General features: G+C 36.9%; 54 protein-coding genes, 4 pseudogenes and 2 riboswitches (2 of these 60 running past the window's edge). Of the genes and pseudogenes, 20 read left to right on the top strand and 38 right to left on the bottom strand.

Annotated features, from left to right (window positions below; genetic code table 11):
- From MKY29_RS01450 to MKY29_RS01375, 16 genes are all read right to left on the bottom strand, one after another.
- Positions 1-517: the 5' portion of a cysteine hydrolase family protein gene (locus MKY29_RS01450; protein ID WP_340880788.1), read on the bottom strand. Its footprint begins 32 nt before the window's first position; the window shows 517 of its 549 coding nt (coding positions 1-517); the start codon lies at positions 515-517; its stop codon lies off the left edge, out of view.
- 59 nt (positions 518-576) lie between these two features.
- Complete coding sequence (locus tag MKY29_RS01445; RefSeq protein ID WP_340878780.1) at positions 577-1,377, bottom strand: NUDIX hydrolase; 801 nt, start codon at positions 1,375-1,377, stop codon at positions 577-579.
- Between the two features lie 203 nt (positions 1,378-1,580).
- Positions 1,581-2,477 carry an ROK family protein gene (locus MKY29_RS01440; protein WP_340878779.1) on the bottom strand — a complete coding sequence of 299 codons (897 nt, stop codon included), beginning with the start codon at positions 2,475-2,477 and terminating at the stop codon, positions 1,581-1,583.
- Positions 2,474-4,171, bottom strand: a complete 1,698-nt coding sequence (locus tag MKY29_RS01435) for a glycoside hydrolase family 13 protein (protein WP_340878778.1) — start codon at positions 4,169-4,171, stop codon at positions 2,474-2,476. Before MKY29_RS01435 ends, MKY29_RS01440 begins: the two co-directional genes overlap by 4 nt.
- A gap of 109 nt (positions 4,172-4,280) precedes the next feature.
- A complete protein-coding gene (locus MKY29_RS01430; RefSeq protein WP_340878777.1) occupies positions 4,281-4,976 on the bottom strand; it encodes a hypothetical protein in 696 nt (231 codons plus the stop codon).
- Between the two features lie 75 nt (positions 4,977-5,051).
- Complete coding sequence (locus tag MKY29_RS01425; RefSeq protein ID WP_340878776.1) at positions 5,052-5,366, bottom strand: hypothetical protein; 315 nt, start codon at positions 5,364-5,366, stop codon at positions 5,052-5,054.
- A gap of 472 nt (positions 5,367-5,838) precedes the next feature.
- Positions 5,839-6,177: a YrdB family protein gene (locus MKY29_RS01420; RefSeq protein WP_269922828.1), complete on the bottom strand. Its 339-nt coding sequence runs from the start codon at positions 6,175-6,177 to the stop codon at positions 5,839-5,841.
- A 2-nt stretch (positions 6,178-6,179) separates the two neighbouring features.
- Positions 6,180-6,863: an MBL fold metallo-hydrolase gene (locus MKY29_RS01415; protein ID WP_340878775.1), complete on the bottom strand. Its 684-nt coding sequence runs from the start codon at positions 6,861-6,863 to the stop codon at positions 6,180-6,182.
- A gap of 12 nt (positions 6,864-6,875) precedes the next feature.
- On the bottom strand, positions 6,876-7,493 hold the full coding sequence (locus MKY29_RS01410) for a TetR/AcrR family transcriptional regulator (RefSeq protein ID WP_093495289.1): 618 nt from the start codon (positions 7,491-7,493) through the stop codon (positions 6,876-6,878).
- A gap of 255 nt (positions 7,494-7,748) precedes the next feature.
- Entirely contained in the window at positions 7,749-8,513 is a 765-nt protein-coding gene (locus MKY29_RS01405) for a sporulation protein (protein WP_093495290.1), read from the bottom strand.
- A 265-nt stretch (positions 8,514-8,778) separates the two neighbouring features.
- The gene (locus tag MKY29_RS01400) at positions 8,779-9,690 is read right to left on the bottom strand and encodes a DUF2971 domain-containing protein (protein WP_090569850.1); all 912 of its coding nucleotides are present in this window, start codon (positions 9,688-9,690) and stop codon (positions 8,779-8,781) included.
- Between the two features lie 305 nt (positions 9,691-9,995).
- Positions 9,996-12,050 carry a bifunctional diguanylate cyclase/phosphodiesterase gene (locus MKY29_RS01395; protein ID WP_093495291.1) on the bottom strand — a complete coding sequence of 685 codons (2,055 nt, stop codon included), beginning with the start codon at positions 12,048-12,050 and terminating at the stop codon, positions 9,996-9,998.
- A gap of 237 nt (positions 12,051-12,287) precedes the next feature.
- Entirely contained in the window at positions 12,288-13,499 is a 1,212-nt protein-coding gene (locus tag MKY29_RS01390; protein ID WP_340878774.1) for a quaternary amine ABC transporter ATP-binding protein, read from the bottom strand.
- Positions 13,496-14,356 (bottom strand): ABC transporter permease, encoded by an 861-nt coding sequence (locus tag MKY29_RS01385; protein WP_340878773.1) that lies wholly within the window; start codon positions 14,354-14,356, stop codon positions 13,496-13,498. The genes MKY29_RS01390 and MKY29_RS01385 overlap by 4 nt, the downstream gene beginning before the upstream one ends.
- 76 nt (positions 14,357-14,432) lie before the next feature.
- Complete coding sequence (locus MKY29_RS01380; protein ID WP_093495294.1) at positions 14,433-15,428, bottom strand: glycine betaine ABC transporter substrate-binding protein; 996 nt, start codon at positions 15,426-15,428, stop codon at positions 14,433-14,435.
- Positions 15,429-15,870: 442 nt separating this feature from the next.
- Positions 15,871-16,830 (bottom strand): 2-hydroxyacid dehydrogenase, encoded by a 960-nt coding sequence (locus MKY29_RS01375; RefSeq protein ID WP_340878772.1) that lies wholly within the window; start codon positions 16,828-16,830, stop codon positions 15,871-15,873.
- Positions 16,831-17,140: 310 nt separating this feature from the next.
- Positions 17,141-17,248: riboswitch (TPP riboswitch) on the top strand.
- Positions 17,249-17,327: 79 nt separating this feature from the next.
- Here MKY29_RS01375 and MKY29_RS01370 point away from each other — a divergent pair.
- From MKY29_RS01370 to MKY29_RS01345, 6 genes are all read left to right on the top strand, one after another.
- A complete protein-coding gene (locus tag MKY29_RS01370) occupies positions 17,328-17,909 on the top strand; it encodes a YkoF family thiamine/hydroxymethylpyrimidine-binding protein (protein ID WP_090569858.1) in 582 nt (193 codons plus the stop codon).
- 1 nt (position 17,910) lies between these two features.
- Positions 17,911-18,492 carry an ECF transporter S component gene (locus MKY29_RS01365; RefSeq protein ID WP_340878771.1) on the top strand — a complete coding sequence of 194 codons (582 nt, stop codon included), beginning with the start codon at positions 17,911-17,913 and terminating at the stop codon, positions 18,490-18,492.
- Positions 18,485-19,855, top strand: coding sequence for an ABC transporter ATP-binding protein (locus MKY29_RS01360; protein ID WP_340878770.1), 1,371 nt, complete (start codon positions 18,485-18,487; stop codon positions 19,853-19,855). Before MKY29_RS01365 ends, MKY29_RS01360 begins: the two co-directional genes overlap by 8 nt.
- Complete coding sequence (locus MKY29_RS01355) at positions 19,836-20,594, top strand: energy-coupling factor transporter transmembrane component T family protein (protein ID WP_340878769.1); 759 nt, start codon at positions 19,836-19,838, stop codon at positions 20,592-20,594. The genes MKY29_RS01360 and MKY29_RS01355 overlap by 20 nt, the downstream gene beginning before the upstream one ends.
- Before the next feature lie 63 nt (positions 20,595-20,657).
- The gene (locus MKY29_RS01350; protein WP_241597866.1) at positions 20,658-21,158 is read left to right on the top strand and encodes a DUF1697 domain-containing protein; all 501 of its coding nucleotides are present in this window, start codon (positions 20,658-20,660) and stop codon (positions 21,156-21,158) included.
- A gap of 142 nt (positions 21,159-21,300) precedes the next feature.
- Positions 21,301-21,669 carry a VOC family protein gene (locus MKY29_RS01345; protein ID WP_340878768.1) on the top strand — a complete coding sequence of 123 codons (369 nt, stop codon included), beginning with the start codon at positions 21,301-21,303 and terminating at the stop codon, positions 21,667-21,669.
- Between the two features lie 38 nt (positions 21,670-21,707).
- Here the strand turns inward: MKY29_RS01345 and MKY29_RS01340 are convergent, their stop codons facing one another.
- On the bottom strand, positions 21,708-22,910 hold the full coding sequence (locus MKY29_RS01340) for a DUF418 domain-containing protein (protein ID WP_340880786.1): 1,203 nt from the start codon (positions 22,908-22,910) through the stop codon (positions 21,708-21,710).
- A 115-nt stretch (positions 22,911-23,025) separates the two neighbouring features.
- Between MKY29_RS01340 and MKY29_RS01335 the strand changes: the two genes are divergently transcribed.
- Positions 23,026-23,730, top strand: a complete 705-nt coding sequence (locus MKY29_RS01335; protein WP_445677858.1) for a response regulator transcription factor — start codon at positions 23,026-23,028, stop codon at positions 23,728-23,730.
- A 1-nt stretch (position 23,731) separates the two neighbouring features.
- Positions 23,732-25,402 carry a sensor histidine kinase gene (locus MKY29_RS01330; protein ID WP_340878766.1) on the top strand — a complete coding sequence of 557 codons (1,671 nt, stop codon included), beginning with the start codon at positions 23,732-23,734 and terminating at the stop codon, positions 25,400-25,402.
- A gap of 58 nt (positions 25,403-25,460) precedes the next feature.
- Here MKY29_RS01330 and MKY29_RS01325 read toward each other — a convergent pair whose 3' ends face one another.
- The 4 genes and pseudogenes from MKY29_RS01325 to MKY29_RS01310 all read right to left on the bottom strand — a co-directional run bounded on the left by MKY29_RS01325 (position 25,461) and on the right by MKY29_RS01310 (position 30,795).
- On the bottom strand, positions 25,461-26,492 hold the full coding sequence (locus tag MKY29_RS01325) for a ribonucleotide-diphosphate reductase subunit beta (protein WP_090569883.1): 1,032 nt from the start codon (positions 26,490-26,492) through the stop codon (positions 25,461-25,463).
- Positions 26,464-26,907 (bottom strand): flavodoxin, encoded by a 444-nt coding sequence (locus tag MKY29_RS01320; protein ID WP_340878765.1) that lies wholly within the window; start codon positions 26,905-26,907, stop codon positions 26,464-26,466. Before MKY29_RS01320 ends, MKY29_RS01325 begins: the two co-directional genes overlap by 29 nt.
- Entirely contained in the window at positions 26,907-29,132 is a 2,226-nt protein-coding gene (locus tag MKY29_RS01315) for a ribonucleoside-diphosphate reductase subunit alpha (protein WP_340878764.1), read from the bottom strand. Before MKY29_RS01315 ends, MKY29_RS01320 begins: the two co-directional genes overlap by 1 nt.
- Positions 29,133-29,324: 192 nt before the next feature.
- Positions 29,325-29,503: riboswitch (cobalamin riboswitch) on the bottom strand.
- A 411-nt stretch (positions 29,504-29,914) separates the two neighbouring features.
- Positions 29,915-30,795: pseudogene (locus tag MKY29_RS01310) on the bottom strand (DMT family transporter).
- Positions 30,796-30,900: 105 nt separating this feature from the next.
- Here MKY29_RS01310 and MKY29_RS01305 point away from each other — a divergent pair.
- A pseudogene (locus MKY29_RS01305) lies at positions 30,901-31,522 on the top strand (helix-turn-helix domain-containing protein).
- 934 nt (positions 31,523-32,456) lie between these two features.
- Here MKY29_RS01305 and MKY29_RS01300 read toward each other — a convergent pair.
- The 3 genes from MKY29_RS01300 to MKY29_RS01290 form a co-directional block, all read right to left on the bottom strand.
- The gene (locus MKY29_RS01300; protein WP_340878762.1) at positions 32,457-32,738 is read right to left on the bottom strand and encodes a hypothetical protein; all 282 of its coding nucleotides are present in this window, start codon (positions 32,736-32,738) and stop codon (positions 32,457-32,459) included.
- A 56-nt stretch (positions 32,739-32,794) separates the two neighbouring features.
- Positions 32,795-33,028, bottom strand: a complete 234-nt coding sequence (locus tag MKY29_RS01295) for a DUF3953 domain-containing protein (RefSeq protein WP_340878761.1) — start codon at positions 33,026-33,028, stop codon at positions 32,795-32,797.
- Positions 33,029-33,539: 511 nt separating this feature from the next.
- Positions 33,540-33,821, bottom strand: coding sequence for a hypothetical protein (locus MKY29_RS01290; RefSeq protein ID WP_340878760.1), 282 nt, complete (start codon positions 33,819-33,821; stop codon positions 33,540-33,542).
- A 295-nt stretch (positions 33,822-34,116) separates the two neighbouring features.
- On the opposite strand from MKY29_RS01290, the pseudogene MKY29_RS01285 reads away from it, so the two are divergent.
- Positions 34,117-34,953 (top strand): annotated as a pseudogene (locus tag MKY29_RS01285) (tyrosine-type recombinase/integrase).
- A gap of 199 nt (positions 34,954-35,152) precedes the next feature.
- Here the strand turns inward: MKY29_RS01285 and MKY29_RS01280 are convergent.
- From MKY29_RS01280 to MKY29_RS01250, 7 genes are all read right to left on the bottom strand, one after another.
- Positions 35,153-36,501, bottom strand: a protein-coding gene (locus MKY29_RS01280; protein WP_340878759.1) for an IS3 family transposase whose coding sequence is annotated in 2 segments (ribosomal slippage) — positions 35,153-36,048 and positions 36,048-36,501 — 1,350 coding nt in all. Because the reading frame shifts where the segments join, the coding sequence is not laid out codon by codon here.
- A gap of 91 nt (positions 36,502-36,592) precedes the next feature.
- On the bottom strand, positions 36,593-37,327 hold the full coding sequence (locus tag MKY29_RS01275; RefSeq protein WP_340878758.1) for a DUF4386 domain-containing protein: 735 nt from the start codon (positions 37,325-37,327) through the stop codon (positions 36,593-36,595).
- Between the two features lie 46 nt (positions 37,328-37,373).
- Positions 37,374-37,607, bottom strand: a complete 234-nt coding sequence (locus MKY29_RS01270) for a helix-turn-helix domain-containing protein (RefSeq protein ID WP_090569905.1) — start codon at positions 37,605-37,607, stop codon at positions 37,374-37,376.
- Between the two features lies 1 nt (position 37,608).
- Positions 37,609-38,055 (bottom strand): hypothetical protein, encoded by a 447-nt coding sequence (locus MKY29_RS01265; RefSeq protein ID WP_340878757.1) that lies wholly within the window; start codon positions 38,053-38,055, stop codon positions 37,609-37,611.
- Positions 38,056-38,487: 432 nt separating this feature from the next.
- Positions 38,488-39,315, bottom strand: coding sequence for an undecaprenyl-diphosphate phosphatase (locus MKY29_RS01260; protein WP_340878756.1), 828 nt, complete (start codon positions 39,313-39,315; stop codon positions 38,488-38,490).
- 9 nt (positions 39,316-39,324) lie between these two features.
- Positions 39,325-39,927, bottom strand: a complete 603-nt coding sequence (locus tag MKY29_RS01255) for a DedA family protein (protein ID WP_090569914.1) — start codon at positions 39,925-39,927, stop codon at positions 39,325-39,327.
- Positions 39,927-41,015, bottom strand: a complete 1,089-nt coding sequence (locus MKY29_RS01250; RefSeq protein ID WP_340878755.1) for a metallophosphoesterase — start codon at positions 41,013-41,015, stop codon at positions 39,927-39,929. Before MKY29_RS01250 ends, MKY29_RS01255 begins: the two co-directional genes overlap by 1 nt.
- Positions 41,016-41,216: 201 nt before the next feature.
- Here MKY29_RS01250 and MKY29_RS01245 point away from each other — a divergent pair, with 201 nt between their 5' ends.
- From MKY29_RS01245 to MKY29_RS01220, 6 genes are all read left to right on the top strand, one after another.
- Positions 41,217-41,570, top strand: a complete 354-nt coding sequence (locus MKY29_RS01245; RefSeq protein ID WP_090569920.1) for a lmo0954 family membrane protein — start codon at positions 41,217-41,219, stop codon at positions 41,568-41,570.
- Positions 41,571-41,583: 13 nt separating this feature from the next.
- Positions 41,584-42,222, top strand: a complete 639-nt coding sequence (locus MKY29_RS01240) for a PspA/IM30 family protein (RefSeq protein ID WP_090569923.1) — start codon at positions 41,584-41,586, stop codon at positions 42,220-42,222.
- Between the two features lie 340 nt (positions 42,223-42,562).
- Entirely contained in the window at positions 42,563-43,264 is a 702-nt protein-coding gene (liaF, locus tag MKY29_RS01235) for a cell wall-active antibiotics response protein LiaF (RefSeq protein ID WP_090569926.1), read from the top strand.
- Entirely contained in the window at positions 43,261-44,349 is a 1,089-nt protein-coding gene (locus tag MKY29_RS01230; protein ID WP_090569929.1) for a sensor histidine kinase, read from the top strand. The genes liaF and MKY29_RS01230 overlap by 4 nt, the downstream gene beginning before the upstream one ends.
- Positions 44,324-44,965 (top strand): response regulator transcription factor, encoded by a 642-nt coding sequence (locus tag MKY29_RS01225; RefSeq protein WP_090569931.1) that lies wholly within the window; start codon positions 44,324-44,326, stop codon positions 44,963-44,965. Before MKY29_RS01230 ends, MKY29_RS01225 begins: the two co-directional genes overlap by 26 nt.
- Before the next feature lie 188 nt (positions 44,966-45,153).
- Positions 45,154-45,435 carry a hypothetical protein gene (locus MKY29_RS01220; protein ID WP_090569933.1) on the top strand — a complete coding sequence of 94 codons (282 nt, stop codon included), beginning with the start codon at positions 45,154-45,156 and terminating at the stop codon, positions 45,433-45,435.
- A gap of 7 nt (positions 45,436-45,442) precedes the next feature.
- Here the strand turns inward: MKY29_RS01220 and MKY29_RS01215 are convergent, their stop codons facing one another.
- The 3 genes from MKY29_RS01215 to helD form a co-directional block, all read right to left on the bottom strand.
- Complete coding sequence (locus MKY29_RS01215) at positions 45,443-45,976, bottom strand: AAA family ATPase (RefSeq protein WP_340878753.1); 534 nt, start codon at positions 45,974-45,976, stop codon at positions 45,443-45,445.
- A gap of 2 nt (positions 45,977-45,978) precedes the next feature.
- On the bottom strand, positions 45,979-46,443 hold the full coding sequence (locus tag MKY29_RS01210; protein ID WP_340878752.1) for a DinB family protein: 465 nt from the start codon (positions 46,441-46,443) through the stop codon (positions 45,979-45,981).
- Between the two features lie 277 nt (positions 46,444-46,720).
- The gene (gene helD, locus MKY29_RS01205; RefSeq protein WP_340878751.1) at positions 46,721-49,057 is read right to left on the bottom strand and encodes an RNA polymerase recycling motor HelD; all 2,337 of its coding nucleotides are present in this window, start codon (positions 49,055-49,057) and stop codon (positions 46,721-46,723) included.
- A 413-nt stretch (positions 49,058-49,470) separates the two neighbouring features.
- Between helD and MKY29_RS01200 the strand changes: the two are divergent.
- Positions 49,471-49,876: pseudogene (locus tag MKY29_RS01200) on the top strand (transposase); the annotation flags it as partial.
- Positions 49,877-50,059: 183 nt separating this feature from the next.
- Here the strand turns inward: MKY29_RS01200 and MKY29_RS01195 are convergent.
- Positions 50,060-52,171, bottom strand: coding sequence for a sensor histidine kinase (locus MKY29_RS01195; RefSeq protein WP_090569943.1), 2,112 nt, complete (start codon positions 52,169-52,171; stop codon positions 50,060-50,062).
- Positions 52,172-52,312: 141 nt separating this feature from the next.
- On the bottom strand, positions 52,313-53,005 hold the full coding sequence (locus MKY29_RS01190) for a response regulator transcription factor (protein ID WP_093495326.1): 693 nt from the start codon (positions 53,003-53,005) through the stop codon (positions 52,313-52,315).
- A gap of 215 nt (positions 53,006-53,220) precedes the next feature.
- Here MKY29_RS01190 and MKY29_RS01185 point away from each other — a divergent pair, with 215 nt between their 5' ends.
- From MKY29_RS01185 to MKY29_RS01175, 3 genes are all read left to right on the top strand, one after another.
- Entirely contained in the window at positions 53,221-54,087 is an 867-nt protein-coding gene (locus MKY29_RS01185; protein WP_241600529.1) for a BsuPI-related putative proteinase inhibitor, read from the top strand.
- A gap of 84 nt (positions 54,088-54,171) precedes the next feature.
- On the top strand, positions 54,172-54,519 hold the full coding sequence (locus tag MKY29_RS01180) for an ASCH domain-containing protein (RefSeq protein WP_090569951.1): 348 nt from the start codon (positions 54,172-54,174) through the stop codon (positions 54,517-54,519).
- A gap of 342 nt (positions 54,520-54,861) precedes the next feature.
- On the top strand, positions 54,862-55,545 hold the full coding sequence (locus MKY29_RS01175; protein ID WP_340878750.1) for a BsuPI-related putative proteinase inhibitor: 684 nt from the start codon (positions 54,862-54,864) through the stop codon (positions 55,543-55,545).
- Between the two features lie 201 nt (positions 55,546-55,746).
- On the opposite strand, the gene MKY29_RS01170 is transcribed toward MKY29_RS01175, so the two are convergent.
- Together MKY29_RS01170 and MKY29_RS01165 are read right to left on the bottom strand one after the other, a co-directional pair.
- Positions 55,747-56,031, bottom strand: a complete 285-nt coding sequence (locus MKY29_RS01170; RefSeq protein ID WP_340878749.1) for an RNA polymerase alpha subunit C-terminal domain-containing protein — start codon at positions 56,029-56,031, stop codon at positions 55,747-55,749.
- Positions 56,032-56,150: 119 nt separating this feature from the next.
- Positions 56,151-57,671: the 3' portion of a methyl-accepting chemotaxis protein gene (locus tag MKY29_RS01165; protein WP_340878748.1), read on the bottom strand. 225 nt of this gene lie beyond the right edge of the window; 1,521 of the gene's 1,746 nt are visible here — the last part of the coding sequence; its start codon lies beyond the right edge, outside the window; the stop codon is at positions 56,151-56,153.

Genomic DNA, 57,671 nt, shown 5'->3' with positions numbered 1-57,671 from the left:
AATGACCTAAAGCCCATTCGTGACCTAGCTGATTGAAGCTTGCGACAGCATCTTTATAAACGACTACTTTAAACCCTCTGTTAAAAGCGTCCACTGCTGTATGAAGCACACAAATGTCAGTACATACACCAACAAGATGAACTTCTGTAATCTGTCTTTCCCGAAGCTTTAACTCTAGGTCTGTACCAGCAAACGCAGAATACCTAGTTTTGTTTATCCAGTAGACTTGAGCATTAGTTTTATTATTTTCGTATAGCTCTTTGAGTCTGCCAAACAGCTCTCTGCCTTTGGTTCCATCTATATTGTGAGGGGGAAATAACTTAGATTCAGGGTGGTAGTTGTCATCCTTTTGGTGTGTATCTATAGCGAACACCACGAATTCCCCATTCGATATAAAATCTTCGGTTACCTGTACAATAGCTCCCTCAATGTCCTGGCCCGGTTTACCACAAGTTAATGCACCGTTGTCTGCAACAAAATCCACTGTGTAATCAATGTTTATCAATGCTTTTTTCATCATTCATCCGCTCCTTCATTCATTAATTGTTAACTGCCTAACTGTTAATCATTAACTTTTTAGTAGTTTGCGTTATAGATGGAAACGAAAGGATCAAAGTCGGTAAATTGATATAACTGTGCCTTGTTTTTCGACCATCTATTTGATTTTTTTAACTCCCCTTTGACCATTACCTTTTCTATAAATGGTAAAGACGGTGCTTTTCTAAAAAATTGAGCGTCTAGTTTAATCCATGGGTCATCTAATACAGTTAATAATACGCCTTGTAATTCCGACAACACGAATTCATTTGGTAAAAAGTTCTTTGCTAATGTAGTGAGGGCCATATCTTTTTTAATAATCCAAATTGCATCACTGATTATTTGTTCATGGTCGAAAGCAAGATCCAACTTGTCAATTTCTTCTACCGTGAATAATTGAACATCTGATGCATCGTCTGCTGCTTTGCGTTTGATTAATTGATCTTCAGGTACGATAGCGTAATGCGCATTGGAGATAATCCAAGCGCGTTTGTCACGACCAGGTTTGTCGTAGGTGCCGAAGTGTTTTATCTTGAGTTCTGTTACTCCAGTCTCTTCTTCTAACTCCCTGGAGGCTGCTTCAAATGCAGTTTCATCTGGTTGAACAAATCCGCCTGGTAATGCCCACTTACCACCTTCTACATTGGGTTCTCCCTCTGCATCCTTCACTGCTCGCTGTATCAACATCAGCTTCAATTCTTTTACTGGTGGTTTGTGTTTTTCTAATTCAGTTGAAATGATAGTAAATACGGCAATATCGCTAGTGTAACCTCCTGGTGTTTCATATTTGTTTGTATCGTAATTCTCCAGCATTTCTTCTTCCGTCTTGTATTCTCCCATTATTTCTACCTGCCCTTCTGTCTTGTTACAAACTTATGTTAATATTTTTTATGACTTTTTCTTTTTAATTAACAATTAGTTAACTGTTAACATTATTATATGCTCTAACCTTTTTTAATGCAAGTAAAAAAAAGATTATTTGCATTTTTTTACAGCTTTTTATAAACAAAAAAAGTGTGCATGATATATGCACACTTTTTTACTTATTTTGTTGAATCTATTACAAGCATCGCTGCTCCTAGCATTCCTGCTTCATTGCCAAAAGTTGCACGGCTCACTTGAACGGGTTTTAGCTTCAATGGTTCAACTTTTGCTAGAAGCTCTTCCCACCAGAAATCAGCAGAGTCAGATACTCCACCTCCTATAACAACACAATCCATATCGAGGACTGCTTGAAGACTAGAGATAACAATCGCAAAGTCAGAAAGGAAACGCTCTCGAACCGCTATTGCTCCGGCATGCCCATTGGCAGCTAAACGGAATACATCATGAGGCTTCGCGAATTCATTGGTTTCCGCATTGATAACATTTCCCTCTTGGATAAGTCTCTTGATAGCTGTTCCAGATACATACTCTTCACTACAGCCAGGTCTGCCACAACCGCATACTATACCATTTGGATATAATATTAAGTGACCAACCTCGCCACCACCACCGTTTTTCCCATTCATCACTTTTCCATCAAGTACTATGCCCCCTCCCAGTTTTGTTCCGACTGTTAGACAAACTACTTGATTGAATCCTGCTGCTGCACCAAGTCTAGCTTCTGCTAGAGCAGCACAATTGGCATCATTGTTTATCTCCACGGGGAGCCCTGTTGCTGCTTCAAGTAATGCTTTTACTGGCGTCCCTTGCCATCCTGGCATTTCTTTTTCAAACGTGATGACACCCGTCGCTGCATCTACCATCCCCCTAGTTCCAATGCCCACTCCAGCTATGTCGGGAACATCGTTCATCATAGCAAGAACCTGCTCCTCTAAGTAAGGATATAAAGGCAACACAGTTGGTATCGTTTTATCAACTAGAACTTCACCCTGTTCATTTACGACACCCATTCGTATTTTCGTTCCCCCAATGTCTACTCCCAGTACTTTTTTCAATTCTCTATCTCCTTTTTATAAGCGACCACAAAGGCTTCATATGGACGAATTTCTACTATTTTTTCATTTATCTGTACCTTATCATAGTTCGATATAATGAGTCCAAGTGATTTTGATGGCACGTCACAGATTTTCCATTCTAGTTGTTCAGTTTGATCAGAAAAGTTTGTAACAACTAACCACTCTTCATCAGCAGACTGCCTCTTATAAACAAACAAGTTTGGATGATTAGCAAGTAAAAGTTGAAAGCTACCATTTGTAATAATATCGTGCTGCTTTCTGAGTTTTATTAGCTTTTGATACGTATAAAAAATAGAAGAAGAATCATTTATAGCTTGTTCGACGTTTATCTCTTTTGTATTGGGGTTCATTCGGATCCACGGAGCACCTGTCGTAAAACCTCCATCTGGTGTCCATTGCATAGGAGTTCTTGCATTGTCCCGACCTTTTGCATAAATACTAGACATAATGTCGTCATGCAAAATTCCCTGCTCCATCTTTTCTTTATACATATTCAATGTCTCAATATCTCGGTAATCGTCCAGACTCGGGAATTCCACATTTGTCATTCCAAGCTCTTCCCCTTGGTAAATATACGGGGTGCCTTGTAGCATATGTAGACAAATCGCTAACATTTTAGCAGAAAGCTCCCGGTATTCTCCATCGTTACCAAAACGGGACACTACCCGTGGTTGATCATGGTTGTTCCAATATAAGCTATTCCAGCCCACTTTATGAAGACCATGCTGCCATTTTTCTAAATTTCTTTTTAACTCAATTAGCTTTAATGGTTGAACGTCCCACTTTCCATTTGGTCCACTATCTAAATCCATATGTTCAAATGTAAATACCATATTTACTTCGTTATTGTCTGGATTAGTGTAAATACGTGCAGCATCAGTTGTTGCTCCAGGCATTTCTCCAACAGTGACCACATCATATTTACTCAACACTTTGTCATTCATCTCTCTCAAGTAAGAGTGTATTTTCGGTCCATTCATGAAATACGGGCTTCCATCTCCATATAATTTGTTTGGTTGAACAGCACCATCAGGTAGCCTCATATCCTTCGAGATAAAGTTAATGACATCCATGCGGAAGCCACCAATCCCTTTTTCTAGCCAATAAATCATGAGTTGGTACACGTCCTCCCTAAGAGGCTCATGCTCCCAATTTAAATCTGGCTGCTTCTTGGAGAACAAATGAAGATAATAGGAATCCGTCAGCTCATCTTTTTCCCAAGCAGAACCTGAAAAAACGGATTCCCAATTATTAGGCGGATGATCAGCCTTCCCATCTCTCCAAATATAGTAATCTCGATACTTAGAATCTTTGGAAGCTCTCGACTCCACAAACCATTCGTGCTCATCAGAACTGTGGTTAACAACTAAATCCATCACAATACGAATTCCGCGTTTCTTGGCTTCCTCTATGAGCTTTTCCATATCTTCCATTGTCCCAAATTCCTGCATAATCGTACGATAGTTTCGAATATCATAGCCATTGTCATCATTTGGGGAATCATAGACAGGGCTTAACCAAATAACATCTATACCTAGCCTTTCAATGTAGTCTAGCTTGGAAATAATCCCTTGAATATCTCCAACACCATCACCATTCGAATCCATAAAGCTTCTTGGATATATTTGATAAACAACACTTTTTTTCCACCAAAGATTCATTTGTTCGCCCATTTTTCCACCGCCCTAAATGTAACTTAATAGAGTTATTTTAATCTTTCCGCAATAATTATGCAAGCGCTTGCATTAGTATGTTTTATTCTAATTTTATTCATTACAAATTCTAGTCTAGTTCAGATTCCTCTAAGAAATGGGTAAACTCAATATGTGTACCTCCCCCTGAGGAAGAAAGTCCATTTTCATTTCCTTCAGGATACGTAATTTGATCCAAGCTATTGTATGTGTTCCAACCAAAATAATACGGTGCGGCTGTTGGAGAAACGTTTAACGAATTAATTACAGAAGTCCACTCCTTAGAAAGTTTCATACTTCCATAAAGATTCTCTGATAAGGTAATCTCTTGCTCTAGTTGCACACCTGGTTCGTAGTGTACTTCATCATAATTAACTTCAAATCCTCTTTTATTTATTAAGTAGAACTTCATATAATTCACTTGATCCTGAGGTGGGTAGTTCCAAACAGCATGGTAAGTTGTCGGGTCTTTACTATTTATCTTCCAAACACGTATATCCCCATCTGTCGATACAAAAACCTCATGCCAGTTACGATTGTTCCACTCCCATAAACTAAACCCATACATTTCATGCTCTGCAATAAAGGGAACAAACACGTGGCGATCATCTAAAAAAACAGTATCTTGAATTACACTATTAGAAACTATCGAAAAACTATTACTCATCTCTTCAATTAGTTGATCGTCCGCAGGAAACGAGGTTGGTTCCGAAGTGTAGTACCAGAAGCTAACAAAAAGTATAATAGTACCAATTACTATAAATACAAGTAATTTTGGCTTCTTCATTTATTCCCCTCCTCTAACAAGGGATGCTCCGTCTGAAAATAGTATTGCTTATCCTGTGTAGTTATTAATATCCCTTTACCCTTTACCCTTTTCCTCTAGATAAACAGTAGTATGAAGTCCACTTCCCCATTTTGGATGTGTATTCTCTAGCATATAAGGAAAGCGTTCAGTTGTTTTATCTGATTCCATGACTGTCTCGTTGTACCAACTATCACTGAAGTAATTTTGTTGCTTAGCATCTTGTATTAAGTCTATTACGTTTTCTTTAAGAATAGTGCTTTCGTGTGCCGTTGGATGAGTATTAATAATATAGGCATCCTCCACATTTGAAATATATGTACTTGGGTCACCTGGCGGATAAAGTAGATAATTTATCAGTATTCCAACCACAAAGAGTATTAATAAAATTAGCTCCAAATCCCAACCATGCAAACATTCGATACTTTTGCCAGGTTTCTTTATTTTTACTTAACAACGCATATAATATCCATACTCCAAGGGGAAGAATAGAAATCTGGGCTACTTGACCAAAAACATCCAATTTAATTGAAAACGTAAAAAAACCTGCGAGAATAATTATGATTACTTTCCAAAACACAGGCTTTTCTAATTGCCTTTTATATAAACGTGAGGCTATTAATCCAATTATTATCCATCCAATAAGAATCATTACACTTTCAACAAATCCACCATTCCACCAAATAATAACTCACTCTTTTCTTCTATTATATGTTCTTTAATTCTACAGGACTTCCAATATTTCCTTCTTTACACTTGCAACAGTTACGTTCGACGTACCAGACATACTAGACCATGGAACCTAAAAAAGACCACAACATAATAGTTTTGGCCTTTAACATTTTCATTCCTCTATGGAGTACATTAAAATCATTTCTATTAAAACAACAAAACCAAAAATAATTGCTAGTTTACTTTTTCCTGTCGCAAATAGTGCAGTGGTTGCAAGTGCAAATACTATTATTTGAAGCAATATTCGAATAGGAATAGTCACCGCGAAAGTAGCTTTCGGAGCAATGAAAATCCCCCAAAATATTGCGACTAATAGTGGTGTTCCTATTCCAAATACAGTATTGATGAACCAGCCTTTGTTCATGTGGAAGCCCCAGTAAGAAAAAGCACCAAGCGCAAAAAGTTCCATAGCAAAAAACAATCCAAATACCGTATATTTGAATACCATCATACCTACTGACCTCCTAGCTTTCTCTCCATACTTTTTACGTACTCCTCTAGTTGATCGGAAGGTTGAAACACAGTATTTCCGTGACATACTTCTAGTTGTTTTGGCTTTAGTTGGCTTATTATACTAGCACTTGCTACAGCCTGCTCCATGTCTGCAGTGAAAGTAGCCATAGGCTGCTTAAGCTTTCCTTTTTTAGAAGTGAACAAATCACCAGCTAACAATACTTGGTCCTGTTCATGGTAATACACGACATGACCTGGGGAATGACCAGGGGTGAAATACGGGGTAAGTGCCCCCATTTTCTTTAGTTTTGTTAGGTCGTCCTCTAATAAAGGACTAACAATTGTTTTCGGAAGATTATTCTCCAACTTTTTACGTTTTGGGTAAACGACTTCACCCTGCATATAGGGGATTTCTACTGGATGTGCATACACTGGGACTTCATACTTTTTCAAAATTCCCTTTACTGCCCCGACATGATCTGAATGTCCATGTGTTAGAAGGATTCTCTGTAAAGGACCGACATTTAGTTGTTCCATAAAGTTAATGATTCCTTTTGTCATCATCGGCATTCCTGCATCTATTAATGTGATACCTTCCTTTTCAGCTACTACCCATACATGAATAGGAATGATCATCCATGTTTTCAAACTCCATATATGCTCAGAAATCTTTTTCACCTTCATCGTCATTGCCCCTTACTTTAATTTTTCTTGAAAGCCTATAAGTAAAACTTCTATCGAAAGGTTAAACGTAGGTATCAATCTTTCCATTAGTACATCGAGCGGTTCATGCTGATAGGAGTATGTACTTAATACTCCATTCAGTTGGTAATATAAAATTCGAGAAAATGCTAAAAGCTGTTCCTCATTTGAAATGGAGAGATTTTCTTGAATGGTAGATTTCAATAGTTCAAATATCGATATTCGAAGTTGATTGATTTGTAATTCAGGCTTTTCATCCACCCTAGAGGATTTCGCATTGAAAAAAATATCATACATATTACGGTTTTTTAAACAAAAGAAAATATATTCTAAACTAATTTCTTTAAGCTTACTTTCCGATGATATTGAATCTCCCCTTGAAATACCCTGCATTTTTTGATGTAGCTCTTTCAATGGCGGCAAAGATAGCTGGTGAAGTAATGTTTCTTTGTCTTTAAAATATAGATATATCGCTGTATGTGAACAGCCAGCATCCTTTGCAATTTCTCGTATTGTTACTGCATCATACCCTTTTTTCGCAAATAAGTTTGCTGCAGAATCCAATATTAACTTTTTCGTTTCTTCTGAACGTTGCTCCTGTTTACTCTTCATGTTACGGATCCTCTTTTCACTTTAACTAACCAGTGGTTATATTATAACCATTGGTTAGTTAAAGTGTCAATGTATTTGAAAACAAGCAAAAAACCTCAATAAAACCAGGCAAAAAGACACCCGCTCCGAGCGGACGCTTTCCGTGGGCACGGCTTCAGCCTGTTAAGCCCTTAGTTACTATTAAAAAAACACCCCCAACCATTTGAAATAGTTAGAGGTGCTATTATTTTATATGCAGTTAGAAGGAATAAAGTGCTATATCCCAATTGCTCGTTGTAGTTTGTCTTTAATAGTCGGTATGTCTTGTGCATTGATCGTTAATCGAATGAATTTCTCGTCCATTTCAAATGCCTCTGCTAACAGTCCACCTAGCCCTCTTGCTCTTCGGTCAACCTGCATTAAAATGTCAGCTGATTGGGAGGACTGGGACAGAAATAGGATTTCCAGCTCATCAAGTTTTGATCTATAGGCACCGCTGACCGGAACAAATTCAAATTCTTGTACAAATGGATATTGACTGCCTAATTTATAAGAGGCTTTCTCACATTCAACTTTCCGTAATTTAAATCCAAGTTGTTCAATCGCTTCTAAAATATGTGTAGCTAGTTTTGTTGGTCGTACGTTAATATAATCTTTATCTGTAGGATCTACACTATTTTTGATATCTAACCCTGTGCTAACCCATACACGGGTGTTACCATAAGTGACTGGTGCATCTTCAGGAAGCGTTAGCGAAAAGGGAATTATTTTCTTTTCATTTGCTCCAATTGTAAAGGGCTCAGTAACTTTAAATTTTTGAATGGCCGCTACATCCGTGTATTTTCGATCATTCGATTCACGAATATATGTTGTATTTACCGTTAAGTAAATCGCATCAATCTGTTGTTCTAAATTTCCGCCACTGACTTCCACTACACCCTGCATGATTTCTCCAGCAGTAAACTCTGATTTTTCTAGTTTCGTGTCTACTTTAGCCCCGCCAACCCCTACACTTGCTAATACTTTATTGAAAAATGACATATACATTCTCCTTTTATTTTAATAACACTTTTACGCTTTTACATTGTAATAGGTTTCACTTTGTTATAAAAAAAGAATCTGTTCCTATTCATCACCTAATTACTACAGCCCGAGTTACAGCCCGAGTCTTTTCAGATAAGCATTTTCAGTGATAAAATAACTTTCCTACTTGTATTTATGTAAATTTAATTCAATTTATTAGTATTAATAAATATCGAGCTGATTATTTGAAATACCTACATCTGGGTTCAAGGTAATTTCCTTATTAACGATAAGGAATATGCGATAGTTTAATAGGAACAGTTGGGTATCCTACATTTTTCAAATAATAATTGATACTTCTTGCTGTGAATTCATTGGTTCCGGAAGGACCGATAATGATTTGATTGACAGGAAGCCTATTGTCATTTTGAAGTACTTTGTTATGCGTCTCTAACTCAATATATGGCAAAATAATATTATCTCGTGCACGGAATTTGAGTTCATGCTGATACGACATACTCTTGGAGTTCGTCACAATAATTCGCCATTCCTTTTCCTCTGAAAAAGTAGCATGTTTAAACAGTGGGAGAAAGTATCCAATCGTTCTTGCCACTTCCTTTGGAGAGAACTGTGGTTTCACTCCACTTAGCTCTAAGCTAAGGAGCGAGACGTTTATAATTCTGCGAATAATTCTTTCTTGTAGCTTATGATCGTATATGACCTTTCTAGGAAAAAAGTTTTCTTCACTTAAATGAAAAGAAACATCAAATAAGGATGAAAAGTCAAAGCCAATAGAGATTCCATGCTGACTTCTGCTATATCCTCGCCACTGACTTAGTAGGTCTCCACTTTCACAAAATGACACTACAAAAATATCCGTATCCTGTTCCTCTAGAATCGTAAAAACTTCTTCTAAATAAGCTCTTCTAGGATTTTCTACCGGTAATTCTTGAATGAGCTTTTGTACGATACTTTCACAAACCTCTAACCCATGACTATATTCTTTCGAGTCATTCATAAACTTTATATGCGAAGCCCAAAAGGTTTTATTGCTAATTATTCCTTGCGCTCCTTCTAAATTTGTATAATGATATAAAGCTTTAATATTTTTGGTAAAGTATTTTTTGAATTCCTTACTGATTAAAGGGATAAGAGCCTTCATATCGATTTTTGAAATAGGGTTTTGCTCAGACATTTCAATAGCACCTCCTATACTTTTATAGTATCACTTCCCTCTTTTTATGTACAAAACTGGTAATTCGAAACAGGACCAGCTAAATAAACGAGAATTATATGATAAAAAGTCCACCTGATACGTAAATCAGCAGGATTATTATTCTTGAAAGTGTCGAGAACGCGGTGTTTACTGGACATTTTTATATATTTTCTTATCTTTTAAGAAAAACCAAGAGAATGACATACCCGGTTCTTTAAGATCAAAACCTATTTCTATGGGTTTTGTATATACTTCATCTAAAAAAAACCATAAATGGAAAGATTTCAATCTTCCATTCTGGTTTCTAGATACCACTTGATAAGGTCATGAGGTTTCATCGGTTTTGCAAAATAATATCCCTGAAAAATTGGATTTTTACTGGTGTTCGTTAAGAAATTTACTTGCTCCTTTGTTTCTACTCCTTCGATGACTACATTTAAGTCTAAAGATTCACCTAATGTAACAATAGCTTGGATAATAGCTGAATCTTTAGCAGAGGTCGGCACATCATCTATAAAAGATTTATCTACTTTTAAGGTTGATATCGGCATTTGCTTTAAATAAGAAAGTGATGATACTCCGGTACCAAAGTCGTCTAATGCGACAGAGAAGCCTTCTCTTCTAAATGCTCCTACCGCACGCATAGCTTCTTCCATATTCTCAACAAAGCTATTCTCTGTTATTTCTAATTCTATTTGCGATGGTTCCAGACCATAGTCATTCAGTTTCTGTGTTAATACCTTTAATAGTAGCGGTGAAGTTACATACTCGCCTGGTATATTAATAGCAATTTGCTGAAAGGAAATATCCTGTTGTTCCCATTTAGCTATTTGTTGACACACTCTGTCTATTATCCAATCCGTCACTTTAATCATACGATGATATTCCTCTAAAATAGGAATAAAAACAGCTGGTGATAGAACTCCATACTTCGGATGGTCCCATCTTAATAATGTTTCAAGCCCTACAATGTTTTGTGAATTTAAACGAACCTTCGGCTGGTAAACAAGAAACAATTCATCATCTCTCATAGCTCGGTTTATGTCTTCTGCTATTTCGCGTTCAAATGTATACGTATGAATATTAGAGTCATAGTAAACAATATCATGATTATACGTAATGGATGGATAGTTTAGAACTGCTAGAACATTTGTATAAATATTAGAAGCATCACCCAAATGATCTGTCTCAGATATTGCACATACGCCATATGAAAAAACTTCTTGATCCTTTACGAGTATAGGTTGACGAAGAACATCTGATATTTCCTTCAAAGCCTCTATTAGTTGTTTTGCACTATCCACATCCCTAGTTAGTAGAGCAATGCGATGCCCCTCAATTCGATAAATCTCTGTTTTTGACGGTGTTCTAGACTTGAAGAGATGTACTAAAGCAAGAATCACATCATCGCCGAAGGAATAGTCAAACTGTCTATTAATATATTCTAAATCATGTATATGCCAGACCGCTAAAACTTTAGGTGATTGAAGTTTTTTCTCAAACAATCGGCGATTTGGTAATTGAGTTAATGCATCATAATAGTTTGCTCTGTACTGGATGTAACGGTCTATCAAACTCGATAGTAATAATATACTCAAAAGCATAGCCATTCCCACTGTCACAATAACTGCTAGTCCATACATTTCTGTCATATGAGAATGAACTAAGTGTAATTCATACCCCTCTGGAATATAAAAGTTCATAGCAGCCATGCCCGTGTAATGCATACTTGAAATAGCCAAACCCATGATCAAGGATATTAAAAGCTGAATTATATAATTTATTTTATAGGATTGGACAGTTGAAAAAATGTAGACTGCAATTATAGAAACAAATATGGCAATACAAATAGAGGCTACAAACAGTAAAGGATCATAAGTATAAACAACATCCATTTCCATTGCATACATTCCTATATAATGCATAGAGGAAATTCCAGTCCCCATTGCAATCCCAGCGAAAGTATAAGACCAAAAGTTTCGTTGTGGAAGATTCGCCAAATAGAAAGCTATAAATGATGCTAGCATAGCTGGGACAATTGAAATTAGCGTAATAATATTATTGTAACTCATATTTACCGGTAACGAAAAAGCCCCCATCCCTACAAAATGCATAGACCATATACCAAATCCTAAACTGAGAGAGGCTAGCAATAACCAGAAATTCTTATGAAAAAAACTATTTTCTTTCGCTCGTTTATTCAATGACAGGGCTGTATAGGATGCCACCACTGCAATAACTATTGAAAATAATACTATTAACCCGGAATATTCCCCATTTATCTCCATATATGAATTATTCACAGGACTATTGTTATTAATATTGAATATATTCTCCACCCCTCTCTATCCTTTAGACTATATCACATCTATTCCTTAGTCATAAATTAAGCAAAATTTTAAAAAATTATCATTTTTATAATAACCAAATATATCTATTTAAGAGGAATAAAGATACTAAAAAACAGTTTGCAACATGATCATCGATGCTTAAATAACGAGAAGACTGGCCTCGTATTAGCAAGTAGCTCCCGCCTTTTAACATTTAAAATTTTAAAAAAAAAACACAGAAACTAGTTAAAGTTTCTGTGCATCGTTTTGTTCATTGTTACTCTCACTAATGAGACTTGCTAATACATGAACCCTCAGTATGATTCCCTTAATGGTTTGTTCTTCATCCGTAACGACGATTGGATATTTCGAGTCTAATACGTACGGTATAATATCTTGAACATATTCATCAGGTAGTACGGTTTTAACTTCTGTAGACATAACTTCTTGTAATGTTTTTTTCTCTTTCAGACCATCAATTGCTTGGTCAACCGTTACAATTCCTTGCAGCTGGCGTTTGCGATCTGTAACGAAAGCACTTGAGATACCACTTTCTCGCATAACTTGGATAGCTACATTAAGTCCATCCTTTAAGGAAACTAAACCATATGGTTTGGACATGATATGCTCTGCCTGAAGAATTTTAGAGCGATCAATATCCCGAATAAATTCCGAAATGTAGTTGCTAGCCGGTTTTTCCAAAATTTCTTCCGGTGTGCCAATTTGTTCTACTTTTCCATCCTTCATCACCGCTACACGGTCACCAATTTTAAATGCCTCATTTACATCATGTGTAATGAAGATAATTGTCTTTTGTAATTTGTTTTGAATATCAAGCAGCTCTAATTGCATTTCGCGTCGAATTAAAGGATCCAACGCACTAAATGGCTCATCCATCAGTAAAATATCCGGATCATTAGCGAGTGCTCTTGCAATTCCTACTCGTTGGCGCATTCCACCAGATAATTCATCAGGATACTGATTTTCATATCCTTTTAGGCCAACCGTCTCTAAATGCTTTTGGGCAATTTCTCGACGTTCTGTTTTTGACATTCCTCGTATTTCCAAGCCATATTCAATATTTTCCAATACAGTTCTATGGCTAAATAATCCAAAATGTTGAAATACCATGGCAATTTTTTTCTGACGAAAATATTTTAATTGGTTTTTATTATATCCGACTACATTTTCTCCATCGACATAAATAGCTCCATAGGTTGGTTTGTTCAACAAATTTAGGCAACGAATTAACGTTGACTTTCCGCTTCCCGAGAGTCCCATGATGACAAAGGTCTCACCTTCCATAATTTCCATGGAGGCATTATAGACACCTACAGTGTGCCCCGTTTTTGCTAGAATTTCATCCTTTGGAACACCCTTTTCAATCATAGGGATGACTTTTTTAGGTCTTGGTCCAAAGATTTTAGATACATTTTCAACCTTAAGTTTTACTGTCATGCTGCATCCCTCCTATGTTTCTGAAGGCGGTTTGCAATTCCTCCTGTAATTCGGTCAATAATAATTGCTAGGAATACAATACTAATCCCTGCTTCAAACCCTAGCGAAATATCAATTCGATTTATGGCGTATAGTACACGTTCACCAAGACCTTGGGCACCAACCATGGATCCGACAACTGCCATCGATAGTGCCATCATTGTCGTTTGGTTTACACCAGCCATAATAGTAGGCAAAGCTTGGGGCAATTGTACTTTCATTAACATTTGGGAAGTAGAAGAACCAAAGGATTGTGCAGATTCTACTACTTCTTTATCTACATTACGAATTCCTAGCTCAGTCAATCGAATAACTGGTGGAAGTGCATAAATAATAGTAGCAATAACCGCTGGAACATTTCCTAGAGGGAAGAAGAATATTACTGGTATTAAATAGACAAAGCTTGGCATTGTTTGCATTGCATCCAAAACAGGTCTCATTATTGTCGACATTGTTTTACTAAATGCAGTCCCAACTCCTAGTGGAATCCCAATTACAAGAGAAAGTATAACTGAGATTAACACAATGGATATAGTGGTCATTGTTTCGGGCCACAAATCGAATGTACCTATTAGGAATATAAAGAGGCCAAAAAGAAGTCCTCCATATAAATTTGTAAAGCACCACCCTAAAAGAAAGATAATTATGATAAAAATCCACCATGGGATTGCTAAAAGACCTGCTTCTAGCCCCTTAATCATGGAAGAAGATATAACAAAGATAAAATCAAAGAATGCTTCAAAATTCATCGCTAAAAAGTCAATGAAATTTTCTACTACATCTCCAATTGGAATTCTTACTTCAGGAAATTCTGTCATACATTTTGGACTGTATCAAAAAGAACAGTCGCATACACCTCACTTTTTATGGTTAAATTACTATGATCATGAACCATTATTTCAAAGCTGCTTTCACTTTTTCTGCAACTTCTTCAGACACCCAAGTAGTCCAAATATCTTCATGCTCATTCATCCACCACTGTGCGGCTTCATCTGCTTCTACTTCGTTTTCATTCATATATTTTAATGCTTCTTCTGTTAGAGCATTACTAGTTTCATATTTGCTTAAGAAATCAGTTACGTCTTTTGCTTGCGTTGGAAAATCTTTGTGTACTGCGATTACAACATCATTCGGAGGAAATTCAGTTCCTTTAGATTCTTCCCAAGTTGCTGCATCATAAGGAGTATCCTCAAGTAATGTTAAGTCATAACTAGCTGTTACCCATGTCGGCGACCAGTAATACCCTACCCATGGTTCACCCTTTTTATATGCTCCCGCTAAATCTGCTACTATTGCAGAGTCAGATCCAGGTGCTAAGTAATTGTAGTTCGCGTCAAGGCCATATGTTTCAAGTTTCGTCTCCAAGTGTTCACTTACAGCCCAGCTAGAAGGTGCACCAATTATTCTACCTTTGGTGTTGTCTTCAGGGTCTTGGAAAATATCTGGATATTTCTCTAGGTCTTGGACAGTTTTCAAATCAGGTGCAACTGCTTCAATCCCTCTTTCTTTATCCCCTTTTATCACGTAAGTTGGAACATATAGTCCTTGCGTATTATCATTGAAATTAGTTGCTAATTTCACAATGTTTCCACTATCAATTGCTTTTTCATAAATCTCCTTTGTATTATCTGTCCATATCTCCATATAAACATTGATGTCCCCTTGTTCAAGTGATTGCAATGTAGCTGCCGTAGTTCCACTTGTAACCTCGGTTTCATAGCCATAACCTTCTTCGACAATTAATTGGGCTATACTATTGTGAACACGTATACTATCCCACCCTGCATCTGCAAATTTAATCACTTCAATACTGTCTTTGCTAGATTCACTACTACATGCACCTAGTACTAAAAATGCACACAAAGAAATAAACAACATAATTTTCCTCATTATTTTTCCCCTTTTCTCTATTTATTAAAATAGACACATAGTCCTACCCTCCAATACATACCCTTTTTTCTCAAGTTTAATCATTTGAATATTATTATAGAACTATGCCCCCAAATTTCCAAAATTCTGGTACGTCTATTTTATGAGTTCCCATGTTACTAGAGTTTATGAAGTGAAGCAAATAAGAGATGGTTAAAAACCGTATATTATTCAATAATTACGAGTAATAAGAATTATATTTACAGACTATTAGTTATAGAGTTATGGTATTTATTATGTAATTTAAGATATTTTTTGTAGGTATTATGATTCAATCTGGGATTTATTGAATTTTCTACTTTTAGGAAGGGATATTAAATGTAATTTCTATAAATGAGAGATAATTGGTTTTATAAATTAATAAAAAAAGTGGTCACTAAATTTTAGGACCACCGCTTAAGTATTATACAATTCTATTCTGAGGCTCTCTGTTTTCTAACACTGCTTCTATATCTTTTGCGTTCAATTGCATCATTGCTTGACGAGTTCGAATACTAGCACTGCCAATATGAGGCAACACAGTTACGTTAGGTAATGTCAACAAAGGATGATCTAACGGCACAGGTTCTTGTTCAAATACATCAAGTCCAGCAGCCCATATTTTTTTAGATGTTAATGCGTTAAATAGAGCTTGTTCATCTACAATGCCCCCTCGTGCGACATTAATAATTGTTGCAGTATTCTTCATAAGATTGAGTTCACGTTCACTTATAAGTCCTTTTGTTTCTGGAGTAAGTGGAGTTAGAAGTATAACAAAATCAGATTGCTTTAGTAAGTCGTCTAATTCAGCATAAGTAAAACCATACATTTCTTCCGCTTCTAGTTTTCTAGATCGATTATGATATAACACATTCATGTCAAAGCCTTTCGCACGCCTCGCAACTGCTTCTCCTATACGACCCATCCCAACAATACCAAGCGTTGCACCGAAAATATCCATGCCTGTATATTGCATTGGCGACCAGGACGTCCAATTACCTGAACGAATTTCTTGTTCTACTTCTGTTATTCTTCGAGCTGTCGCTAACAATAAAGCAAATGTTAAGTCTGCTGTTGTCTCTGTTAATACACCCGGCGTATTAGTTACGATAATACCCTGTTCTTTTGCAGCTTCCACATCTATATTGTTATAGCCAACAGCAAAATTACTAATTACTTTTAAATTTGACAGACTTTCAATTAGTGCACGATCGATATTATCAGATAGCATCGTCCATAAAGCATGTGCACCTTTAGCATTTATTTTTATTTCTTCATATGTCATCGCAATACTTTCGCTATGCCACATATGTACATCAAATTTCGCCCTTAAAGGCTCGACGATTTCTTCAGGTAGTTTACGTGTAATGTATATTTTGTCCATAACTTCTTCCCCCTTTGTTGTATTAACCAAATCATGGACGAAAGTACGAAATTTTGCAAACATATTTACATCTTTTAATAGCTACGTTATACTTTGGGCACATAAGAAAAGTGCGAGCACCTATGTTAGCTTCAACAATGTTCTTTTGCGATAAGCTTTGCGCAGAAGCAGGCTCTGGATAGAAATTCACGTAAAGACGTCCTTATGCCTTTGCTGAAATTCCGAAGCGTCTCAAGCGAGCTAGGTGCTGAACTAGATAGATATGCGTAACAGCACATATTTTCTAGTCTTTTAAAAAACTACATACCGTTTTCTGCACTAGGGGTGCCCACTTTGGCTGTGATGAGAGCTTTTTAGCTCCGATCCCTTATTACTCGATCAGGATAATACCTGCGTGAGGAAGTGCGGTGACTTTCCTAATATTTTTGTATTGGATTAGTGACTGCATCTTCACGGATGTGGCCTTTTTTTATGAAAAAATTTAGGAGGTTTTACAAATGGAATGTGGATTAAGCCCAATTATCGGATTTCGTTTTTCGTTACATCCGATGAACAATGATTTTATTAAGGTAATTAAAGAAGCTTTGAAGGAGACGGATACGTCGAATGTGTGGATGCATACGGATGATGTGTCGACAGTCATTCGCGGGAAACAAGTGCACGTGTTTAATGTAGCAAAAGCTCTAACTTTACATGCAGCTAAAACAGGTGTACATGTTGCTTTATCTGGCACTTTCTCTGCTGGTTGCCCAGGTGACTCTGCTGGAGATGCCTATCTAGATAAGGGCGATATAATCGCCAACACAGATATTACAAAACAATATGTTTCCTCTCAATTTGCGCTATATCCGATGAATAATCCCAATTACATGGACGTTATTTATCGTGAAGTAGATCGTGCTAAAGAACAAGGTGTATTCAATGAATCGATGCACTATGCAAGTGGTATTCATGGTGATATACACGATGTGTTTGCGTTTTATGAAGAAGCATTCACGAATGCACGCTCAGAAAAACATAAGCATCTGGTCATGACAGTTTCTATGAGTCTTAATAGCCCTTCTCACGGAGGTCGCTGATATGCTGAAATCATGGAAGTTAAAAGAGATTGTACTAATGTCCTTGTTTGCGGTTGTCTTTGGTATTGTTTATCTATTGTTCTTGCATGTCGGCAATATTTGGGCTGGGTTCATCGGTCCAATTGCGTATGAATGGATTTTTGGAATTTGGTTTATAGTATCAATTATTTGTATGTATATTATCCGCAAACCTGGTGCAGCAGTCGTTTCCGAGACGATTGCAGCTGCGATTGAAGTATTATTAGGTAATGCTGTAGGACCCCGCTTAATACTTTCGGGAGTTATCCAAGGCCTAGGTGCTGAAGCAGTTTTCGCTGCTACACGATATAAACGCTTTGATCTATGGGTTCTGATGCTCGCTGGTGTTGGATCGTCAATCTTTAGTTTTGCTTATGGATACTTTCTAGGTGGATTTACAGTGTTCAGCACGAGTTATGTTGCATTAATGCTTGGAATTCGTATAGTAAGTGGTGCTTTGCTTGCCGGTGTCGGTGGAAAAGCAGTAGCAGATGGTCTACTAGCAACTGGTTCTCTTCGTGGATATGCCATTTCTCGATCGAAAAAAGGTGAAGTTCGTGCATGAAGTTATCGAATTTGAGAAAGTAAGTTTTCGTTATCCTGACGAGGAAAAATGGATACTGGAGGGTCTTTCGTTTACTGTTTTGCGAGGGGAACGTATAGTCATCACTGGTCCAAGTGGATGTGGGAAAACGACTTTACTGTATTTATGCAATCGATTGTATCCGGATAATTGCGATGGTATTTTGTCTGGTTCAATAAAACTTTTTGGGAAAGAGAGCCTTTCCTTTATTCCCGGGGAAATAAACCATCGCATAGCGACAGTCTTTCAAGACCCTGATGCACAATTTTGCATGCAAACAGTTGAAGAAGAACTTGCTTTTACACTTGAAAATTTGCATACTAAACGCGATGAAATGGAGAAAAGAATTTCTGACGTACTGACTCTAACCGATTTAACTGAGTTTCGCTATGCAATCATACAAAAACTTTCTGGTGGTCAGAAGCAACGTATTGCCACTGCATGTGCACTTATAATGGAGCCAGAAATTCTGTTACTAGATGAACCACTCTCCCATTTAGACCCTTTCACAGCCAAAAAGTATGTGGAGTGGTTAGATAATTTACAACAAAAAAGACCGATGACAATTATAGCTATTGAGCATCGATTGGATTTATGGGAGGACTTTTTCGAAAGAAAAATTCCCTTGCATAATGGCAAAGTAACTTCTAAATTAGAAAAACGAACAAGCAGTACACAAGAAAATAATTCGCTAGTCGTTAGTAAAGTACAGGCAATGCCTTTTTTGAAAGAAACTACTTTCACATTAAATCATGGAGAAGTAACAGTACTTGCCGGACCAAATGGTAGCGGAAAATCTACTTTGTTGAAAGCATTATGTCAGCTAATTCCTACTACAGGGACTGTAGTACCTCTAAATTTAGGATATGTCCCTCAATCTCCTGAGTTTTTATTTCTCACACAAAATGTGTTAGATGAAGTTAGTTTTGGTGGTGGAAAAAGTTCAATGGAAATGATGACTAGATTGCAGCTGTTACCTATTGCGGATTCCCATCCATTTTCAGTAAGTCATGGACAAAAGCGACGAGTGGCTATTGCAGCAATGCTTTGTGATGGTAGAGAAATTATTCTAATGGATGAACCAACTTCTGGCCAGGACTCAGCAGCTTTGTTCGAATTATTCCATTTAATCGATGAGCGTGCGCGTGAAGGTACCACATTTTTGATCGTTACGCATGATATGGAGTTTGCTCATTATTTAGCTGACTCGGTTTTATTGATGAAAGATGGCCAATTAACTGGAAAGTTTAACGCTGAAGCTGTATGGGAAGACAGGCAATTGTTAATGGATCATCACCTACTCCGCCCGAAAGGAGTGATAGGTCATGAAGAATGCTTTGCATAAGATGAATCCTTCGATTAAATTTTTGGCGATTACAATTTGTATGTTTACGATGGCATTCTTCTTCGATCCTTGGACGCCACTTGTTTTTTGGATCGGCGTACTAGTGCTACAATTGTTGTTCACCCAGATCAGCTGGAAAAAATGGTTGTTGTTTATGCTTCCTTTTTTTGTTACTGCTTTCGGTTATTTTTGGACTACACTTGTGTTCGCAGAAGATCAATCGGGTCCTGTTGTATGGTCCAGTTGGAATTTGCAGGTTACCCAAACACAATTGAATCATGCTCTATCTTTAAGTTTTCGGGTGATGGCATTTTCCAGCTTGTCCTTATTATTCGCTTTAACGACGAATCCAGTGACATTCATTTTAAGTCTTATGCAACAATTAAAGCTCTCACCCAAAATTGCTTACGGAGTGATGGTTGGATACCAATTTTTGCCCGTCTTGAAAGATGAATTTGTGCAAATTAGGCAGGCCCATCGATTAAGAGGTGCTAACAAGGAAAAAAATGCGTTGCAAAGATTATTTGGCATACGACGTATTTTGATTCCTATGCTTGCAGGAGCTGTACGAAAAGCAGAACGTGCGGCGTTTGCAATGGAAGCGAGAGGTTTCACTGGTGATCGAAGAAGTAGTTATTTTCATGTGATTACCATCGGGAAAGTAGACTTTGCATTAGTTAGCTTATTTTTAGTTGTGTTAGTTTTAAGCTGTTCGAATATGTTGTGGCTCCGTTTATAGATTTTGTTTCTCTTACTCTCTTACGATAATATAAAAGTATGTGAAATTTGGGGAGTGAGGATATTGTCATTTGTTGCTTTACTGCGTGGTATTAATCTCGGTGCTAAAAATAAAGTGGACATGAAGTCATTGAAGCTACTTTTTGAAGAGATGGGTTATGAAAATGTACGGACTTATATACAAACTGGGAATGTTATATTTGATAATAAAACTTATGACGTGCTTCAGTTGCAGAATACTCTTCGAGAAACTTACGGCTTTGACATACCAGTTGTTGTCCGTTCGAAGGACGCGTTTGAAGAGATTCAGCAGCATCCCATTTTCTTAAAAGAACAGGTATATGTAATGTTCTTAGAAAAAGATGTGTCGGATGAACAGCTTGCTGTCCTCGAAAACCTTGTGGATGATGAATTTATCGTATGGAATCGCCGCAATATCATTATTAATCTATCGAAAACCTATCATCAAACTAAATTTACAAATACTTTCTTTGAGCGAAAACTTGGTATGACATCCACGGCACGCAATCAGAATACGGTGAATAAAATATTGAAGAAAATGTGAATGAGCTCCCACCTTGTTAATAGGTGGGAGCTTTTTTACAGTTATATAAGTAATTTTTATACTTCTGTATAAAAATTATAAATTTTCCAAATGACCTAGCCTCACGTATGATTACAATAGAATATAACAAGGGGGATTTATGATGTCATTTGCTTTTAAATCAATAGACCATGTACAGCTAGCTGCTCCCAAAGGTTCAGAAATTATCGCGAAACATTTCTTTGGAGAAATTTTAGGATTTCAGGAAGTAGAAAAGCCTGAAGTCTTGAAAAAAAGAGGCGGAGTATGGTTTCAATTTGGCAATTATCAAATTCATATTGGTATTGAAGAGCCATTCTCACCCGCTAAAAAAGCCCACCCAGCATTTCAAGTCGAGAACTTAGAGGCATTGAAAACTCATTTGATGAAACATGAAGTCCACTTCATCGTGGATACCGATTTACCTGGAGCAAATAGAATTTATGTAAATGATCCATTTGGTAACCGCATTGAAATTTTAGAATGGACTTAATACGATAGATTTTTGCAGAAAAAACACCTTAGTTTACATTAAACCAAGGTGTTTTCCATCTCTGTTTTCTTAGATTTTTTCGAACGTTTTTTTCTTTTCTTCACTGCACCATTCCATGAGAAGTTCGTACCCATTCTTAATATAACCTCGAGTGGACCTCGTTGAAATTTCTTTAAATACAAGGAACTGCATACACACTGCAAAACGAATATAACAAGTCCAAGAATAATACTATTTAACATTCCAAGATTTCCAAACAGTCCTAAGCCGTAACCGTAAAAAATAGTCGTACATATTACGCTTTGCATAATATAGTTCGTAAAGGACAACTTTCCAACACTTTCAAAACCATGAAATACGTTTGAATTAGAATAGCTTACAAATAAAAGTGCAAATAAAGAAATATAGCCAAGAGAAAGGAACTGTGCACCGACATTTAATAATATTGCAGACCAATCATTTTGTAGAAGAAGTATACTACTTGCCTTTAACGCTAATCCGATTGGCAAAAAAACTACGCCTATTTTATACCATTTTTGTTCCAAACTAGGTCTAGTAAAAAGTTTCCCTTTTGCTGCTGCCATCCCAAACAAAAATAAGGGAGCCGTCATAAAAGGTGCTAAAATCATAACGAACAAGAGGAAAAATTCATCGTCGAAAAATAGTGGACTTTCATTATTTCTATGATCCATTATTTCTGTATAGTTGCCATTTGTATATACATCATTTGTTTTTACAATATAAGAGGATAACTCTTTTACCTCTTCATTTGTTTCTTCCACTATTCCATAGCCCATTGCACTTGTCAAAAGAAGTAAAATAATTCCCCAAATAATAAGAGTCTTTTTCTTTCTGTTTATAAAGAGGAATAAGAAGAATCCCATAAATCCATAAAAAGCTAAAATATCTCCTTCCCATAAGTATGTTCCATGCAAAGTACCAAAAATTATAAGTAAAATAAACCGTCTAACTAAATGCCACCTAGCCTTTACTTCTTTTTTCCTCAAAGATTCCACCAATTTGATAAGTGAGTACCCAAATAAGAATGTAAAGATCGGCATAAAACTGCCTTCTACTACAATTTTTATAAACTTGTATGCTCCTGTGTCAAGATCTGACAAAGAGAAGTAAGAAATCTCATCTTTCCCCCACATTCCATATTGAAATATAAGCATATTTGCCAATAGTATTCCGAACAGACTAAGACCCCTTAGGCTGTCTATCAATCTTACTCTTTCCATTTTCACTAGAAATCCTCCTAGAGTTTTATATCGCTCATTTGTTAGTATAAAATAAGTAGCTTATATCAGTATGAAACGTACCTTAAAGAAATCTTAAATTTTGGAGTGGATATTGGTGTTAAAGGTAAAAATTTTAGTTGTGGATGACGAACAAGCAATTGGTGACATGGTAGATATCATTTTAAGAAAAGAAGGATTTCATCAGATAGATGTATGCACGAGTTTTATCGCTGCCGAAACACTTATCGCACAATATAACTATGACCTATTTATATTCGACATTATGTTACCAGATGGTACTGGACTTGACCTAGCAGAAAAGGTACGTACTAAATCAGATGCACCTATCTTTTTCCTAACAGCAAAAGCAAGTGATGCAGACAAGCTTCGCGGCTTTATGTACGGTGCCGATGATTATATTACAAAACCATTTAACCCTATGGAACTAGCTGCTCGTGTCAAAGTGCAGATGAAACGATATAAATCGCCTTCATCTGCCCCTACATGTAAACAAGTATTTGACTTCGGTCGTTTCCAATTAGATGTCGCTGCAGCTGAATTAACTGTTGCTGGGGATAAAATGAATTTAGCAGGGAAGCTCTTTTACTTACTGCAACTTTTTTGCGAACATCCAGGACAGGTTCTATCCAAGGAACAAATTTATGCTCACGTTTGGGGTGAAGAACATTTTATAGATGACAATACGATAATGGTTCATATCCGAAAACTTCGCGAAAAGATTGAGGTGCAACCTGGTAATCCAAAACTTCTTTTAACTATTCGCGGTATAGGATATAAACTTATAAGTGAGGAACATTAAAATGCGCTTATCTACAAAAATGACTACACGTTTTTTAGCTTATTTTGTTGTTTTTTATGCAGTATTGCTCATTGTATCGATTGGACTTATCGTATATTTTGTTTATGATGTAATGAATAGTAATAGTTATACAGATATTCGTGAATTAGATGCGTTTGAACTTGAGTCAGATTTTACAAAGGATTCAAATGGGACCTATCATTTGTCCCAAGACTTAATTGATTCAGCACATGAAAACAAAGGACTAGTTCAGTTAGTCAATAAAAACGGCAAGGTACTTGCTAGCTCGGAGAAGAGTAGTGATTGTTGCAACAGTTACACTATTTCTCAGTTCGTTGCCATGACAAAAACGAAGGAAGCATTTGTATGGGAGCAGGGTAACGGCTTGTATATTGTGTTTATCGAAAAACATCCTGCAACACAGTTACTTTCTATGATTGTTCAAGAAAACGGGACTGAATTATCGAATAACATACAAAAGAAACTAAAAGAAGCAGATGCCAGTTTTGAAATTTATACGCCAGATGGCAAGCGGGGAAAAGTTGTTTTCGGGCCATCCAATCCTGCTCTTAGTGGGATCGAAATACTAACCAGTTCACATAATTACTCTGAAAGAAAAGAAGTAATTGCCTCTGAGGTATTAGAAGATGGAAACGTTGCTGTTGTCAGAGTCAATAATTCAAACTATAACCCTTTCGAACCTGCATTTGAAGATGGGATGAAAAAGTTTGGGATAGGTCTTCTATTATTTCATCTTATTCTTTTTTTCTTTACTATATTGTTTTCTTTTTGGATCGGAAGTCGATTTGGTCGTCCTGTTTTATACTTTCTTAAGCGTATCGAGAAATTAGCCAAACAAGACTATGAAGTTTTAGATGATCGGAAATTAAGGAATCATAAAACCGGGCGATTAAAACGAAAATATCGTGTGTACGAAGATATTGACCAATCACTCTCCCATTTAGCGTTTACACAGGAAGCAAATGAGCGAAAAATTATGCAAACCGAAAAGTTAAGAGAGGACTGGATTACTGGTCTATCACATGATTTGAAAACACCACTTAGTTCGATCTATGGTTATTCAACCATGCTATCATCTGATAACTACGCTTGGTCAAATGAAGAGGTAAGATCCTTTGCTAAGATAATGCAAGAAAAGTCGACCTATATGAATGCTTTAATAGAAGATTTAACTTACACTTATCAACTAAAAAACAATGCTATCTCTATAGAAAAGATTAATGTTAACTTATTTGAATTTGTAAAAGCCTATTCGTCTAAATCTGTTTGGAAGGATATCCAAGATCCCATAGGAGACGAAGGTGCACAAGTTTATATTGATCCAAAGCTATTTGAACGAGTGCTCGATAATTTAGTAGGAAATGCCATTAAACATACACCGGAAGGAACAAAAGTACTTTTAATAATTGAACAAAATAAAGATAATGTGTTGTTAACTATTAAAGATGAAGGAAAAGGAATTCCGATAGAGGAATTAGAAAATCTATTCAATCGTTACTATCGTGGAACAAATACAACTACTGAAGTTTCGGGAACAGGCCTTGGTCTTGCTATAGCAAAACAACTTGTAGAAGCACATAACGGAGACATTCAGGTAAAATCGAGTGAGTTTGGCACAATTGTAACCATAACATTACCCTCTACAACATAAGAGTATTTTTTAAAAAAAGCGTCTATAAGTCAAAAGTGACTCATAGACGCTTGTTTACTTATAGGTCATCAAATCCATTATCAATGGCATTTACTTTTACGTATTGGCGAGACTTTTGTTCAAAGAAATCTGTTTTTGTTCCATCAATATTATCTGCATACGCACGTATCCATTTCATCGGATTATCCACATATTCGGGATAGATTTCATTAAGCCCAATTAGTCTCAGCATTTTGTTGGCACGGTATTTAATATACCCATGCATTTCTTCTAAATTGATTCCCTCAATATCCGCTAGTACATATTGCGACCACTCTATTTCTAATTCTACGGATTCTTTATATTGCTCGTATACCCATTCAATCATTTCTTCGTTATTCAGTTCTGGGTTTTCAGATAGTGTTGCTCTAAATAGTTCGGATATAAATCGACCATGCTCTAGTTCGTCTCGGTTAATATAGCTGATCATTGTAGAAGTCCCTACCATCTTGTTGTATCTAGCAAGATTATAGAAGTAGGCAAAGCCTGAATAGAAAAATAAACCTTCTAGCAGAGTTGTGTACGTTAGCGTTTTTAATATATTTTCTGTAGTCGGGTTTTCTACGAAGTCATTATAATACTTCGCGATATTTTGATTACGCTTGAGTAAAATTTTGTCGGTTCTTCCAAATTCGAATGCCTTATTTTGTTGATCCAGCGAAACTATAGAAGATAAAACATAGGAATAGCTTTCATTATGTACCGCTTCCTGTTGCGCTATGACTGCCATAATCGATTGAACCGACGAATCGGTTGCGTATAACGACAATAGCAGAGCAGTGCGTGTTTGAGGTGCATCCAATGTTGCAAGCAAGCCAATAATCTTCAAATAAGCATCTTGTTCTGATGTACTAAGGCTCGCGAACTGCTTAATATCGTTTGACATATTGATCTCATCTGCCTGCCAGTAGTTACCTAACAAACGCTTGTACATCTTATGCCAGTGGGGATACGCAATATCGTTCCAATTTAATATTCCACTTGACCTACCATTGAAAATTCCTGTCGATTTATTTGGATTTCTAGGATCTAATGTTTTTGCCTTCTGCATGTTCCAAAACTCCTTCTAACCATTTACTTACCAGCTGCTCCTGGCTACCTCTTGGCGATTGCTCAATTTTTAAACCTGGATAACCACTGTTATAGAAACTAACTAATTTTTCTACAGCATTACAAAACAGTTCATCTCCGCCAAACTGTGTGTCGCCAGAGCCGAATACATAGACATTATTTGGCTTACCTCCAACTTCTTTTGCAAAGTCCTTCATTTCCTCTGGTGTACTTCCCCTATCCCAAGTAAAAGTTCCAATAAAAATAAGATCATATTCAAACAAATTCGGTACCACTCCATAGCCAATGCTATGCATATCTATATCGATATCGCTAGCTTTTAATTGCTCTTTCAATAGTTCCGCGACTTCCTCGGTATTTCCGCTATAGCTTAGATAACAAATGATAGCTTTCATTAGCTTGAACAAGACTCACAATCTATTAATTCTACAGATGTAGAACGAACGTAATAAGTTGTTTTCAGTCCACTATTCCAGGCATCTAAGTGTAAATCTAATAATTCTTTTGCTTTGATCGTATTTTGCACGTATAGGTTTAACGAAACGCCTTGGTCTATATGGCGTCCGCGTGCAGCATTTTGTTTAAGTGTCCAATGCTGATCGATGAAATAGGCTGATTTGTAATACCATGTAGTTTCAGAATTCAAATCTGGTACAGTAACCGGAATTTTATAATCCTTCTTCTCTTCCGAGTAAGACTTTTGGAAAATAGGATCGATACTTGCAGTACTTCCAGCTATGATGGATGTCGACGAATTCGGAGCAACTGCCATTAAATAACCATTGCGTAATCCATTATTACTCACTTGCTCTCGTAGTTCATTCCATGATTCGCTCTCGTACCCGCGCTTGTCAAAATAGACTCCCGTTTGCCAATCCGATCCTTCAAATAATGGATATGCCCCTTTTTCTACTGCAAGCTCCGCAGATGCTTTAATCGTTAAGTATGCAATTTTTTCGTATAATGCATCTGCAAGCTCTACAGCTTCATCTGATTCCCAGCGAATATTCTTAAGTGCGAGTAAATGATGCCATCCAAACGTTCCTAAACCGATCCCTCTGTATCTAGAATTCGTCCGTTCTGCTTGAGGAACTGGAATCATGTTTAGGTCAATCACGTTATCAAGCATTCGAACCTGAATTTTTATAAGCTTTTCCAAAACATCCGCTGGAACTGCTCGTCCTAAATTTATAGACGATAAATTACATACGACAAAGTCCCCTGGCTTACGACGAGTGACAATTATATCGTCCTCTATTTGAATGGACTCGAATGTTGTTGCGCTTTGATTTTGAAAAATTTCTGTACAAAGATTACTACTATAAATCATCCCGGCATGTTTATTTGGATTGCTACGATTGACCTCATCGCGGTAAAACATAAACGGAACACCTGTCTCTAGCTGAGAGCGCATAATTCGCTTCATCAAATCGATAGCAGGAACTGTTTCTCGAGACAAACGATGATCGATTACACATTCCTCATATTTTTGGCGGAAGGAACCATCTCCACGTTTTTCATCATAAAAATCTTCTAACGAATAGCCCTTTAGCTGACGAACTTCTTGCGGGTCAAATAAATGCCATTCCTCTCTAGCATCCACTTTTTCCATAAATAAATCTGGCAAGCACACCCCAGTAAAAATATCGTGAGCTCTCAAGCGTTCATCTCCGTTATTTAAACGTAGATCTAAAAATGTAAAAATATCTTTATGCCAAACATCTAAATAAACAGCCACCGCACCTTGACGCTGGCCAAGCTGATCTACACTTACTGCAGTGTTATTGAGTTGTTTAATCCAAGGAAGTACACCGCTTGAAGCACCAACAAAACCTCTAATGGAAGACCCTCGGCTACGCACCTTACCCATATAAACACCAATGCCGCCACCAAATTTCGAAAGAGTCGCTACATCCGTATTGCTATCGTAGATACCTTGAAGACTATCGTCTACCGTGTCGATAAAACAACTAGAAAGCTGACCATGAGGTTTACCGGCATTTGAAAGTGTTGGTGTTGCTACTGTCATATATAAATTACTCATTGCCCAATATGATTCTTTTATTTTTTCTAAACGATTTTCATGCTCGTCTTTCATAAGTGTCATAGCAATAATAAGCCAACGTTCCTGAGGCAGTTCTACAATTGTTTTATCAAAGTCCTTCGCTACATACCGATCCAGTAGTGTTTTGAGGCCGATATAAGTAAATAAATAATCTCTTTCCTGTACGAGAACTTCAGATAGCTGCTCTAATTCTTGCTGGGAGTATGCTTGTTTAAGACGTTTGTCATAAATTCCTTTTTCACTTAACAGTTGAACATTACTAGCAAATTTTGTATACACTGCATCCGCAGTTGTGCTTCTTCTCTCAGCTACTTGTTCATAAACCTCTGCTAAATGCACTCTTGCTGCTACAAAGGTCCAATAAGTTTCTTGTTCATCTAGAAAACTTAATGCTTCCAGTGACATTGTCTTAGACCAAGCAGCTATTGTACCTTCCGGGTGCTTTTGCATCCATCTTTCATGTGTTTTTATAAGAGGAGCAATTTTTTCCTCCCCAAATTCTTTGATTAGATTATGTAATACTTCTTGTTTAGTAGTGTTTGAGATGATTGTCATTTTGAATTCCTCCTATTTTTTAATTGAATCATTTATGTGGTACTCCCCTTTGAAATAGAGCACAAAAAAGCGATGTCACAGCCATCTTCGGCTGAGACATCGCTCAAAATTAAAAGTGTAGGATACAACAAGACATATCAAGCATTCGAGATATTGGCCTTCGCTCCCACCTCTCAACCCCCGAAGAAAGTGTTGCTTACCGATGAAAAGGCAGGTCTACTGGCTCGTGTTTCACTCTCCTGTTGGCCTTCCCACGATTGCTCGCAGTGGCTATTCCAACAGTCGTCCACACTTACAGTTGCGGGGACAGCTTCGGCATTTTACCGAATTCCCTTTTAAACCATAAAGGTACCTTCTCATCGTTAACATACTATATATTGTGTTTAGTTCATTTATATAATCTAACATATTGTGTTTATAGGAGCAATAGATAATATATTATTAAACAAGAAATCTATAAAAAGTCCCATATGTATAAAATTTCTTCACTATTTTCAAGTGACTAAAATAATATAATATAGCTCCATCATAATATTTCTCATTGTTAAACTACCTACCCTTCCTCTCAGGAGTTTTAAGTATCAAATAGATTCTTTACAGTTCTGACTTCACTTTATACTTCCTTAAAATTAAGTTAATAAGAAAAGGGGAACCTAGAGGTTTTTCAGAGGCTCTTTTGTTATGCAGTTTTATAGATTTTGAGCGTTTATTAATTAAAAGGTATTATTCTAATATGTGTTTTAATTTAATCTATTCTCGTACCGCCAATTAGTCTCTATTATTTATTCTTTATTTCTATTCTGTAGTAAAAATAATGCTAGACCGATTAAGATAAGTACGATACCCATACCTTGTTGTAAAGAAATGACTTCATCAAAATGAAATACGCGAGTATACAGGTTCCAATTGTCTCTCCTAATATACTCATTGAAATAATGGAGGTACTTAGCCATTTCAACAACCAATTGAAAATTGTTTGCCCTAAAATTGTCGCAATAAACGCCAATCCAATAAAGGACCACCATGTTTGTACAGAGTAATTAAAGAAGGGTGTTTGCTGACAAAAAGCAAAAACACCTAAAAGCAATGTACTGCTCCCGTAACTAATAACTGAATATGGGATAAGAGATAGCCTTTTACGTACATGCTGACCAATGAAAAAGTAAGCTGTTATGATGCCTGCCGCAATAAGTGCAAGTATATCGCCAAATAATGCTAGTCCACTAATTTGAAAATCCTGCCATCCAATGACAATACTTCCGGCAATCGCTACAAGAAAGCCCATTATAGCCCCTTTACTGAAACGCTCCTTGAATAAAAAATAACCGCCAATCATCGAAAAGAGTGGTTGTAATGTGACAATAACCGTCGAGCTTGCAACAGATGTGTAATTTAATGATTCAAACCACAATACATAATGTGCTGCTAGAAACGCCCCTGATAATAATCCGAGTCCCCATTGTTTTTTTGATAACAAACGTAATTCTTGTCGGTTCTTTTTATTAACTAATAAAAATGGAAAAAGTATTACAGTTGCAAAAAACATTCGATAAAATGCTGTAATTGTAGCAGGTGCATCTGCTAATTTCACAAAGATAGCTGAAGACGATAATGCGAATACGCCAAAAAATAAGAGTGCGTAAGAAATATGAGGAGATTTCAATTCTGGTCCTCCTAGATAATTATTTACAATAATAAAATTAATTTATTATAATGTACAAGGGTAAGTATAAAATATTTATGTAATTGAAAAAAGTATTATTTCGCTATGTTTAGTATGTCAGCACAAAATGAGTTAAACATACATTATTGTAGAAAGGGGTTTTACTATGAACGATCATCGTCTCGGACAAACCGTATTAAATTATCGTAAAAAGAGTGGTATGACAATTCGTGAGTTCGCTGATTATGCTGGGATTAGCACTTCACTTATTAGCCAAATAGAAAGAGGACAAGCAAATCCATCTTTAAGTGTACTAAAACTAATTGCAAAGGCATTAAATGTACCACTCTTTACCCTCTTCATTAATGAAATTGATACGGATTCGCTCATTTCGAGAAAACATGATCGAAAGAAAGTATATCGTGAGAATAGTGACCATATTGTCTATGATGTGTTAACACCAGATTTCATGAAAGCACATATTGAACTCTTACTAATGGATTTAAATGCACACGCAAGTACTACTGAAAGTCACTATTCACACTATAACCAAGAAGAAATTGCTGTCGTGATGAAAGGACAAGCGTATGTCGAACTGGAAGGCACCGAATACTTTCTAAATGAAGGAGATGTCGTGCGCATTCCACCAAATGTTAAACACCGGTTTTTGAACAAAAGTGATGAATCGAATCATATATTATTCGTCCTAACTCCATCATTAATCTAAATAGCCCATCCCCATGTAAATATTTAAGAAATAGGGATTTCAACCAATAAAAAGGGTAGTTCCAAAAATCGAGCAAATATCGACTTTTGGAACTGCCCCGTAAAAAATCGTTATGCAATCTGGCCTGATTGAATAACATGACCGGTGATTTCACAACTAGGATCCGAACTTTACAGCATTACTTCTTCAACTAAAACGCTTCGTTACTTTAGTAAGAAAAAGACTTTACTCCCTCTTGAAGTAGTCGAGTAGAAGGGAACCTCTCTACCTTACGGTAGATTGTGTTCCACCCCCCTCACAGAACCGTGCTTGCGCTATTTACGCACACGGCTCCTCCAAATCATCCTTCACAAAATGGTGATTCTGCTATCCTCAATAGTTTAGTTTACATTTATTATTTCTACCGCTGTGTGTAGTAAATGTGTCCCTAGTGAGAGTGATCATTTGGTAGCAGCCTTTCCTCCATCGGCATTACCCAACTTCATTGGTACTACGCTGCTATCCGACTCCCTACAACGGCATTTGGTTTCCTTGCTTATTATCGCTTGTACACCATACTCTTCTATAAGAAGAAAAGACCGGTAGGGCCTCCCGAGTTGCCGTATCATATCAATGTGTGACGTGCCAAGGTCTCTGACTCCAGAGAGGTTTTATCCTTCTTGCCTTTAACGATGGATAAAATGTAGCTTTCTGCTGTGCTTAAGGCATCAGCCCTCTCGATTTACTAACATTATGGAGCTCAATCCCTTCAACCAGTTGGCTTTCGGCCCGCCACCTAACTGTCTACGCTTAAAGGCGAATGTTACCATTAGCCCTCCAAGACTCGCTACGAGTGAATGGCTAGTTCTTTCTCGACGGGAATCCCACCCGCTATATGATACGACCTAGGCTCGGCCGCACAAGCACCTGTTAGTTGAATAATATTGCTTTTTGATTAATATCGTTTTTTTAAATTTGGAAATTTATTATTATAAATTTTGTTCCAAATTTTCAAGGCACTTGGATAACAATCATTAATCGAAGGTACTCTACTCCTCGAAAACATTGCACCAAAGACTACATGTATAACTCCAGCTAATTTTTCAACAGATGCAGTTGGTAAGTGCGATACAATGCGACTTATTTCTGGATCATATTCATCCTCAGATGTGTAACTTAAAAGGCACATTGGGTCCCAATCATTAATTACTTCTTTTATAATTTGGTAGTAGTTCATACTATCCCTCATTCAAAATGTATTTATAGTTCGCCTTATTTAGCTAATATGCTTCTTTAGTTCAATAAGAAACCCATTATGGTAACAGTGAAAATAAATAAAGAAACAATAATGAATAAATACCCTTCAAATCTTTTTCGGTCTTTCTGAAGTTCGGATAATCCTGACGCTAACATAAATGTCCCTAAGCACATCATTACAATCGGCATTAAATCAAAATCTCTACTTATCAGACTATAACTTGATAAGGAAAAAGCAATTATTGCAAATACAATTCTAGTTATTTTCATCAAGATATCCCCCCTAAAATTATCTTAGCTTTAATTTCTCTTTTATTACACACTATGGTCGAACTGATACTTAGTTATTATTTAAACTTTTGAAACTTGTTGATTTCAGATACGTATAATAGATAATAAATATTTAGAAAGTTGGTATACTACCATGTTTAAATCAGAAGTAACCAACGGAATTTTATATATCTTATCCTTGTTTGTATTAATGGCCGTATTATTATCCAACGACTTAAACACCACATTTTCTAGAGTATTTGTAATCCTTGTATTATCAGCAATGATTTTAAAAAATATATACAGAGTTATTAAAATCAAGAAACAGAAAGCTGATTAAATTTCGGCTTTTTTACTACGCTTTATATGTCAAATACAAGATAAAAATTCTCATTCTATTATTGAACTAAGCGCTTTAGTTCAATAAAAAAAGGCCTTAACACTACTTGAAGTAAATCACCTGTTAGTTTAGTAAGAACAGAGACGCTTATTAACCATCTTTCTTATTTATTTAAAACAGATAGATATAAGCAATTAGTACGGAAATCCCTATTGATATCATAGCAATACACTTAAAGGTACTTTCCTCTCCTTTAATCAGACCTACTACCCAAATTACAAACCAACCAAATAGTGCTAAAGCGATTCCCAAATCACGTAAGACTTTTATGTCAGATGCTACAACAGAGCCTGTAAGATATACGAGCAAACCAATAAAACCAGGTATAATACCTAAAATAGATAAAGGATTTCTCCATTCTTTTATAAGCTCTATCTGTTTCTTTTTCTCCATTTTTTTGAAGGAATACCAAGAACCCAGACTAGGTATTGTCCATATAAGCACTATATATATAACTTGAATTAGGCTCAATCAATCACCTTTTCCTTTCCCCTCGATTTTCCTTAAACAAAATGCCAGATTGTTGAACAGGTGTTAAACAACCCTTTTCAACTAACCTACTCATTTTCTTTAGTACGTTTGAAGTAAATAGGAATTCCAAAATCATCGTAAAAAACACGCCCTATGTCTATAATTCTATTAAACTAGCAGTAATCCTTTTAATATTACTATTTTAGGGGAAATCAAATTGATACTGTTAAAAGCTTGGGCTTCTTTTGAAGCTGACAAGCGAATAGGGGGCTTTTCGCCACAAACGTTGAAGGCCTACCTGTTAAAGTCTTTGCTACTAATTGATTATTTTAAGGATGTAGAGATGGAATTACTGGATACAAATAAACTGAAAGAGTATCTCGCTGTATCCGGCAAGCATTTAAAACCGGCCAGTCTTGCACACCGTATCCGCTTTATGAAATCATTTTTCGTTGGTCCCATGAAGAAGATTACTTGAGTAAGAATCCAACTTCCAAAAATAAAGAACCCAGTAGGGAAACAAATACTCAAGTATTTAACCGAACGAGAGATTGAACACCTTCGTGAATCCTTTCATTCCCCTATGGAAAAAGCTATTTTTGAATTCATGTTTTCTACCGGATGTTGAATTGGAGAAATAGTTGCTTTGGAAAAGAACCACATTAATTCGTCCAATCAATCCGCAACCGTTAGAGGAAAAGGCGATAAAGAAAGAGAGGTTTATTATAATACACGTTGCGACATATGGTTGAAACGCTATATAGAAAGCCGTGATGATCACAACTCTGCTATTTTTGTAACAGCTAGACAACCACATAAAAAGAGCGTCGCCCAAATGCGATACATCATCAAACGGATCTCCAATCGTGCAGAAATTAATAAAGAGATTCATCCGCACCAACTTAGACACAGCTACGCAACTCATTTGATGAATAATGGAGCTCCTATTGAAGTCATACAAAGCCTTATGGGGCATGAGAAAAGTGAAACCACTAGGATCTACGCTCAGTTAAGCGGAAGACTAAGGAAAGAGTATTATCAGAAGTACTTTTAAATGTAAAAGGAGCAACATCTAAATAGACGTTGCTCTACTTGACTAAATCACCCGATAGTTGAATAAGGTCACAATCGCGTACTTGAAATAACTTACGATAATTTCCTAGTTTGGAAAGAATAACAAGAACTATAAGAATAGATGAAATAAAAGAGTACAGTATTTGAAGTGAACCCGAAAAGTTAGACACTTTATTTAGTTAAGCCGCTTCTATGGTCTGAGTCCGGTATTGTACCGGGCTCAGACCTTTTAATTTTGTCTTGATTCGTTTGTGATTATAGTAATCAATATATTGTTCAAGCTCTTGCTTGAAGTGAGCCATACTTTCAAACTCTTGTAGGTAAAGTAATTCGGATTTTAGTAACCCAAAGAAGTTTTCAATTACCGCATTATCAAGACAATTTCCCTTACGGGACATACTTTGCGTGATCCCATGTGCTTTTAAACTTTTAGAATACTGTTTCATTTGGTAATGCCATCCTTGATCTGAGTGGAGAATTGGAGCGTCTCCATCGTATAAACGCATCAAAGCTTGGTCTAACATCTTCGAAACGAGTGGATATACTGGTCGTGACTCTAGGTTATATGCAATAATTTCGCCATTGAATAAATCAAGTATGGGCGAGAGATAGAGTTTTTCACCAAATAAATGAAATTCAGTCACATCCGTTACCCATTTCTCGTTCGGCTTCGTTGCTACAAAATCACGCTTTAAGATATTAGGCGCAATTTTTCCGACAGGCCCTTTGTACGAACGATATTTCTTCATGCGCACAAGGCATTTTAAACCAAGCTGCTTCATTAAGCGAAGAACCGTTTTGTGATTGATTTGATATCCACGATTGCGCAGTTCGAATGTAATACGACGGTATCCGTATCTACCTTTATGTTCGTGGAAAATCGAAGAGATAACTGATTTTACTTCCTCATACTTATCTCCACGCCCAAAGGTATTTATCCAGTAATAGTAGGTACTACGTGCTATCCCCGCAACTTTGATTAGCTTTTTAACAGCGAATTCTTCCCTTAGTTCATACACTACTTGCGCTTTGTCTTTCGTTGTAGTGCATCCTTTTCCTGAACTAAGGCGTTCAGCTTTTTTAAATAGGCATTCTCCATGCGTAAACGCTCGTTTTCTGCTTGTAATGCTTCAAATGACCCTTCAGTTGGTGTTGCTTTCTTTGTTTCTTTTTTCATAGATGGACGCCCCTTTGTTTTTGATTCTAGGGCGTCTACTCCAGCTTTTTCGAGTGTGTTTTTCCATTTTGTAATCGTATAAGGAGAAAGGATTTTAAAAATGGCAGCAGTTTCATACAAAGACGTCCTATGTTCGTTCATATAATTTAGTACGTTTAGTTTAAACTCTGCACTATAATTTGTATAGCTTTTCATAAGCCCATCTATCCCATGTTGCTTGTAGAGCATCACCCACTTAACTACTGTTGATTGAACCGTGCCAATTTGTTTGGCAATTGTCTTATATCCACCTTCGTTGTTCAAATAGCTCTGTACTGCAAATAATTTTTCTTCAAATGTAAATTTAGACATAAAAAAATACACCTCCAATTGTTAGATTGTGTCTAACAATTGGGGTGCACTTCAATTGTGACGATGTCATGATCCTGTACTCTTTTTTTAATTAATGCAGTCGACCTGCATGAGCTATCCTATTGTCATTTTCTATTTTTGACAAGGAAGAAAGTGCAGATTCATTGAATCCCTTAACAAGGAGCCATACAGCTAAAATCATTTCAAATGCTGCTATTGGAAGCGCCATAATACCCCAAGCAGAAAGTTGTTCAACTACACCGAACAGTACTAATAGGGCATTAATGAATACCATCACCGCTCCTGACATACCCAAAATGGATAAAGGTCTGGGTACAAGCTTTAATTTATAAAATATATAACTATACATGATTGTGTTGATGCCTAACATGAATAGTGGTCCTAGCATAAACGTCCAGTCATGTATAGCTTTTAATAATGTTCCCGAAGCTTGATAAGAGCTAGCGTCTGCGACTCCAGCTGTTACGAAGTTCTGGCTTAATGTCAATAGAGACAGTACGCTAATTATACCAATAGTGATTATAACCGCTTCAAGAAACCTAAAGTAAACATGCCAAAGAGCTATAGTTTCATTATACTTTCTTAAAATTGGAAACATTGTCGTCGCCGTTCCAATCACTGATACGACAAGAATTAACTCCAAAAGTGCTCCTAGTGTCACCTGATTGGCATTTTCGGAACCCTTAATCAAGTAATCGGAACTGTTTAGGATAGGATCGTACAACAAAAGGCCAATTACCGCCGAAAGCGCTGCTAATAAAAATAGTACCCCCACAATCTTTGCTGCTTTCTGATTTGAACTCATTTTTTTATCCCCTTTTTTAATATTCATAAACGATAAGGAAAAACGATCATTGTTTTTTCAAGTTTGTGGTGTCCCCATAAAAGAAAACCTCTTCCAATGGCAAGTTAAAGGCTAAGGAAATGCGAAAGGCCAGTTCTAGTGATGGCGAATAATTTCCTTTCTCGAGAGCCACGATAGTTTGTCTTGTAACACCCGCCTTGTCAGCTAATTGCTGCTGGGTCATTTCATCATGGTTAAAGCGTAATTTTCGGATGTGATTGCCGACAAGATTTTTGCTCATATTAGACACCTTTCCGATAGTAATATAGCTTAGATAAAGAGCCAACCACATCTGAGATGAATCCTGAAGCAATTAGAATAATAAACATCATCTGTGACCACTGCTCAATAAATAACGATCCCATTGCAATAACAAAACCGATGATAAATACAAAGAAAGAGTTTCGATGTGCTTTCAAGTCAATTAATTTATCCAACTCATCTGCGAATGCTGGTTCTTTTTCTCTTGTTGTAATTCTAAACAAAATGTTAAATATAATGCTAATTACGATGTGTGCTACTATAGAGACCACAGTTAAGATGAGAATGAAGAAACCCCAATAGCGAAAGGTATCGGACGAGTCTAGCCCCCCTTCTGGATAATGCGGATACATATACAAGCAGAAGGATATAAAAATGAAAATAGCGCTGAATAACGAGACGATACTTTTCTTTTCTTGATAGGTCATGCTTACATACCCCCTTTAAAATTAAGTAAGTGCTGTTTTACATATTGTATTGTATGCTAAACATTATGTAAGGTTGACTATACATGACATAAAATTTATTAAATGAATAATGAGCGAGTATAAATGAAGATCCAACCGGTTAGGAAAACTTAAAAATGAACTAAGACATAAATGATTTTCTGAACTTCATAGCATCAAAAAAAGCAATGCTAAGAGACAGCAATGCTTTTTTAAAAAAATATATTCCAAGCGATTTAGATTTCTCTTGTTCAACTAAATGCACCGTTAGTTTAAGTGTAATGTTTCACAAACTTTCTCCCTACACTCCATATTAAGATATAATCACTTTGAAAAAAGCACTGCCAGCGGCAATGCTTTTTTCTATATTTTGTATCGCTCCTCGGACACGGATCACTTTATCAAATTCATTATTTACATAAATACAATAACGGCCAGAATCGCCGCTAAAATAAGGCGATAAATTGCAAATGGCATTAATTTAACGCGCGAAATTAATTTCAGGAAGAACTTAATAGAAATAAGGGCGAACACAAACGCACTAATAAATCCTACAACGTAAAAACTTAAATGGTTCATATCAATGTCTTCCCAGTTTTTAACAACAGATATTAGACTTGCTCCAGCCATTATCGGCACAGCCATTATAAATGTAAAATCTGCTGCTGTTTTATGGCTCATTCCAAATAATACCCCGCCAGATATGGTTGCTCCTGAACGAGAGAAGCCAGGCCATAAAGAAAGACATTGCACTAACCCTACCTTAAAAGCCTTTGCATATGTAATTTGGTCCAAGCTTACGATAGAAGGTTTTTTAGGCCCAAACTTATCTGCAACAATCATTAAAATAGAGCCCGCTACAAGACTAAATATTACTGTTTCTACTCCAAATAAATTTTTATCTATAAAGTCTTCTAATAAAACTCCTAATACTCCTGCTGGAATAATACCAACAATAACGTGTAGTAAATTGAACTGCTTACTCGACTCTTCTGTATCTATTTTGTATAACCCGACTAAACTAAATAATCGTTTCCACATAACCACTACTACAGCTAAAATTGATCCTAATTGGACTACAATTTTAAACGTATTAGCAGAATACTTCCCTAAAAACTCCTCTGTTTTCAACCACATATCATCGACAATAATCATATGACCTGTAGATGAAACCGGTGCAAACTCTGTCATTCCCTCAACAAACCCTAGTATAAGTGCTTTTAATAGCTCTAAAAATTCCATATAATCTCCTTAATCTCGTTTTTTAAAATACCAAATAAGAAATGCAATACCACAAATAGCTATAAGTGCGTACACAATGTTAGAGTAAATATCCATATACCCAACAATTTCATCCCAATTATCTCCTACCGCTGCTCCTACCGAAACTAATACCGTATTCCATATTAATGTTCCAAGTGTCGTAAATAGAAGAAATAATCCAAACTTCATATTCGACATCCCCGCAGGTATCGATATAAGACTTCTTACAAGTGGTATCAATCTTCCAAAAAACACTGCCCAGACTCCGTATTTATCGAACCAAGCATCAGCTTTGTGTATGTCCTTGATAGTTAATCTTAAGAATTTCCCGTACTTCCCAATGATTTTCTCCAAACGCTCAACATCTAACAGTGTCCCGATACAGTACAAAATAGCTGCACCAATGACAGAACCTGCCGTGGAAGCAATAATAATACCAAGCTTCGTCATGCTAGTAGTCGTCGTCATAAATCCTCCAAGTGTTAAAATCACTTCAGATGGAATTGGGGGAAACATATTTTCTGCCAAAATTAATAAAAATACTCCTAGATAACCAAACTGATTCATCCAGTCTGTAATCCATGCTTCCATTATACTTCCACATCCTCTAACTTAATGTTTACTGACCATAGCTCTGATTGACTACCTAACCTTATAGGCGGTCCCCAAAAGCCAAACCCAGAAGATACAATGGCATGTAAACTTCCTTTACATCTGTACCCATAATCTAATTCAAATATCCTTCTCGTAAATAAATGGTTTGGCCACATTTGTCCTAAATGCGTATGACCAGACACATGGAAATCTACCTTTTCCTTCTCAGGTATCAGTAAATTAGATGGTGTATGATCCATAACAAACCAAGGTAGATCTCTTTCTTCTGGAGATAATTCAGATAATTGCTTTCTGTTTTTATTCGTCAAGTCTTCACGACCTGTCAAATAGAACGAATCTGCTACTAAAATAGTTTCATCTAATAACATACGGACATTCGATGCTTCCATCTCTTCTACTAATAGAGGAATCTTTTTTCCATAATACTCATGATTTCCAAGCACCCCATATATACCATACGTAGACTCGAGTTGTTTCATCACTTCGGACATGCCATTTTGAACAAACCAAATAGGATCATCGTCGACTAAATCTCCTGCTAATAATATTAAATCCGGCTTCTCTGCATTTGCTTTTTTCACAAAGCGACTTAAATGCGCCTTATTGGATAATAAACCAAGGTGGAAATCAGATGCAACCACTACTTTAACAGATTCTAGCTTAGATCCTTTTTTCGGCATTACAATAGAAAGTTCTCGAACAACAGGTGTGTATGCATTATAGGTCCCAAATATTAATATAAAGAGGAAAATCAGGAAAACCGTCCACCCTATTAAGTTCAAAGAAGATGGGAAGATCCACAGTAGTAAAGTAGCGATTGGAAAAAGGATAATCCCGTACTGCATGACAATAAACCAGTAGGATCCTATTATACTAAATAGCCGTAGCTTATGACTGAATCTCCCAATAACAAAGCCAAAAGCAATTAGTCCCCAGACAACACCAAATAACCAACTATTTATAGGAAAGTAAAGTTCTAACCACTTGGAAATGCCCCAGCCAAAGTAAAAGACAATGGCAGAATATAAGAGGATCGCTACTATTGCTCCAATAATTCTTTTCATGTATCAGTTCTCCAATGTATGTATTTTTAACTCAACAAAGTATCAGGTACTACACTAATTCATTACTTTTCCATAAGTATAGCAGATTTTGTCTTAGTACTCCTAAGCCTCTAGACTGATAGGAAAATCAATTCTAAGCCCGTTTGGATTAGTTTCTAGAATTGGTAAGCTTGTAATACAAACGAGAGGAGGAACAAATATATGAAAAAATTTGGTTTATTAACATTAGGAATTATTGCAGGGATTGTAGCATTAGCTAACTTAGGTTCACTTTTAGCTCTTGGAGTTTCAGCTGCAGTTGTCTTTGCAGGGGTACATTTTTACTTGAAGAGTGATTCAACCTTTTTGAAAATCTTTTGGGCAAGCGTGGGTATCGTTGGTTTAATCACTGCAGTTGTAAACGTACCTGCATTTTTCGCTATCTTAGCAATTCTAGCAGTTTGGTATGTAGTGAAAAAATGGAACAACGAAACACTAAGCTTTTCATCACCAATCGTTAAAACAGACGACCCATTTGTAAACTTTGAAAAACAATGGAATGAGCTTTCAAAATAAGGAGGAAACTAACATGACATCATTATTAAACAGATTAAAATATTCAATAGAAGCAGACTTACACAAGTTATTTGATAAAAAAGAAGAAAAAAACCCGATTGCAATGCTAAACCAATATATTCGTGAAGCAGAAAAACAAACCGAACAAACCGGTAAATGGTTAGAGCGCCAAGGAAACCTAAAGCAAGAATTAGAAAAAGAACTAACCGAAACTATGCAAATGGTTGAAAAACGTAAAAATCAAGTAAACCTTGCAACTAACAGCGGTGAGGAAGACCTAGCTGCTTTCGCTTTAGCGGAAGTAAACGCATACGAGGAACGTGCCGCTGTATTACAAAATAGCATTCATCAAACAACAGAAGAGCTTTTCGGATTAGAACGTAAATACGAAGAGATGAAACATAAAATCAAAGACATGAAAGTTCGCCAATTGCAATTGATGGGCAAAGAGAATGTAACTCGTGCTCACCATCAAATGGATCGTATTTTACAGCCTGAGCAAAAAGAAAAGAATTTCGGCACATTTGAAGACATGGAACAATACATCGAACGTCTTGGAACAAAGATCGAAAAAGAGCATGAAATCACTTCAATGGAACAACGTTTAGAAATGTTAGAAAAAAACGCACAAACTAAAGCAGAAATTGTGTAAACTAGAAGAAAGGCGCAGGACGCGTTCTGCTGCGAAAAGCACTGGAAGGCTTGAAGTAAAGGCTCCCTTTACTTTTCAGTAAGTCTGAAGTGATCGAGCAGCTGGTGTCTGGAGCTAGACAGATAGAAAGATTAGCGGGTTATAGAGGAGGAGGCACTTGCCTTCTCCTTACTAATCTTTATCCCAGTTAAACATCCTGGGTCAACAGATCAGTTATCAATCAGGCATTGCCGCACGATGCGGTGTTATTTGACTTAGATTAATTTTACAATCAGCGGGAGGTGAAGAAACCCCCACTGATGGAAGCTTCACCTTATGCGAAGAAGGAGGAATACTCGTTATGAAAGAAAACCAGACAAACAGATTAGCTTTTATACTCATTTGTTTTGTTTTCCTTATGTTCATAGAGGCTACAATTTTTGGAAACGGCAGTATTGTATTAGTTCTTCTTGGCATTGGGATGATGTATTTTAGCATGCGAAAACGAACTCGCTTTTTATTTTGGACCGGATTTATCTTTTTGATCATTGCTGTTTTTTCTATGTGGAGCTTGAGACTCCTACTACTAGCTATAATGGGTTATATTTTGTTCAAATTATGGAAAAATGAACCCATTCAAAAAATGGTACGTCCATTTGACACCGTATATAAAGAAACTCCAAATAGTATTATTCAAAATAAGTTATTTTCTTCTCAAACGACTCCATTTAACGCTTACGAGTGGCAAGATGTCCACGTGCAAAGCTTTTATGGAGAACAAGTAATTGATGTAACACAAACAGTTTTGCCAAAGGGTACATCCTTCGTTTCTATTCGTCAGTCCCTTGGGAAAGTGACCATCTATGTACCATATGAAATTCCAGTAAGGATACATTACGCAACCGTTATTGGAGAAGCAGATATTTTTGGTCGCGGTGTACAACGATTATGGAACCAATCTGTCTTAGTGAAAGATGGTTATTTAGAGGATGTCACATACGCTTCTGAATTAGTTATTACCGTATCTACATGGATTGGGGATATTGAGGTGATCCGTAAATGAAGATTGTTTTTGGGCAAGGTCTCTCTATTTTTACCATTTTACTTACACTGGCAGCACTTCTACTCTATGCACTATGGGGATGGCCAAATGAAGATGCCTGGTGGTCCCTACTAGAAATAAAGTATGCAGAGGTTCCTTTTGGAGCATGGATTATTATCATTCTTGCAATTATGAGTTTTAGTTTTTCAATGAACACACTACAAAAGGTTCGAGATCAGGAAAAAAAGATTGATACTAGCCTACGCCCTTTGCTGGAGGCAGAAACATTTACACCAGCGAAGAAAAAGTATACCTATTCAAAGCGATTACATGTTACAACAACTCAATTAGAGCAACTTATCGTAACACAGCGTAAGACACTGCAGCGTATTACGAATGAAAAAGCGGAGGCTCAAGATAAGCTTATTCAGGAACGGATTGTGCAAGAAAGGCAACGATTAGCTAGAGAGCTACATGATTCCGTGTCTCAGCAATTGTTTGCTGCATCCATGCTATTATCCGCTATGGTGGAAATTGAAGAAACTCAGCATGAAAAAGCTCCAAAAACATTGCTACAAACTGAAAAAATTGTACAGCAGGCTCAATTAGAAATGCGCGCATTATTACTGCATCTCCGACCTGCAGCCTTACATGATAAAACGTTAAAAGAAGGTTTAGAAGAGTTACTTATGGAATTACAGGAAAAGGTATTTTTCACGATTCGTTACCGCTTGGAAGACGTTCCTTTATCAAAAGGTGCTGAGGATCATTTGTTCCGCATTGCACAGGAAACGTTATCCAATACACTGCGGCATGCAAATGCTACTGAAGTCGATATATTATTCGTTGAACGAGATAATCTTGCTATCTTCCGCGTTCAAGACAACGGTGTTGGATTTGAACATGTAGATTCCAAAAACGGTTCTTATGGATTGCAAAGTGTACAGGAACGGGCTGTTGAAATCGGCGCAATAAGTAAAATTGTTTCTGTTCCTTCTCAAGGCACAATTGTTGAGGTAAAGCTGCCAATTGAAAAAACAGATATTGAAAAAATTCAGTTAGAGAAAGGAGTGCGAGAGAATGATTCGAATCTTATTAGCGGATGATCATGAAATGGTACGCATCGGCGTTTCCGCATACTTGCAGGCACAGCCGGATATGGAAGTAGTAGCAGAAGCTATTAATGGAAAAGAAGCAGTGAACATGGCTCTTGAGCATAGACCAGATATAATTTTAATGGATATGGTTATGCCGATAATGAGTGGGGCAGAAGCTACACGTGAAATTGTTCAACAATGGCCTGAAGCAAAAGTAATGATTGTCACAAGCTTTATTGATGATGACAAAGTGTACCCTGCACTCGAAGCTGGCGCTATCAGTTATTTATTAAAAACTTCCAAAGCCTCTCATATTGCTGACTCTATTCGTAAAACATTAAACGGAGATGCGGTGTTAGAGCCCGAAGTAACCAATAAAATGATGAAACGTATGCGCCAAGGCTCGGACCATGCTCTTCATGATGATCTAACAGACCGAGAACATGAAGTACTGCTACTCATGGCTGAGGGCAAAACAAATCAAGACATAGCCGACACTCTCTTTATAGCATTGAAAACAGCCAAAACACATGTCAGCAATATTTTATCGAAGCTCGAGGTAAGCGACCGCACACAAGCCGTTATCTATGCATTTGAACATAAACTGGTTCCCACAAAAAAATAACTTATTCGTTCGCGTCATCATATGCTACTAAGAAAAGCGCAAGCGCCTATGGCAGCCTTGACAAGCGCTGGAAGAATTTCACGTAAAGGCGTCCTTTGCCTTTGCTGAAACTCTGAAGCGACTCGAGGGGCTAGGCGCTGGAGCTGGACAATAAAGCTAAAAAGACAGCATAAAGGATGTTAGTGCGCATGAATCCACCACTAGACCCTATTGAGCCGGAGAACGAGGAAACGACTAACCTAGCTGCAAAGGTTGGATTTTTAGGAACTGTTATTGTAACAATTGGGTACATTATTGAAACCATTGGCGAAGGCATCGCCCTTTCCGAACTAGCACAGGAAGAAAAGAATATTGAACAAAAAAAGCAAGTAAATCAACAGCAATTATCAGACATACAAAGTAAATTGGATTATTTAATAAAAGAAATAGATACGATGAAAAAAAAGGATGACCATTTCAGAAGATGGTGATCCTTTTTTACATTGACTTGTTTAGCTGGCTTTTTCCCACTGAAATCTCTCGCAACCAATTTTTTACTTCTTCATTTGTTCGAAGATAATGCACTTTTGTGCCATAAACTTCAAATTTTTGTATGAACTCCGGTTTCATTTGTTCTTCGAAGTATCTATTCCACCGAAACATCTTCCAGAATATAGTTAGGGTCGGTTTATAATTTACCTTTTCTATTTTTAGAAGCTGACGGATGTATCGTCTTATAATGCGCCATGTTCTTTTGTTCACGGGGATGTCTAAAAAAATAATTTGATCGGCTACTAGTAATGCCTCGTCAGTCCAATTGATATGAACGCCCTCTATTACCCATTTACTTTGCTGTACTGCATCACTAAATAATTCATTTCTGACATCCATTTCATTTCTAACGTCACCCGTTGGCTGATGATTCCATACAAAATTATCGGTTTCGAAGTGCGGAACTTGAAGCTCAGCAGCAACTTTACGAGCTAGTGTAGTTTTGCCACTCCCCACTGACCCTACAATGTAAATTTTCATCATTACGCACTTGTAGCACGGTTCAATGCGTGGATTATCCCCGCATGAACTCCCTCATGCCAAACTATGAATTGCACTAGTGCCTCTACTGTATTCATTTCATGTAGGTTCCCGATTGACATGGACTCTATTAGAAAATTAGATAAATTGTTGTCTAGCACTGCTTTTATCCGCTCTGTTTGTTCCTGTAAAGCACTGACTAATTCATTTGAAGTAGGAGGCTCAATACCCCATTCACTTGGTTTTGTTCCAGGGACGAATAGAGTTAGCCATTCTGGATGAACAATTTCATACGAAGGAATTGCCTTTTTCGTTAGCATCTCTGAATTTACAAAAATATGACCTACATTCCAACGAATAGTGTTATTGAAACCAGGTGGTTGTATATCCCATGCGACATCTTTCACCTGTTTAATCCTACCTAATGTATATATTCGTGCAAAATTAAATTGACCCAACGTTTCCATTTTCTCATCCCCATTCTTCATTTCAATATGTATATAACAGATTAGTACCTATCTAAAATATACCATAGATATCATGGGTTTCGATTTTAAACAATGTCTGAGCCCAAGCAACAAAGGAGCACCTAACAGTGGATGTTCAGTCGGTTGGAAAAATAGGACTGCATTTTTATAAAAAAAACCAAAAATATGTAAGCAGTGAACTTTACATATTTTTGGCTGATTAATTATTCTTTATTAGATAATCGCTCATGTGTTTATCGTTAAAATTGCAATAATGTCAAGATTGGATTAAACTCTCCTGCAATACGTTTCCCAATAATCGGGTTGGTTCACCTACACTGTAAAGTTGTAAATAATGCATAGCTCTAGTACAGGAAGTATAGAAAACTCTACGAAGGCTCTCATCGCCGTATACTAGCTCTGATGCATCATAAATGATGACAGCATCGAATTCGATGCCTTTGGATAAGTATGACGGTATGACAACAACACCTTCTTCATATTCACTAGAGCTGTTCTTCACGAGCTTAATATCATCAATATGAGACAGGGATTCGTATGCACTCTTACTCTCCTCATCTGATTTACATATTATAGCAATACTCTTATAACGAAGATTTCGCAAAGTCGCGACTTTGGATGTGATGCAGCGGTGTAGTTCTGTGTGATTCAGCAATTGTGTCAAAACGGGTTGCTCGCCGTCGCGATCGAATGGGATAATCCGTTCGCCGTTAGGTACTAGCTTGCGTGTAAACTCGATAATCGGCTTTGTGGATCGATAGCTACGTGTCATGTTAATCACTTCCGTTTCAGGCTGTCCGTATAAGCTCATCAGTGCGTCAAAGTTATCCTTTTCGCTTGCATGGGCAAATATCGCCTGATTAAAGTCACCTAACACAGTCATTTTTGCTGAAGGAAATAAACGCTTTAGAAACTCGAATTGAAACGGCGAATAATCCTGAGCCTCGTCAACAAGTATGTGCTTAATAGAACCGTTCGTTTGAAATCCTTGAATCAGCTCTTTCATAAGTAAGAATGGAGTAGCATCCTCGTAAGATAGCTTTCCTTCATTTAGCATCTCCATCGTCGCTTGACAAATCTCCGTCCATTCCGAGGGCACTTCCCCCTTTATCCACTGTTTAATTTTCAGTGAATCAGAAAAAAGTTGCTCGTATATCCCCTTAATGTCGATGAAACTAAATGTTTTTACTCTTTTACGCAACGGCTTTAGTTTCTGTTGAACAATTAATCGCGCAAGCGCTTCATGCTCGGGCTCATAATCTGCAATCGATTCTGCTTTATAACCGTGTTTTTTCGCCAAGTAGGTCTGGGCCTTATGATAATCCTCGTTGCTAAGCAGTTCGATTTTCTCCTGTACCCATTGCTTAGTTAATTCAACCTTTTGGGTTTCATTTATTTTCTTTGTTAGCCAGTCCTTTAACTTTTCAAGTCTATTATGGAAGCGGAGTGATGTGTCGTTACTATAAAATCTATCTGCTATTTGGCCAGCTGTAACAATAGGCTTTCCTCTGAAAATTATATCCTTGAATAACATTCCAGATAACTCTAACGACTTCCTATATGCTTCGATAGCTTCAAAAAAGAGTGGAGATGCTTTGAATCGAATGCTCTCAACTCTTGACCTGTAGGAAGGGGTATTCGCAGCAGTTAAAACATACTCCAATTGCTCGAAGGGATTTTCAACTTGAAACTCTCCACTCAGCCGACGGTCTAAATATTCCTGAAATGTGACCTGTTGCATATTCTCTTCTCCAAGTTCTGGTAAAACATTGGACACATAACTGTTAAACATCGAATTAGGAGAAAATAGAATAATTTGATCGGCATTTATACTATCTCGATATTTGTAGAGCAAAAAAGCAATCCGCTGCAGCGCTGCGGATGTTTTTCCACTGCCGGCTGCACCATGTACAATGAGCAATCTTCCACAATCGTGGCGGATAATTCGGTTTTGCTCCTCTTGAATGGTAGCTACTATATTGTGCATATGTTTGTCTGTACCTTTGCCCAGCACCTGTTGTAAAATCTCATCTCCAATGGTTAGACTTGTATCGAACATGGATTGGAGAACACCGCCTCGGATAAGATATTGCCATTTTTTCTCTAATATGCCTTGGACTTCGCCCGCAGGAGTTGCATACTTAGCCGATCCATTCTGGTACTCATAGTAGACGCTTGAGACAGGTGCCCTCCAGTCATAGACAAGAAACTCTTCACCACTTGCATCTCTAAGTGTGGAGATTCCAATATAAATTTGTTCATGAGTAGAATCTCCTTCTTCAATGAAATCGATTCTGCCGAAGTAGGGAACCTCTTGCATACGTTTAAGCGTGGATAATTTCTTAGTTACATGTCTATCGGTACTTTGAATAATTGATAGAGCTTGAGTCTCTTGTCTCAAGCCAATGATGGTCTCAAGATAATCGTCGAAGGTATCAACATTCACCTTGACTTCATCCCAAAAGTGTTTGCGTATATTAACCAGTTCGTTCCGACTCCGAGAAGTTTCTTCTTCTAATCTGATGACTTGCGCTGTTATTGTCTCAATTACACTATCCACTCGTTTTTGCTCCAGCTGAAATTCAGAATCCATAGCAACCACTCCTTATAAAGTTTGGGTTTGACAAACGAAAAAGTATAATGTATAATTTAAAATAGGGATATAATGCTACTTTATATTTTTAGCATATATCTATATAAATTTAACACAAATTCTCGTCTTTTACAATGTATTTGACGTGTTTTTTTGACCGCAATTTTTCTACATGACAAACTAAAAATAGTAGTGAAGCTGGGACAAAACTCACCTCAAAATTAGAACTGCTTTATTTTTCTATATACTTCGTAGCCGTTGTTTTCCGTTACGGCGTACGCTTTCCTGGGGGCACAGGTCGAGCCTGTAGTCTCTCCCACACGCTTGTCCCCTGGTAGTCGCCGCCTTCACTCCAAACAACAAATATCCCGTCTATATTAAGTAAACCCTACATAATTCAAGTATAAAAAAAGGACAGCTATACTTGTCCAAATGAAAAGCAACTAACCTTCCAAAATACAATGCCACACGTACCGATAAAACATGATTCCAGTGCCAATTCAAAATGTATGAATGTGAAAATTGTACAGGTTGTCCGCTGCGAACGTTATGTACAAAGTCACAAGAAGGTACGAATCGTGGGCTAATGGTCCAGGTGAAATGGGAACAACAAAAAGAATATGTACGAACAAAGCTTTCAGAAGAAAAACAGGTGCCATTTATCGTCAACGTAAGATTGACTTGGAACCAGTTTTTGGATACTCAAAGGCTAATTTAGGTTTTACCCGATTTTCAGTTCGTGGAAAATCTAAGGTCGAACACGAAATCGGCCTTGCATTAATGGCTGTGAATATCCGGAAATATGCGGCAAGCGTATAAAATCTTATCCGTATAATCTTAAAAATAAAGTAAAAAAAGTGAAATCGCGCTTGCGATTTCACTTTTTTTCATACATAGAGGCTACTTCTGTCCCAGTCTCATTACTATTTTTAGATTTATATAACAAGTTAAATTTTATTTTTTCGAGGTAACAGAACCCTTCACTCGTTTGGATTTCTTTTTTTAAATTACAGCTATTATTACAGTGACTTTGAACAAATCTCCGTCAACATCCATTCGCAGACTGCCCCCATGTAAATCCACTATAGACTGCGCGATAGCAAGACCAAGTCCGGAGCCTTCTGTATGACGAGATGTGTCTGCTCTCTTGAATCGCTCGGTTAATTCATTCACGTCGTTACCTAGCTCATATTTCGCTATATTTTTGATAACAAAAACTGCTTCTCCGTCGATTTGATCTAAATTAATATACACCCGAGTATTAGGCATTGCGTACTTCAGCGTATTGATGATTAGGTTATCAAGAACCCTCCACCACTTTTGTCCATCTACATATGACATGATTGGCTTTGTGCCAATGGCTACACGATACTCTAGCCCCGATTTATTAATATCTTCCTGATGCTCAGCGATTGCTTGCTGCAGGAGTTGGGTTAAATCCACTTTTCGTTTGTCTAATTCGATATTTCCTGTCGCCATTTTAGATACTTCAAATAAATCTTCAATTAGTGTTTTCAAACGCATTGACTTTTTATCCAAAATCGCAATATAGGATGCTCGCTCTTCATCCGTAATGCTTGGATTTTTCAACAAATCAGTATATGTGATAATAGATGTTAGCGGTGTACGCAAATCATGACTAACATTTGTGATAAGCTCTGTTTTCAAGCGTTCACTTTTTGCTTGCTCGGAATGCGAGGACTTTATTCGTTCACGAAGTCTGTTTAAGTTAGCCGCATGCTCAGCAATCGGTGACTTCCCTCTCACTTCGATTTCATTGCCAATAACGCCTCTTGCCATTTCTTCTGTTTTCACAATAATTCGGTTCAGGTATGACATTCTGGACAATAAAAACACAAGTACTGGTATACCAATAAACATCGTTGCAGGAACCCAAACGATAAAAGCAATTGGCATAACAACTGACAGTAATGTGCCAAACCCCCAGAAGAAAATGACCACAAGCATGATCAAAGTTTGTACACCAATCGTGCGTTTTAGGAAAAAGCCTTCTAATGACTTAAACCAACTGTACACGAGACTTTTCTTCCACTCTATATTTCCATACACTTTTTCTATCCACATCCATTGATAAAATGCGAATGCTGTAGATAGTAGTGCAATGATAAGCGTAAAGATAGGGATATCATAACCACCATAATGTATAATACCGATTCTTAACTCATTTATTGCAGTAAAAACAATAAAAATAGTGAGAAAAAATAATCCCCATTGAACATCTACCGGTAAGCTACGATATCTATACTTTCCATCCTCATTCTGAAAATGACTCTTGTTTTTTCTCCATATAAAAATAAATGCAATAGCTGCTAGAGTACCTAGGATAAGTATTCCGAAAAATAATCTCTCTTCTTTTTTAAAATACTGATAGCTCTCTGCTCGATCACCATTCATAATACTCGCTTCTGATATAGCAATAGTTCCTTCAAATTGAGGGAAACTGTAAGCAATTAACTCTTCCACATACCCAGAGTTTTCTATATATTCATTTACAACATTTTCTCTTAAAAAATTTGACTTACTAGAGTATTCCTTTTTGTAAGCAAGTTTAGAGTCCATGTCTCCGTTTGAAAATTCTTCACCTGTTTCTTTATTTGTTAAGCTATAAATAAACCCACCATTAAAGTTTAAAAACTCATTTTTACTTCGCTCTAATCCTCGAAAATACTCATCCACTTGTTTTTCTTTCTCTATTATTACCTTGTCTCTCACATAGACATTATCCTCAAAGTTTTTCGTAATGTCTTCCATTTTTTTATTGCGTTCTGCAATGGATTCATCGTCCGTTCTTGCTTCATACTGATATATGATGGAGTCAAGTTGCTCTTGTAGACTACCAAAACGGTAACGATATTCTTCTATTTCTTCCTCAGTAACGGTAATATTTTTCTTAACTTCTTCAATCTCAGGAACAGCTAAAACAAGGGAAACAACAGACGACTCAAAGTTACTCACTTCTTCATTAAAACCATCGCTGTCAAAATAGGTTTTACCTATATAATTTCCACCGTCTCTAATTAGCGTAAAGAATGCTAAAATTATCATTACCGCTAACAAAGATACTAGTAAATCCTTTATAATTGGTTTTTTCACCCCACTACCCCCTCTTTCATGTTTTGAATAATTTCAACAAAGCTCTCTCTAATTTCTACCACTGGCAATAGGTTGGTTAGACAATAAAACAAACAGAGTAACCCGCAGACAATTGCAACTATAGATAAAAGAAAACTCATTTTACTTGTCGATTTTATAGCCAACGCCCCACACCACCTTTAAATATCTAGGATTTTTAGGATCTGCTTCTATTTTTTCTCGAATTTTTCGGATATGAACTGCTACTATATTTTCAGCGTTATATGCAGGTTCCTTCCAAACACGTTCATATATTTCATTGATGGAAAAAACGCGTCCCGCATTTGTCATCAGCAGCTCTGTAATTTTAAATTCAATCGGCGTTAATTTAACGGACTCACCTTCTATAGAAAGATCCTTCGCCTCTTTATTCAAAATCAGACCATCTATTTCAATCACTTGCTGCTGCCCTTGGTAATTTCCTAATTTTGTATATCTTCTTAACTGAGACTTCACACGTGCCACCAATTCCATCGGATGAAAAGGCTTCGTCACATAATCATCTGCACCAATAGAGAGCCCATGAATCTTATCCGAATCCTCTGCTTTTGCACTCAGCATAATAATTGGAATATTTTTTTGCTCTCTAATTTTAAATGTCGCTGCAATTCCATCCATTTTCGGCATCATTATATCTAATATGATGACATGAACTTCGTTTTCTTCTATTAACTGCAATGCTTCTAAACCATTCGCAGCTTTTAAAACTCTGTAGCCTTCATTTTTTAAATAAATTTCAATACCATCTCGAATATCTTGGTCATCATCTGTTACTAATACCGTAAACTGTGTCATATTTATTTACCTCCTTTGCCCGTTATACATCCATAGCACAGGGATGTGTTTTAACTTCGATTCCATTCCTTATCGTTCTATGTTACTTATTGTACCCCTCATTCCTTAACATTCCAGTAGGGAAAATATGAAGAAATTCTTAAGAAAAAAAGACTATTTAATAAAATGTAACTTTCTACGTGTGAAACTGTCTAATTTGTAAAGGAGTGAATAGAGTGAATAGAATAATTGGAAGTGTATTTACCATTTTTCTCATATTAATCCTAACTAGCTGCGGAACAGATAATTCAGGTATTACAACCGTAAATGAACCTGAGCAACAGGAAGATAAAAGTGTCACCACAAAAATAGAAGTTGAAGAGGATGGTAATGCTACTTTTACGATTAAAAATGAAACAGATGAAGAAGTGACATTAACGTATCCTAGTGGTCAAGATTTAGAATACCAACTTTTAGACAATGAAAAGAATACTGTATTTACTTATTCTGCTAATAAAGTATTTGTCCTTATGATTTCTGAAAAAGTGCTGAAACCAAGTGAAGAAATAGTCATTCCGCTTGATTTGAAAACAGAATTAGCAGAAGTGTCGGCTGGGTCATACACTCTTGTGGCTTGGGCAACCGCTGAAGAATTAAGTGAGCAGAAACAAGAGATAGCGTACGAATGGGCTGGACATGAAGCAGGGAATGTAGTGCCTTCAGATACTTCAGAAACACTTGTAGTCTTTAAAGGAGATGAAAATGCGGAAAACGTGGTGCCATACGAGGCCACTTTTGAATTCTCAGAAGACCTATTCCATCAAATTTTTGAAGAAATTATGGTGATTGATGTCGAGCTGATTGATTATCGAATTGAAAACGATAATAAGAAACTAGTTTTAAATATGAAGGGATTAGATAATGTACAAGGAAGTGCTGGGGAGAATATTTTTATTGGAACAATTGTTCATTCCTATTTTGAAAACTTTTCGGATTTAGAGGAAATATATTTTGAAGAAGAAGGCAAGACTCCTGTTGAGCTCGCTCATACAGTTGTATCGGAGCCATTTACACGAGATCAGAACTATACAAATAAAAAATAGTCTTTTTATCCTCATAGTAAGAAACCCAATTAAAGTGTACACTTAGTTTTAAATAGCAAAATTTTTATACAAGGTGGGCTAATTATGACAAATCACGAAGAAACGAATTTACCTGCAAAGACGTGTTCCGTTGAAAGATTAGTAACTATGGAATCCGATGTTGCTTTAGTATTACAAGGAAAAAAAACTGCCACACGACGTAATGGCCGCTATGCTGATGTAGGCGAAATAATGGAGCTTCAAGGTCAGTCTTTCGTTGTAGACCGTGTATATATACAAACACTAGGCGATTTGACAGATGAACATGCAAAACAAGAAGGATTTGAATCAGTAGAGGACTATAAACAATCTATCCTGGCTTACCATCCCGGTATGCCTTGGTTGCCCCATATGACTGTGTGGGTTCATGAATTTAGCCCAGTAAAAGCGTAGTAACTACTTCCCTGTGTCTCACACAGGGAAGTTTTTTTAATGATATAGGTTATATAATTTTTAAGAATTAACAATTCCACTAAATTACATTTCAGCCGGAAGCTTGCCTTTTGAGATCGGACTTTCTCGCTTACCCCTGTTGGAGTCGACACTTTGTATTTCTCTTAGTATAAGATTTTCTTTTAAACACATTGAACGTACTATATACAGGTTTTAGTTTCAGCTGACGCATCACTTTATCTTTGATGGTACTTTCGCTTTTCTCGCAAAAAATTATTGTTCTCATCGAGTGTAACTTTTTATCCAGGAAGCGGTCTAATTCTTAAACAGGAGGTGTACAACATGAGAAGAGGTAAAAAAGTAAGTTGGTTCTTACTATTCTTAATCCCTCTCTTTATCTTGGCTAGCTGTGGATCCGGTACAACTGAATCCAAAACAGGAACTGACGCTATAGAGGAACATATATCCACACAGCTTGATCTAACAGGTGATGGAGAGGGCACTTTTACGATTACAAATGAATCATCAGAAGAGGCTGTTTTGGAAATGTCGAGTGGGCAACAAATCGAATTCCAGTTATTGAATAAAGCGAATACAGTCATTTACACATATTCAACAAACAAATCATTCACAAATGAAATGCAAGAAAAGAAACTACGACCTAGTGAAGAATGGACAGTTCCACTCAATCTAGAAGAAGAACTTGCAGGAGTACCTGCGGGGTCTTATACATTAATTGTTTGGTCAACGGCTAATGGGTTAAACGAGCAAAAAGAAAAAGTAGCTTATGAATTATTGACGTCACCTGGAAAACTTGTCGTTCAAACACAGGAAGTCACCTTTATCGGCCTAGTAGATCCTCACTCCATTGAAGTGAAAAATGTAGATGGCGGTACAGAAGTAATGCAATTATCAGAAGTGGCAATATCTCAGTTTGAAAACCTGGAGGAAGGCACACAACTAATCATTGAATATGTAGAGAAAAGTGGGCAAAAGACCGTTCAAACAACATTTCCTGCTGAATAGGTTTTTAAACACTACTAAAAAATGCATCGTGATTAAGCGATGCATTTTGTATTCTTTAAGGAATTATAAAATCTTATGGCGTAGGGATAACTTTTCACAAGTGATTATTCTTCCAAACTCGTGTGCGAGCTAGTCGAAAATAATTACGTTTGTAGGGGCTGTGGAACTACCTACTCACTTTTATTTCGATGATTTTAATTTCTAAAGGACAAACTCTCTCTCCAAACTAGATTTAAGTGTCGATATGGATGCTGGTCCTATACCGTGAAATTTCAAAATTTCTTTTTCACTGAATTTAGAGAGTTCCTCCAAAGAAGTCACACCATTGTGGACTAATGCACGTCTTGCTGGTGCAGAGAGCAGCGAAAGAAATCCACCGTCTGGTTTGTTTTCTAACTCACAAGTTGGACATGTTCGACAGTTACTACTTTTATAAAACTTGTGCCCTTTGTTGCAAATCCTTAAATCTTTTTTAGAAGACGACATATTAACACCTCACTTGTTTTCCCGGTATCATTGAATCACTACTATTATGACACAATCACTCACTAAAATTATAAATCCCCCTAACAAAATCCAAATGATTGATGTCAGGGGGTTCTATTTTATATTTTAAACTTACTTACAAGTTCTTGTAGATTCATAGCCATTTCAGATAGATTGTTAGAAGCTGACGAAATTTCCTCCATAGAAGCAAGCTGTTCTTCCGTAGCTGCCGCAACTGTTTGGGAGTTCGCGGACGAATCTCTTGACATCGAAGTGCTACTAGCCACATTGGCAGAAACCTCTTGGGCACTGGCAGACATTTGTTCAGCTGTCGCAGCCATATCATCTATCTGCATACCTACTTGATCCAAGGAAACCAAGATTACTTCAAAGCTTTCTTCTGTTTTTCCAACTATCGTCAATCCTTCTTCCACATCCGATTTAACTTGATTAATTGATTCGTTAGACCGAGTCATTTCTACTTGAATTTCATTTATTAACTCAGAAATTTGTTGAGATGATTGTTGAGATTGTTCTGCCAACTTACGAACTTCATCTGCTACTACTGCAAATCCTTTTCCATGTTCTCCAGCTCTTGCTGCTTCGATTGCAGCATTTAATGCCAATAAGTTGGTTTGATTTGCAATTTCCGTAATAACCTTTGTAATCTCCCCAATTTCCTGTGATCGTTTACCTAAAGACCTAATGGCTTCGCTACTCTCATTTACCGATTCATTGATCGCATGCATTTGTTGAGTCGTTTTACCAACATACTCCCCTCCCATTTTCGCTTGAGAAGTTGCATTTGAGCTAGCTTCTGAGATACTATTCGAGCTTTCTGCAATGTTCTGGATCCCTAGTGTCACTTCTTCTAGACCTGTTGAACTTTCTTCTAGGCTAGCTGTAGAAGTTTCTGCCCCTAAGGCTATTCCTTGGATTGAATTTGTTATTTCCTCTGTTGCACGACTAGTATGTTCAGCACTTGCCGTTAACTCCTCAGATGATGCGGCTACTTGTTGAGATGTATTCATTACGTCTTGCATCAACTTACGCAAACTTATTACCATTGCATTCATCGATGTAGCTAGAACTCCCACCTCGTCTTTTGTATCAATATTTGTTGAGTGTGTTAAATCACCATTTGCTACTTGACCAACTAAAGTTACTACCTTTTTCAATGGTCTTGAAATCATTTGAGCAATACCGTACCCTATAGCAATACTTAATAACACAGCAATTAGAATAACTATTATAGTCATAGTTTGTGCTTGATAATACTGTGCATTAGAATCTTCATTTGATTTTTTTGCTAAATCAATGTTCAGACTAATGAGATCACTAATAATACCTTCTACTGTATCTCCTGATACCTTAAATTCTGGAGCAATACCTAAATATCCCTCCTGATCGTTTGCGTATGCATACGCAACAGCTCGATCTAATATAGAGTAATATCCTTCTAAAGCAGGATATAAATCATTGAGAATTGCCTGTTCAGAATCAAGCATAATAGAACCAGTTTCATATGACTTTAGTTCAGCATCAATCTCTTCTTTTATTGTGTTAATAACATTTTCAAACTCTTGCTTTTTAGAAGTTGTCTCTGCCACGAATACCATATCACGAATACTTACACGAAT

The sequence above is a fragment of the Psychrobacillus sp. FSL K6-2365 genome (assembly GCF_038003165.1).
Taxonomy (GTDB): domain Bacteria; phylum Bacillota; class Bacilli; order Bacillales_A; family Planococcaceae; genus Psychrobacillus; species Psychrobacillus psychrodurans.
The sequence above is the reverse complement of the archived record's forward strand: the minus strand, read 5'-3'. Positions and strand labels throughout refer to the sequence as shown.

What these genes read in the sequence shown, in the direction of transcription:
- MKY29_RS01445 (WP_340878780.1), bottom strand. Translation starts at nt 1,377, where the DNA reads ATGGGAGAATACAAGACGGAAGAAGAAATGCTGGAGAATTACGATACA.
- MKY29_RS01435 (WP_340878778.1), bottom strand. Translation starts at nt 4,171, where the DNA reads ATGGGCGAACAAATGAATCTTTGGTGGAAAAAAAGTGTTGTTTATCAA.
- MKY29_RS01430 (WP_340878777.1), bottom strand. Translation starts at nt 4,976, where the DNA reads ATGAAGAAGCCAAAATTACTTGTATTTATAGTAATTGGTACTATTATA.
- MKY29_RS01420 (WP_269922828.1), bottom strand. Translation starts at nt 6,177, where the DNA reads ATGATGGTATTCAAATATACGGTATTTGGATTGTTTTTTGCTATGGAA.
- MKY29_RS01415 (WP_340878775.1), bottom strand. Translation starts at nt 6,863, where the DNA reads ATGAAGGTGAAAAAGATTTCTGAGCATATATGGAGTTTGAAAACATGG.
- MKY29_RS01410 (WP_093495289.1), bottom strand. Translation starts at nt 7,493, where the DNA reads ATGAAGAGTAAACAGGAGCAACGTTCAGAAGAAACGAAAAAGTTAATA.
- MKY29_RS01405 (WP_093495290.1), bottom strand. Translation starts at nt 8,513, where the DNA reads ATGTCATTTTTCAATAAAGTATTAGCAAGTGTAGGGGTTGGCGGGGCT.
- MKY29_RS01400 (WP_090569850.1), bottom strand. Translation starts at nt 9,690, where the DNA reads ATGTCTGAGCAAAACCCTATTTCAAAAATCGATATGAAGGCTCTTATC.
- MKY29_RS01390 (WP_340878774.1), bottom strand. Translation starts at nt 13,499, where the DNA reads ATGACAGTAAAACTTAAGGTTGAAAATGTATCTAAAATCTTTGGACCA.
- MKY29_RS01385 (WP_340878773.1), bottom strand. Translation starts at nt 14,356, where the DNA reads ATGACAGAATTTCCTGAAGTAAGAATTCCAATTGGAGATGTAGTAGAA.
- MKY29_RS01380 (WP_093495294.1), bottom strand. Translation starts at nt 15,428, where the DNA reads ATGAGGAAAATTATGTTGTTTATTTCTTTGTGTGCATTTTTAGTACTA.
- MKY29_RS01375 (WP_340878772.1), bottom strand. Translation starts at nt 16,830, where the DNA reads ATGGACAAAATATACATTACACGTAAACTACCTGAAGAAATCGTCGAG.
- MKY29_RS01370 (WP_090569858.1), top strand. Translation starts at nt 17,328, where the DNA reads ATGGAATGTGGATTAAGCCCAATTATCGGATTTCGTTTTTCGTTACAT.
- MKY29_RS01365 (WP_340878771.1), top strand. Translation starts at nt 17,911, where the DNA reads ATGCTGAAATCATGGAAGTTAAAAGAGATTGTACTAATGTCCTTGTTT.
- MKY29_RS01355 (WP_340878769.1), top strand. Translation starts at nt 19,836, where the DNA reads ATGAAGAATGCTTTGCATAAGATGAATCCTTCGATTAAATTTTTGGCG.
- MKY29_RS01345 (WP_340878768.1), top strand. Translation starts at nt 21,301, where the DNA reads ATGTCATTTGCTTTTAAATCAATAGACCATGTACAGCTAGCTGCTCCC.
- MKY29_RS01340 (WP_340880786.1), bottom strand. Translation starts at nt 22,910, where the DNA reads ATGGAAAGAGTAAGATTGATAGACAGCCTAAGGGGTCTTAGTCTGTTC.
- MKY29_RS01330 (WP_340878766.1), top strand. Translation starts at nt 23,732, where the DNA reads ATGCGCTTATCTACAAAAATGACTACACGTTTTTTAGCTTATTTTGTT.
- MKY29_RS01325 (WP_090569883.1), bottom strand. Translation starts at nt 26,492, where the DNA reads ATGCAGAAGGCAAAAACATTAGATCCTAGAAATCCAAATAAATCGACA.
- MKY29_RS01320 (WP_340878765.1), bottom strand. Translation starts at nt 26,907, where the DNA reads ATGAAAGCTATCATTTGTTATCTAAGCTATAGCGGAAATACCGAGGAA.
- MKY29_RS01315 (WP_340878764.1), bottom strand. Translation starts at nt 29,132, where the DNA reads ATGACAATCATCTCAAACACTACTAAACAAGAAGTATTACATAATCTA.
- MKY29_RS01300 (WP_340878762.1), bottom strand. Translation starts at nt 32,738, where the DNA reads ATGAACTACTACCAAATTATAAAAGAAGTAATTAATGATTGGGACCCA.
- MKY29_RS01295 (WP_340878761.1), bottom strand. Translation starts at nt 33,028, where the DNA reads ATGAAAATAACTAGAATTGTATTTGCAATAATTGCTTTTTCCTTATCA.
- MKY29_RS01290 (WP_340878760.1), bottom strand. Translation starts at nt 33,821, where the DNA reads ATGGAGAAAAAGAAACAGATAGAGCTTATAAAAGAATGGAGAAATCCT.
- MKY29_RS01275 (WP_340878758.1), bottom strand. Translation starts at nt 37,327, where the DNA reads ATGAGTTCAAATCAGAAAGCAGCAAAGATTGTGGGGGTACTATTTTTA.
- MKY29_RS01270 (WP_090569905.1), bottom strand. Translation starts at nt 37,607, where the DNA reads ATGAGCAAAAATCTTGTCGGCAATCACATCCGAAAATTACGCTTTAAC.
- MKY29_RS01265 (WP_340878757.1), bottom strand. Translation starts at nt 38,055, where the DNA reads ATGACCTATCAAGAAAAGAAAAGTATCGTCTCGTTATTCAGCGCTATT.
- MKY29_RS01260 (WP_340878756.1), bottom strand. Translation starts at nt 39,315, where the DNA reads ATGGAATTTTTAGAGCTATTAAAAGCACTTATACTAGGGTTTGTTGAG.
- MKY29_RS01255 (WP_090569914.1), bottom strand. Translation starts at nt 39,927, where the DNA reads ATGGAAGCATGGATTACAGACTGGATGAATCAGTTTGGTTATCTAGGA.
- MKY29_RS01250 (WP_340878755.1), bottom strand. Translation starts at nt 41,015, where the DNA reads ATGAAAAGAATTATTGGAGCAATAGTAGCGATCCTCTTATATTCTGCC.
- MKY29_RS01245 (WP_090569920.1), top strand. Translation starts at nt 41,217, where the DNA reads ATGAAAAAATTTGGTTTATTAACATTAGGAATTATTGCAGGGATTGTA.
- MKY29_RS01240 (WP_090569923.1), top strand. Translation starts at nt 41,584, where the DNA reads ATGACATCATTATTAAACAGATTAAAATATTCAATAGAAGCAGACTTA.
- liaF (WP_090569926.1), top strand. Translation starts at nt 42,563, where the DNA reads ATGAAAGAAAACCAGACAAACAGATTAGCTTTTATACTCATTTGTTTT.
- MKY29_RS01230 (WP_090569929.1), top strand. Translation starts at nt 43,261, where the DNA reads ATGAAGATTGTTTTTGGGCAAGGTCTCTCTATTTTTACCATTTTACTT.
- MKY29_RS01225 (WP_090569931.1), top strand. Translation starts at nt 44,324, where the DNA reads ATGATTCGAATCTTATTAGCGGATGATCATGAAATGGTACGCATCGGC.
- MKY29_RS01220 (WP_090569933.1), top strand. Translation starts at nt 45,154, where the DNA reads ATGAATCCACCACTAGACCCTATTGAGCCGGAGAACGAGGAAACGACT.
- MKY29_RS01215 (WP_340878753.1), bottom strand. Translation starts at nt 45,976, where the DNA reads ATGAAAATTTACATTGTAGGGTCAGTGGGGAGTGGCAAAACTACACTA.
- MKY29_RS01210 (WP_340878752.1), bottom strand. Translation starts at nt 46,443, where the DNA reads ATGGAAACGTTGGGTCAATTTAATTTTGCACGAATATATACATTAGGT.
- helD (WP_340878751.1), bottom strand. Translation starts at nt 49,057, where the DNA reads ATGGATTCTGAATTTCAGCTGGAGCAAAAACGAGTGGATAGTGTAATT.
- MKY29_RS01190 (WP_093495326.1), bottom strand. Translation starts at nt 53,005, where the DNA reads ATGACACAGTTTACGGTATTAGTAACAGATGATGACCAAGATATTCGA.
- MKY29_RS01180 (WP_090569951.1), top strand. Translation starts at nt 54,172, where the DNA reads ATGACAAATCACGAAGAAACGAATTTACCTGCAAAGACGTGTTCCGTT.
- MKY29_RS01175 (WP_340878750.1), top strand. Translation starts at nt 54,862, where the DNA reads ATGAGAAGAGGTAAAAAAGTAAGTTGGTTCTTACTATTCTTAATCCCT.
- MKY29_RS01170 (WP_340878749.1), bottom strand. Translation starts at nt 56,031, where the DNA reads ATGTCGTCTTCTAAAAAAGATTTAAGGATTTGCAACAAAGGGCACAAG.